Annotated in this window: 57 protein-coding genes and 1 other annotated feature (1 of these 58 running past the window's edge); of the genes, 37 read left to right on the plus strand and 20 right to left on the minus strand. The window is 54.2% G+C overall.

The window, feature by feature from the left end:
* Positions 1–56 precede the first annotated feature (56 nt).
* Positions 57–132: a sequence feature (ROSE (Repression Of Heat Shock gene Expression) occurs in the 5'-region of heat shock genes and acts as an RNA thermometer to modulate expression.), on the plus strand.
* Positions 126–539, plus strand: coding sequence for a small heat shock chaperone IbpA (gene ibpA, locus BN2591_RS13430; protein WP_086872226.1), 414 nt, complete (start codon positions 126–128; stop codon positions 537–539). It overlaps the preceding feature by 7 nt.
* A gap of 110 nt (positions 540–649) precedes the next feature.
* Positions 650–1078 (plus strand): small heat shock chaperone IbpB, encoded by a 429-nt coding sequence (ibpB, locus tag BN2591_RS13435; protein WP_017458081.1) that lies wholly within the window; start codon positions 650–652, stop codon positions 1076–1078.
* A gap of 42 nt (positions 1079–1120) precedes the next feature.
* On the opposite strand, the gene oxlT is transcribed toward ibpB, so the two are convergent.
* The gene (gene oxlT / locus BN2591_RS13440; RefSeq protein ID WP_086872227.1) at positions 1121–2383 is read right to left on the minus strand and encodes an oxalate/formate MFS antiporter; all 1263 of its coding nucleotides are present in this window, start codon (positions 2381–2383) and stop codon (positions 1121–1123) included.
* A gap of 288 nt (positions 2384–2671) precedes the next feature.
* On the opposite strand from oxlT, the gene BN2591_RS13445 reads away from it, so the two are divergent.
* Positions 2672–4333, plus strand: coding sequence for a putative transporter (locus BN2591_RS13445; RefSeq protein WP_086872229.1), 1662 nt, complete (start codon positions 2672–2674; stop codon positions 4331–4333).
* Here the strand turns inward: BN2591_RS13445 and BN2591_RS13450 are convergent.
* On the minus strand, positions 4301–5047 hold the full coding sequence (locus BN2591_RS13450) for a GntR family transcriptional regulator (protein WP_086872231.1): 747 nt from the start codon (positions 5045–5047) through the stop codon (positions 4301–4303). The genes BN2591_RS13445 and BN2591_RS13450 overlap by 33 nt on opposite strands.
* Before the next feature lie 219 nt (positions 5048–5266).
* Between BN2591_RS13450 and BN2591_RS13455 the strand changes: the two genes are divergently transcribed.
* From BN2591_RS13455 to BN2591_RS13475, 5 genes are all read left to right on the plus strand, one after another.
* Positions 5267–6886, plus strand: coding sequence for an alpha-glucoside-specific PTS transporter subunit IIBC (locus tag BN2591_RS13455; RefSeq protein ID WP_086872233.1), 1620 nt, complete (start codon positions 5267–5269; stop codon positions 6884–6886).
* Positions 6883–8205 (plus strand): 6-phospho-alpha-glucosidase, encoded by a 1323-nt coding sequence (locus BN2591_RS13460; protein ID WP_086872235.1) that lies wholly within the window; start codon positions 6883–6885, stop codon positions 8203–8205. The genes BN2591_RS13455 and BN2591_RS13460 overlap by 4 nt, the downstream gene beginning before the upstream one ends.
* Positions 8206–8311: 106 nt before the next feature.
* Positions 8312–8659: a YidH family protein gene (locus BN2591_RS13465; RefSeq protein WP_086872237.1), complete on the plus strand. Its 348-nt coding sequence runs from the start codon at positions 8312–8314 to the stop codon at positions 8657–8659.
* Positions 8649–8999, plus strand: coding sequence for a DUF202 domain-containing protein (locus tag BN2591_RS13470; RefSeq protein ID WP_086872239.1), 351 nt, complete (start codon positions 8649–8651; stop codon positions 8997–8999). The genes BN2591_RS13465 and BN2591_RS13470 overlap by 11 nt, the downstream gene beginning before the upstream one ends.
* Positions 9000–9009: 10 nt before the next feature.
* Entirely contained in the window at positions 9010–10119 is a 1110-nt protein-coding gene (locus BN2591_RS13475; RefSeq protein WP_159457494.1) for an anaerobic sulfatase maturase, read from the plus strand.
* A gap of 1 nt (position 10120) precedes the next feature.
* Here the strand turns inward: BN2591_RS13475 and dsdA are convergent, their stop codons facing one another.
* Positions 10121–11437: a D-serine ammonia-lyase gene (gene dsdA, locus BN2591_RS13480; protein WP_086872241.1), complete on the minus strand. Its 1317-nt coding sequence runs from the start codon at positions 11435–11437 to the stop codon at positions 10121–10123.
* A 161-nt stretch (positions 11438–11598) separates the two neighbouring features.
* Between dsdA and BN2591_RS13485 the strand changes: the two genes are divergently transcribed.
* Entirely contained in the window at positions 11599–12687 is a 1089-nt protein-coding gene (locus BN2591_RS13485; protein WP_193821467.1) for a cellulase family glycosylhydrolase, read from the plus strand.
* Here the strand turns inward: BN2591_RS13485 and emrD are convergent.
* Positions 12590–13774: a multidrug efflux MFS transporter EmrD gene (emrD, locus tag BN2591_RS13490; protein ID WP_086872245.1), complete on the minus strand. Its 1185-nt coding sequence runs from the start codon at positions 13772–13774 to the stop codon at positions 12590–12592. The two genes, BN2591_RS13485 and emrD, sit on opposite strands and share 98 nt — an antisense overlap.
* A 177-nt stretch (positions 13775–13951) precedes the next feature.
* Positions 13952–14785, minus strand: coding sequence for a DMT family transporter (locus BN2591_RS13495; protein ID WP_086872605.1), 834 nt, complete (start codon positions 14783–14785; stop codon positions 13952–13954).
* Positions 14786–14978: 193 nt separating this feature from the next.
* Between BN2591_RS13495 and BN2591_RS13500 the strand changes: the two genes are divergently transcribed.
* Genes BN2591_RS13500 through sctL form a run of 5 tightly spaced genes read left to right on the plus strand, consistent with a single transcriptional unit; the run spans position 14979 to position 17763 of the window.
* Complete coding sequence (locus BN2591_RS13500; RefSeq protein ID WP_025263787.1) at positions 14979–15185, plus strand: type III secretion system major pilin HrpA; 207 nt, start codon at positions 14979–14981, stop codon at positions 15183–15185.
* Between the two features lie 42 nt (positions 15186–15227).
* Positions 15228–15821, plus strand: coding sequence for an EscI/YscI/HrpB family type III secretion system inner rod protein (locus BN2591_RS13505; protein ID WP_086872247.1), 594 nt, complete (start codon positions 15228–15230; stop codon positions 15819–15821).
* A gap of 14 nt (positions 15822–15835) precedes the next feature.
* Positions 15836–16540: a type III secretion system inner membrane ring lipoprotein SctJ gene (gene sctJ, locus BN2591_RS13510; protein ID WP_086872249.1), complete on the plus strand. Its 705-nt coding sequence runs from the start codon at positions 15836–15838 to the stop codon at positions 16538–16540.
* Entirely contained in the window at positions 16506–17117 is a 612-nt protein-coding gene (locus BN2591_RS13515) for a hypothetical protein (RefSeq protein ID WP_244173010.1), read from the plus strand. The genes sctJ and BN2591_RS13515 overlap by 35 nt, the downstream gene beginning before the upstream one ends.
* A 13-nt stretch (positions 17118–17130) precedes the next feature.
* Complete coding sequence (sctL, locus tag BN2591_RS13520) at positions 17131–17763, plus strand: type III secretion system stator protein SctL (RefSeq protein ID WP_086872253.1); 633 nt, start codon at positions 17131–17133, stop codon at positions 17761–17763.
* Between the two features lie 46 nt (positions 17764–17809).
* On the opposite strand, the gene BN2591_RS13525 is transcribed toward sctL, so the two are convergent.
* From BN2591_RS13525 to BN2591_RS13550, 6 genes are read right to left on the minus strand one after another with little or no spacing between them, the layout of a single operon-like run.
* Positions 17810–19999, minus strand: coding sequence for a hypothetical protein (locus BN2591_RS13525; protein WP_086872255.1), 2190 nt, complete (start codon positions 19997–19999; stop codon positions 17810–17812).
* A 51-nt stretch (positions 20000–20050) separates the two neighbouring features.
* Positions 20051–22162: a hypothetical protein gene (locus BN2591_RS13530; RefSeq protein WP_086872257.1), complete on the minus strand. Its 2112-nt coding sequence runs from the start codon at positions 22160–22162 to the stop codon at positions 20051–20053.
* A 31-nt stretch (positions 22163–22193) separates the two neighbouring features.
* Entirely contained in the window at positions 22194–24143 is a 1950-nt protein-coding gene (locus BN2591_RS13535; protein WP_086872259.1) for a secretin N-terminal domain-containing protein, read from the minus strand.
* Positions 24144–24160: 17 nt separating this feature from the next.
* Positions 24161–24382: a hypothetical protein gene (locus BN2591_RS13540; protein ID WP_086872262.1), complete on the minus strand. Its 222-nt coding sequence runs from the start codon at positions 24380–24382 to the stop codon at positions 24161–24163.
* A gap of 16 nt (positions 24383–24398) precedes the next feature.
* Positions 24399–24950, minus strand: a complete 552-nt coding sequence (locus BN2591_RS13545) for a GNAT family N-acetyltransferase (protein ID WP_086872264.1) — start codon at positions 24948–24950, stop codon at positions 24399–24401.
* A 3-nt stretch (positions 24951–24953) separates the two neighbouring features.
* Complete coding sequence (locus BN2591_RS13550) at positions 24954–25499, minus strand: RNA polymerase sigma factor (RefSeq protein ID WP_086872266.1); 546 nt, start codon at positions 25497–25499, stop codon at positions 24954–24956.
* A 343-nt stretch (positions 25500–25842) separates the two neighbouring features.
* Here BN2591_RS13550 and sctV point away from each other — a divergent pair, with 343 nt between their 5' ends.
* From sctV to BN2591_RS13595, 9 genes are read left to right on the plus strand one after another with little or no spacing between them, the layout of a single operon-like run.
* A complete protein-coding gene (gene sctV / locus BN2591_RS13555; RefSeq protein ID WP_086872268.1) occupies positions 25843–27945 on the plus strand; it encodes a type III secretion system export apparatus subunit SctV in 2103 nt (700 codons plus the stop codon).
* Positions 27946–27956: 11 nt separating this feature from the next.
* Positions 27957–28859, plus strand: coding sequence for an FHA domain-containing protein (locus BN2591_RS13560; RefSeq protein WP_086872270.1), 903 nt, complete (start codon positions 27957–27959; stop codon positions 28857–28859).
* Positions 28853–30229: a FliI/YscN family ATPase gene (locus tag BN2591_RS13565; RefSeq protein WP_425268954.1), complete on the plus strand. Its 1377-nt coding sequence runs from the start codon at positions 28853–28855 to the stop codon at positions 30227–30229. Before BN2591_RS13560 ends, BN2591_RS13565 begins: the two co-directional genes overlap by 7 nt.
* Positions 30219–30671, plus strand: a complete 453-nt coding sequence (locus BN2591_RS13570; protein ID WP_231942982.1) for a hypothetical protein — start codon at positions 30219–30221, stop codon at positions 30669–30671. Before BN2591_RS13565 ends, BN2591_RS13570 begins: the two co-directional genes overlap by 11 nt.
* Positions 30672–30694: 23 nt before the next feature.
* On the plus strand, positions 30695–31729 hold the full coding sequence (locus BN2591_RS13575; protein WP_086872274.1) for a FliM/FliN family flagellar motor switch protein: 1035 nt from the start codon (positions 30695–30697) through the stop codon (positions 31727–31729).
* Positions 31729–32382: a type III secretion system export apparatus subunit SctR gene (gene sctR, locus BN2591_RS13580; protein ID WP_086872277.1), complete on the plus strand. Its 654-nt coding sequence runs from the start codon at positions 31729–31731 to the stop codon at positions 32380–32382. Before BN2591_RS13575 ends, sctR begins: the two co-directional genes overlap by 1 nt.
* A 14-nt stretch (positions 32383–32396) precedes the next feature.
* Positions 32397–32663: a type III secretion system export apparatus subunit SctS gene (gene sctS / locus BN2591_RS13585; RefSeq protein ID WP_086872281.1), complete on the plus strand. Its 267-nt coding sequence runs from the start codon at positions 32397–32399 to the stop codon at positions 32661–32663.
* Positions 32660–33463 carry a type III secretion system export apparatus subunit SctT gene (gene sctT / locus BN2591_RS13590; protein ID WP_086872283.1) on the plus strand — a complete coding sequence of 268 codons (804 nt, stop codon included), beginning with the start codon at positions 32660–32662 and terminating at the stop codon, positions 33461–33463. Before sctS ends, sctT begins: the two co-directional genes overlap by 4 nt.
* A gap of 3 nt (positions 33464–33466) precedes the next feature.
* On the plus strand, positions 33467–34537 hold the full coding sequence (locus BN2591_RS13595; protein ID WP_086872285.1) for an EscU/YscU/HrcU family type III secretion system export apparatus switch protein: 1071 nt from the start codon (positions 33467–33469) through the stop codon (positions 34535–34537).
* A 55-nt stretch (positions 34538–34592) separates the two neighbouring features.
* Here the strand turns inward: BN2591_RS13595 and tisB are convergent, their stop codons facing one another.
* Entirely contained in the window at positions 34593–34682 is a 90-nt protein-coding gene (tisB, locus tag BN2591_RS13600) for a type I toxin-antitoxin system toxin TisB (protein WP_017458115.1), read from the minus strand.
* A gap of 511 nt (positions 34683–35193) precedes the next feature.
* On the opposite strand from tisB, the gene ivbL reads away from it, so the two are divergent.
* The 3 genes from ivbL to ilvN all read left to right on the plus strand — a co-directional run bounded on the left by ivbL (position 35194) and on the right by ilvN (position 37374).
* Positions 35194–35292: an ilvB operon leader peptide IvbL gene (gene ivbL / locus BN2591_RS24275; protein WP_139164763.1), complete on the plus strand. Its 99-nt coding sequence runs from the start codon at positions 35194–35196 to the stop codon at positions 35290–35292.
* Positions 35293–35397: 105 nt separating this feature from the next.
* Entirely contained in the window at positions 35398–37086 is a 1689-nt protein-coding gene (gene ilvB / locus BN2591_RS13610) for an acetolactate synthase large subunit (RefSeq protein WP_086872289.1), read from the plus strand.
* A gap of 3 nt (positions 37087–37089) precedes the next feature.
* Complete coding sequence (ilvN, locus tag BN2591_RS13615; RefSeq protein WP_017458118.1) at positions 37090–37374, plus strand: acetolactate synthase small subunit; 285 nt, start codon at positions 37090–37092, stop codon at positions 37372–37374.
* Positions 37375–37383: 9 nt separating this feature from the next.
* On the opposite strand, the gene BN2591_RS13620 is transcribed toward ilvN, so the two are convergent.
* Entirely contained in the window at positions 37384–38286 is a 903-nt protein-coding gene (locus tag BN2591_RS13620) for a LysR family transcriptional regulator (RefSeq protein ID WP_086872291.1), read from the minus strand.
* 104 nt (positions 38287–38390) lie between these two features.
* On the opposite strand from BN2591_RS13620, the gene BN2591_RS13625 reads away from it, so the two are divergent.
* The 3 genes from BN2591_RS13625 (at position 38391) to nepI (ending at position 40858) form a co-directional block, all read left to right on the plus strand.
* A complete protein-coding gene (locus BN2591_RS13625) occupies positions 38391–38843 on the plus strand; it encodes a DUF1198 domain-containing protein (protein ID WP_086872294.1) in 453 nt (150 codons plus the stop codon).
* A gap of 96 nt (positions 38844–38939) precedes the next feature.
* The gene (locus BN2591_RS13630; protein WP_162842163.1) at positions 38940–39476 is read left to right on the plus strand and encodes an SRPBCC family protein; all 537 of its coding nucleotides are present in this window, start codon (positions 38940–38942) and stop codon (positions 39474–39476) included.
* Positions 39477–39673: 197 nt separating this feature from the next.
* Positions 39674–40858: a purine ribonucleoside efflux pump NepI gene (gene nepI / locus BN2591_RS13635; protein WP_086872296.1), complete on the plus strand. Its 1185-nt coding sequence runs from the start codon at positions 39674–39676 to the stop codon at positions 40856–40858.
* Between the two features lie 6 nt (positions 40859–40864).
* Here the strand turns inward: nepI and BN2591_RS13640 are convergent, their stop codons facing one another.
* From BN2591_RS13640 to BN2591_RS13665, 6 genes are all read right to left on the minus strand, one after another.
* The gene (locus tag BN2591_RS13640) at positions 40865–41767 is read right to left on the minus strand and encodes an EamA family transporter (protein ID WP_086872298.1); all 903 of its coding nucleotides are present in this window, start codon (positions 41765–41767) and stop codon (positions 40865–40867) included.
* Between the two features lie 114 nt (positions 41768–41881).
* Entirely contained in the window at positions 41882–43261 is a 1380-nt protein-coding gene (locus tag BN2591_RS13645) for a carbohydrate porin (RefSeq protein WP_086872300.1), read from the minus strand.
* 148 nt (positions 43262–43409) lie between these two features.
* Positions 43410–43721, minus strand: a complete 312-nt coding sequence (locus BN2591_RS13650; protein ID WP_044489757.1) for a PTS lactose/cellobiose transporter subunit IIA — start codon at positions 43719–43721, stop codon at positions 43410–43412.
* Between the two features lie 6 nt (positions 43722–43727).
* On the minus strand, positions 43728–45116 hold the full coding sequence (locus tag BN2591_RS13655) for a glycoside hydrolase family 1 protein (protein ID WP_086872302.1): 1389 nt from the start codon (positions 45114–45116) through the stop codon (positions 43728–43730).
* Between the two features lie 37 nt (positions 45117–45153).
* Positions 45154–46482, minus strand: coding sequence for a PTS sugar transporter subunit IIC (locus BN2591_RS13660; protein WP_086872306.1), 1329 nt, complete (start codon positions 46480–46482; stop codon positions 45154–45156).
* A gap of 12 nt (positions 46483–46494) precedes the next feature.
* Entirely contained in the window at positions 46495–46809 is a 315-nt protein-coding gene (locus BN2591_RS13665; protein ID WP_086872309.1) for a PTS sugar transporter subunit IIB, read from the minus strand.
* Positions 46810–47102: 293 nt separating this feature from the next.
* Here BN2591_RS13665 and BN2591_RS13670 point away from each other — a divergent pair, with 293 nt between their 5' ends.
* From BN2591_RS13670 to BN2591_RS13700, 7 genes are all read left to right on the plus strand, one after another.
* Entirely contained in the window at positions 47103–48059 is a 957-nt protein-coding gene (locus BN2591_RS13670; protein WP_086872311.1) for a LacI family DNA-binding transcriptional regulator, read from the plus strand.
* A gap of 347 nt (positions 48060–48406) precedes the next feature.
* Positions 48407–50110, plus strand: a complete 1704-nt coding sequence (locus BN2591_RS13675; RefSeq protein ID WP_086872313.1) for an ABC transporter substrate-binding protein — start codon at positions 48407–48409, stop codon at positions 50108–50110.
* 47 nt (positions 50111–50157) lie between these two features.
* Entirely contained in the window at positions 50158–51117 is a 960-nt protein-coding gene (locus BN2591_RS13680) for an ABC transporter permease (protein ID WP_086872317.1), read from the plus strand.
* Complete coding sequence (gene opp4C, locus BN2591_RS13685) at positions 51117–52064, plus strand: oligopeptide ABC transporter permease (RefSeq protein WP_162494952.1); 948 nt, start codon at positions 51117–51119, stop codon at positions 52062–52064. Before BN2591_RS13680 ends, opp4C begins: the two co-directional genes overlap by 1 nt.
* Positions 52061–53041 (plus strand): ABC transporter ATP-binding protein, encoded by a 981-nt coding sequence (locus tag BN2591_RS13690; protein ID WP_086872322.1) that lies wholly within the window; start codon positions 52061–52063, stop codon positions 53039–53041. The genes opp4C and BN2591_RS13690 overlap by 4 nt, the downstream gene beginning before the upstream one ends.
* Positions 53038–54006: an ABC transporter ATP-binding protein gene (locus tag BN2591_RS13695; protein WP_086872324.1), complete on the plus strand. Its 969-nt coding sequence runs from the start codon at positions 53038–53040 to the stop codon at positions 54004–54006. The genes BN2591_RS13690 and BN2591_RS13695 overlap by 4 nt, the downstream gene beginning before the upstream one ends.
* Before the next feature lie 251 nt (positions 54007–54257).
* A complete protein-coding gene (locus BN2591_RS13700) occupies positions 54258–55451 on the plus strand; it encodes a zinc-dependent alcohol dehydrogenase (RefSeq protein WP_086872326.1) in 1194 nt (397 codons plus the stop codon).
* A 77-nt stretch (positions 55452–55528) separates the two neighbouring features.
* On the opposite strand, the gene nfsB is transcribed toward BN2591_RS13700, so the two are convergent.
* Positions 55529–56182, minus strand: coding sequence for an oxygen-insensitive NAD(P)H nitroreductase (gene nfsB / locus BN2591_RS13705; protein ID WP_086872328.1), 654 nt, complete (start codon positions 56180–56182; stop codon positions 55529–55531).
* Between the two features lie 203 nt (positions 56183–56385).
* Between nfsB and BN2591_RS13710 the strand changes: the two genes are divergently transcribed.
* Positions 56386–56563, plus strand: the 5' end (the start) of a protein-coding gene (locus BN2591_RS13710) for a LysR family transcriptional regulator (protein ID WP_086872330.1). Its footprint extends 758 nt past the window's final position; the window shows 178 of its 936 coding nt (coding positions 1–178); the start codon lies at positions 56386–56388; the stop codon falls past the right edge of the window.

Consider the following 56563-nt stretch of genomic DNA (forward strand, 5'->3'; position numbering starts at 1 on the left):
AAGCTCGCCTTCAGCCACATTTTAGGAATGTAGCCCGGGAACATGCCGGAAGGGTGTTCGGCTACTTTCGTTGCCTGTCCATGGTGGAAGGCATAAAAATCTCGCTGATTTCAGGAGCTTTAACTATGCGTAACTTCGATCTTTCCCCGCTTTATCGTTCAGCCATTGGTTTTGACCGTCTGTTTAACCTGCTGGAAAACAACCAGAACCAGAGCAATGGCGGTTACCCTCCGTACAACGTCGAGTTAGTGGATGAAAACCACTATCGCATCGCTATTGCTGTGGCCGGTTTCGCTGAAAGCGAGCTGGAAATCACCGCCCAGGACAACCTGCTGGTGGTGAAAGGTTCCCATACCGACGAACAAAAAGAGCGTACTTACCTCTATCAAGGCATCGCCGAACGCAACTTCGAGCGCAAATTCCAGTTGGCGGAAAATATCCATGTTAAAGGTGCCAATCTGGTCAACGGCCTGCTGTATATCGATTTAGAACGCGTGATCCCGGAAGAGAAAAAACCGCGTCGTATCGAAATTAACTAATTATGCCGGGTCGCCGCTTGCGACCCATCCCAAACATGCTCGCCGACAGGGAGCATATGTGAGCTTACGCGCTCGCAGGTATTCACTCGCTTCTTAGAAGGAGAAACACAATGCGTAACTACGATTTATCCCCACTGCTGCGTCAATGGATCGGCTTCGACAAACTGGCCAACGCCCTGCAAAGCACCAGTGAGCAGCAAGCATTTCCGCCCTACAACATTGAAAAGGGCGATGATAACCACTACCGCATTACCCTCGCGCTGGCTGGTTTCCGCCAGGAAGAGCTGGATATCCAGCTGGAAAATGGGCGTTTAACCGTAAAAGGCACCCCGGAAAAACCGGCCAACGAGCCGAAGTGGCTGCATCAGGGGCTGGTGATCCAGCCGTTTAGTCTGAGCTTTACGCTCGCCGACTATATGGAAGTCTCTGGCGCGACGTTCACCAACGGCCTGCTGCATATCGATCTACTGCGTAACGTGCCGGAAAGCGCCGCGCCACAGCGCATTGCCATCAGCAATCGCCCGGCGTTAAACAGCTAACGGTCAATAACGCAAAGGCTCCGCACGCGGAGCCTTTTTTGTTTATGCCAGCACGCTCTGCAAGAAGCGGTGACGCCAGGGTTTCAGCACAAAGAAGGCCAGCAACGCGCAGAGGATATCCAGCGTAATGGCGCAGCCAAACACCAGATTCCAGCTGCCGGTTTGTTGGTATAGCAGTGCCGCCAGCGGGCCGCCGAAAATCGAACCAATCCCCTGAGAAATATAGAGCCAGCCGTAATTCGCGGTGGCATGCTGCGTGCCGAAGGTGTCGGTGAGCGTGGCGGGAAACAGGGAGAAAATCTCGCCCCAGCCGAAAAAGACCACCCCGGAAAGCAGAACAAACAGCAGCGGATCGTCTTTGCATAGCAACCACAGCGCCATGGCGCAGCCTTCCAGACCAAAGGCGATAAACATCATGTTTTCTCGGCCAATCCGATCCGAAATATACCCGCACACCGGGCGCGTTAAGCCATTCATAAAACGGTCGATGGTCATTGCCAGCGGCAGCGCCGCCATGCCCATTACCGTGACGGCGGTGATGCCGAAATCCTCAGCGAAAATAGCCATCTGCGACGTCACCATCAGGCCCGAGGTAGACATCATGGTCATCATCGCAAACATCAGCCAAAAGAGCGGTTTACGCAGCATCTCTTTCGGCGCGAAGCTTTTATCGCTCATCTTCAGGTTGCTGGTGACCTCCTCTGTAGGGATGCTGTGCGGCGCCCGCAGCCCCTGACTGGCGATAAACCCGATTACCGCCATCAGCAGGCCAAATTGCCACAGCGTATTCTCCAGCCCTTTGGCGGCCAGCGATTGCGTCACCGGAAAGGTCGTCAGTATCGCGCCCATACCGTAGCCCGCCGCCACCATCCCTGTGGCAAATCCGCGTTTTTCCGGGAACCATCGCACCATCAGGCCAACCACGCCGATATAAACAATGCCGGTGCCAAGGCCGCCCAGTACGCCGTAATAGAGATAGAGTTCCGTCAGGCTGCTGATGGTGGCGGTCAGCATCCAGCTTACGCCGCTCAATACCGTACCGATGGCAATCAGCCGCCGTGGGCCAAACTTATCAATTAACCGTCCCTGAAAGGGGGAGAAGAAGGTTTGCAGAATAATCAGCAACGAAAAGGTGAGCTGGATTTCCGCCAGCGGCACGTGCAGTTTTTCCATAAACGGTCGCGTCAGCAGCGCCCAGACATACTGCGGGCTGGAAATGGAAACCATGCACAACAGGCCCAGCGCCAGTTGCATCCACTTTTTCGGGCTTGCTACCACCACATTGGTCAATGTTGTATTTGTCATTCTGCCACCCTGTTGTTAACAAAAGTGCTCTTTTGCATTAACCATGCCATAACTTGTTGTTGCGGCTGGAATTACGCAGATGCTTAGCAAGCATAGGGTTTGAACCCATCCTGACGCGGAGAGACAGGCGGATAACGCTGCTTTGATTCGGGGCAAGCGTCGTTTGCTGGTGCAATTTTCGCCACATCACGAAGCAGAGAAAATCCCTGCACTTTGTGCAGCATCACCCATACAGTTATTACCGCTTCTGCCAATATTCCTGTAGTCATCATGTACAGGGAAAAGATCATGAGTGATATCGCGTTAACCGTAAGCGTTCTGGCACTCGTTGCTGTCGTCGGGTTATGGATAGGTAATCTGAAGATTCGCGGCATCGGGTTTGGCATCGGTGGTGTGCTGTTCGGTGGGATAATCGTCGGCCACTTTGTTGATCAACTGGGCATTCCGTTAAGCAGCCCAATGCTGTTATTTGTGCAGGAGTTCGGCCTGATCCTGTTTGTTTATACCATTGGCATTCAGGTCGGGCCGGGCTTCTTCGCCTCACTACGCGTCTCCGGCCTGCGGCTGAATCTGTTCGCTATTCTGATAGTCCTTCTCGGCGGACTGGTCACTGCCATTCTGTATAAGTTGTTCGCTATTCCGCTGCCGGTGGTGCTGGGAATTTTCTCCGGCGCGGTAACCAACACCCCGGCGCTCGGCGCAGGGCAACAAATCCTGCGTGATTTGGGCATTGCTGGCCCGGTACTGGATCAAATGGGTATGAGCTACGCGATGGCCTATCCGTTCGGGATCTGCGGCATTTTGCTCAGCATGTGGTTACTGCGCGTGCTGTTTCGCGTCAATGTGGATGAGGAAGCGCGCAAGCACGACGCCACGCTCAGTAACGGAACATCGCTAATTCGTACCATCAATATTCGTGTCGAAAACCCGAACCTCAACAAGATGGCGATTCAGGACGTGCCCATCCTCAACAGCGATAAAATCATCTGCTCACGCTTAAAACGCGGTGAGTTGTTGATGGTGCCTTCGCCGGGCACGCTGATTGAAGCCGGAGACTTGCTGCATCTGGTCGGTTTACCGAAAGATCTGCATAACGCTCAAGTGGTCATCGGTCAGGAAGTCGATGTCTCGTTATCCACGCGCGGTACGGATTTGCGGGTTGAGCGCGTGGTGGTCACCAACGAAAAGGTGCTGGGGAAAAAAATCCGCGATCTGCACTTTAAAGAGCGCTACGACGTGGTGATCTCGCGCCTTAACCGCGCCGGGGTAGAGTTGGTGGCCAGCAGCGACGCCAGCCTGCAGTTCGGCGATATTCTCAACCTCGTAGGACGACCAGCGGCGATTGACGCCGTTGCCGATGAGGTCGGTAATGCGCAGCATAAACTGCAACAAGTACAGATGCTGCCGGTGTTTATCGGTATTGGCCTCGGCGTGTTATTGGGATCGGTGCCGGTGTTTATTCCCGGTTTTCCTGCAGCGTTAAAATTGGGGCTGGCCGGTGGGCCGCTGATAATGGCGCTGATCCTTGGGCGTATCGGCAGTATCGGCAAGCTGTACTGGTTTATGCCGCCCAGCGCCAACCTGGCGCTGCGGGAACTGGGTATTGTGCTGTTTCTGGCGGTAGTCGGGCTGAAATCCGGCGGGGATTTTATCGCCACGCTGACCCACGGCGATGGGGTGAAATGGATGTGGTACGGCATTTTCATTACCGCCGTTCCGCTGATAACCGTCGGTTTGCTGGCGCGGATGCTGGCGAAGATGAACTACCTGACATTGTGCGGCATGCTGGCCGGGTCGATGACCGATCCGCCCGCGCTGGCCTTCGCTAATGCGCTGCACCCGACCAGCGGCGCAGCGGCACTCTCCTATGCCACGGTCTACCCGCTGGTAATGTTTCTGCGCATTATCACGCCGCAATTACTGGCGGTGATCTTCTGGGGAATGGGCTAACGGCGTTTCCGGGTGGATACGCCGCAAATGGTAATCCACCTGGTAATCGCGGGTGTTACGAAACATCACTGAATAGTTGAGAAACTCGCCGCTGTCGCTGTAGGAAAGAGAGGTAATGCGCAGCAGCGGCGTTTGCTCCTGGATGTTCAATGTTTGCGCCAGTTGCTTATCCGCCAGCACCGGCGTCAGGCTTTCGTAGTTGCCGCTAATCGTTATGCCGCACTCTTTTTCGATGTAATCAAACTTTGACCCTTCAAGATGCGCCAATGAGAGCGTGCGGAACAGTTTCACCGGCATATAGCTATCTTCCAGCATCAGCGGTTTGCCCTCGACATAGCGAACCCGGCGTGAAAAGTAGATGCGCTCATTAATCTGGATACGTAACTGGCTGGCAATCGCCGGTGGCGCAGGCATCACTTCAAACAGCAACACTTTGCTGTACACCTCTTTGCCCTGCTGGCGCAGTACCTCCACCAGCCCGGTAAGATTAGTGGTTTCGTGGTGCACATCCTTGCGTGCGACAAAGGTGCCGCTGCCGTGACGGCGCACCACCAGCCCCCACACCACCAGCAGATCAACCGCTTTTCGGATAGTCATTCGCGCTACGCCAAATTCCTGCGCCAGTGTTTTTTCACCCGGCAAGGGGCTACCAACATTGTAATCCGATGAATTCAGCCGCAGACGCAGCCGCTCAGCAATCGATTTATAGATCACCTGTAGACCTCTTTACGCCTCATAAGGGGAATCGCCTCATTGAAGATGTCCATTTTTAACGCAAAAAGTAGACCTGAAGGGGCGAAATAAAACCATGAAAGGGATCACGGAACGCAGCGGCGTCTCCAGCCGGCTGGCAGGTGAATTCATATGCTCACTTCAGGCCACCAAAACATAACAAGGCCTCTCCCCTACAGGTTGTTTCATGAGGATTTAAAAATGCTCAGTCAAATACAACGTTTCGGCGGCGCAATGTTTACCCCGGTGCTGCTTTTTCCCTTCGCGGGCATGGTGGTGGGTATCGCCATTATGCTGCGCAACCCGCTGTTCGTCGGCGAAGCCTTAACCGCGCCCGATAACCTCTTCGCGCAGATTGTGCATATTATCGAAGAGGGCGGCTGGACCGTGTTTCGCAATATGCCGCTGCTGTTCGCCGTTGGCTTACCGATTGGCCTGGCAAAACAAGCGCAGGGCCGCGCTTGTCTCGCGGTGCTGATTAGCTTTTTAACCTGGAACTACTTTATCAACGCCATGGGGATGACCTGGGGTCACTTCTTTGGCGTGGATTTCTCCGCTGAACCGACCGCAGGCAGCGGTCTTACGCTGATCGCCGGAATTAAAACGCTCGATACCAGCATTATTGGCGCGATCGTGATTTCCGGGATTGTCACCGCCATTCATAACCGCTTTTTCGAAAAGCCGTTGCCGGTCTTCCTGGGGATTTTCCAGGGGACGTCGTTTGTGGTGATTATCGCCTTTCTGGTGATGATCCCCTGCGTGTGGTTAACCCTGCTTGGCTGGCCGAAAGTGCAGTTGGGCATTGAATCTTTACAGGCTTTTTTACGCTCTGCCGGTGCGCTGGGCGTATGGGTTTATACCTTCCTGGAACGCATTCTGATCCCGACCGGGTTGCACCATTTTGTCTATGGTCCGTTTATTTTCGGTCCGGCGGCGGTGGAAGGCGGGATCCAGGTTTACTGGGCGCAGCACTTACAGGAATTCAGCCAGAGCACCGAGCCGCTGAAAGCTTTGTTCCCGGAAGGCGGCTTTGCGCTGCACGGTAACTCGAAAGTCTTCGGTTCTGTCGGTATCGCGCTGGCATTGTGGTACACCGCCGCGCCGGAAAACCGCGTCAAAGTTGCTGGCCTGTTGATCCCCGCCACGCTCACTGCTGTACTGGTGGGCATTACCGAACCGCTGGAATTTACCTTCCTGTTTATCTCGCCGCTGCTGTTCGCCGTTCACGCGGTACTCGCCGCGTCCATGGCGACGGTGATGTACAGCTTCGGTGTGGTCGGCAATATGGGCGGTGGGTTGCTCGACCAGTTCCTGCCACAAAACTGGATCCCGATGTTCCATAACCATGCGGCGATGGTGTTCACCCAAATCGCTATTGGCCTGTGCTTTACCGCGCTCTACTTCGTGGTTTTCCGCACATTGATTGTGCGCTTTAACCTGAAAACCCCGGGCCGGGAAGAGAGCGAAGTCAAACTCTACAGCAAAGCCGACTACAAAGCCGCGCGCGGGCAAACCACGGCGGCGGCCGCGAATACCCAACTCGGACAGGCGGCTGGTTTCCTGCAGGCGCTGGGTGGCAGCGCAAATATTGAAAGTGTGAATAACTGCGCCACCCGGCTGCGTATCGCGCTGGTCGATATGGCGAAAACGCAAAGTGATGACGTCTTTAAAGCACTGGGTGCGCACGGTGTGGTACGTCGCGGCAACGCTATTCAGGTGATTGTCGGTCTGCATGTTCCGCAAGTACGCGACCAGCTTGAATCTCTGATGAAAACCCCTTTATCCCCCGAACCATCTACCATGACAGAGGCTGTATCATGAAAAAATTCTCCGTTGTTATTGCCGGTGGCGGCAGCACCTTTACGCCGGGTATCGTGTTGATGTTACTGGCTAATCGCGAACGTTTTCCGCTGCGGAAGCTAAAGTTCTATGACAATGACGGCGCGCGCCAGGAAACTATCGCCGAGGCCTGCAAAATCATCCTGCGGGAGCAGGCCCCCGATATCGAATTTAGCTACACCACCGATCCGCAAGCGGCCTTTACCGATGTCGACTTTGTGATGGCGCACATCCGCGTCGGCAAATATCCAATGCGCGAACAGGATGAAAAAATCCCGTTGCGCCACGGCGTTGTCGGCCAGGAAACCTGTGGCCCTGGCGGCATTGCCTACGGTATGCGCTCGATTGGTGGCGTACTGGAGCTGGTGGACTATATGGAAAAATATTCCCCGAACGCCTGGATGCTGAACTACTCCAACCCGGCCGCTATCGTGGCGGAAGCGACGCGCCGCCTGCGTCCGCAGGCTAAAATCCTCAATATCTGCGATATGCCTATCGGGATTGAAGGGCGCATGGCGCAGATTGTGGGTCTGCAAGATCGCAAACAGATGCGGGTGCGCTATTACGGGCTGAACCACTTCGGCTGGTGGACATCGATTGAAGATTTAAACGGCAACGATTTAATGCCGAAATTACGCGAATATGTAGCGAAAAATGGCTATGTACCTCCGGCGAAAGATGAGCACACCGAAGCAAGCTGGAACGATACCTTCGCTAAAGCGAAAGATGTGCAGGCGCTTGACCCGGATACCATGCCGAACACCTATCTGAAGTATTACTTGTTCCCGGATTATGTAGTGGCGCATTCCAATCCTGAGCGAACCCGCGCCAATGAAGTGATGGATCACCGTGAAAAACAGGTGTTTGGTTCCTGTCGCGCCATTATCGAAGCGGGGAAATCATCGGCAGGTGAGCTGGAAATCGACGAACATGCGTCGTATATCGTCGATCTGGCGACCGCCATTGCCTTCAATACTCAGGAGCGCATGCTGCTGATTGTGCCGAACAATGGCGCGATCCATAACTTTGACGCTGATGCGATGGTAGAGATCCCCTGCCTGGTGGGTAAAAACGGCCCGCAACCGCTCACAGTTGGCGATATTCCGCATTTCCAGAAAGGGTTGATGAGCCAGCAGGTCGCCGTGGAAAAACTGGTGGTGGATGCCTGGGAGCAACGCTCTTATCAGAAGTTATGGCAGGCGATAACCTTGTCCAAAACGGTTCCGAGTGCGTCTGTCGCCAAAGCCATTCTGGATGATTTAGTCGAAGCTAATAAAGATTTCTGGCCTGAGTTGCATTAATCCCCGCGACCGGCATCGTCAGGATGCCGGTCCTTACTGTGAAACGTGTCGAAAAAATTCACCGTATCCGCTACTTTGTTGACCAGTAGAGCAACAAGGAGCCTCCATGAAAATCTCCCGCGTCGGCGAAGCGCCGGACTACCGCTTTTCGCTGGCGAATGAACGCACTTTCCTTGCATGGATCCGCACGGCGCTTGGTTTTCTGGCGGCCGGCGTTGGTCTGGATCAGTTAGCGCCGGAATTTGCCACGCCGCTGATCCGCGAAGTGCTGGCGCTGCTGCTGTGCCTCTTCGCAGGCGGGCTGGCGTTGTATGGCTATTTGCGCTGGTTGGCGAATGAAAAAGCGATGCGCCTGAAAGAAGATTTGCCCTACACCCGCGCGCTGCTGGTGATAAGCGTTATTTTGCTGGCGGTTGCGCTGGTGGTGATGGTGCTGGTTTTCTATGGTGGATAATCGCAAAGCACGCCGCGAAAAAGACCCGGGTTTGCAGCCGGAGCGCACGTCGCTGGCGTGGCTGCGCACATTGTTCGGTTACGGCGCGCTGATGGCGCTGGCGGTCAGACATAACTGGCAGCATTCGGGGCTGCCGTTTTGGATCTCGCTCGGCGTGTTGCTTTGCGTGTCGCTTCTGCTTTGGCGTTACACACATAAACGAATCTTAATGGATGTGAATAAAAGTGATTTCGTCTTATCTGGCGCGGTTCGTGACAAATTGTTGATCTCTCTCGCGGTGCTCTCCCTCGCATTACTGTTTGCTGTAACGCATATCCGTCAATTACTCCTGATTTTCTGAGGAACACCGCATGCCAGGCTGCCACGTTATGGCCAAGCCCGCCAGTTCTTGCTGCACTCTTCACTGCCGCTACTGCTGTTACATTGAAAAGCAGCAACAAAAGGTCATGGATGATGCCACGCTGCAGGCGTTTATTCGTCAGCAGATCGACGCCCAGCCGGGCAGTGTTGTGCCGTTTGCCTGGCAAGGTGGTGAACTCGCCCTAAGCGGGCTGGATTTTTTTCGTCGGGTTGCCGCGTTCCAGGCGCAGTTCGCCAATGGCAAACGAATAGAAAATGTCTGTCAAACTAACGGGATTTTGCTGAACGATGCCTGGTGTCGCTTCTTTCGCGAGCACGGCTGGGTGGTCGCGATCTCCGTTGATGGTCCGGCAGAGATGTATGATGCTTACCGCGTTAACCGTAGCGGCACGCCGTCACACCATAACGTCATCAACGCGATTCAACGGCTGGCGAAACACGGCGTGGAATACAAGCTGCTCTGTATCGTTAACAACCTCAACAGCCAGCAGCCGCAGCGCTTATACCAGTACCTGCGCTCGCTCGGTACGCCGTTTTTGCAGTTTATCCCGCTGGTGGAGCAGGATCGGCAAGGAAATTTAATGGCGGAATCTGTAAGCGGCGAGGCGTGGGGCCGTTTCCTGACCACAGTTTTTGATGGCTGGGTGCGCGAGGATATTGGCCGGGTTTATGTCCAGCTATTTGATTCAACGCTCGGCGTCTGGCGTGGTGACCTGTCGCAAATGTGTCCCATCGGCGAAACCTGCGGTCACGCCTTTGCGCTGGACGCGAACGGCGATCGATACCAGTGCGATCAGGCCTGCCAGCCTGGCAACTTGCGCCCCATTCCGAGCGAAGAGATGAATCTCAGCCATGAGGCTATCGCTTTTGGGCAGTGCAAAAAGAGTACCCTGCCCGATGACTGCCGCCGTTGCGATGTGCTGCGCTTTTGCCAGGGCGACTGCCCGAAGCACCGCTTTGTGCAGGGAAAAAGCGCGTTATGCCATGGCTACCAGCACTTTTTCAGCCATACCGCGCCGCATATGCGTGTTATGCGTGACCTGCTTAAACAGCGGCGTTCGCCGATGGAGTTGATGTCTTTTATGCGCAACCATCGCTGAATCAGCGCGCGTTCGCCAGGTACTGCGCCATCTCTTCTGCCGGAACCATACCGCCACCCGTCGCCCACACCAGATGGGTGGCCTGGGCCAGTTGCGCCTGGCTAAAGCCGTGAAGCTGATGGTAATCGCGCGCTTCACTGATCTGTTTCGGTCCCGACATGCCTGCCAGCGCCGACGGTTCCAGCAAAATGTTCTCTTCCTGCGCCAGTAATCCCAGCAGGTGATAAAGCGTCTGGTCATCGACGGTGTAAAAGCCGTCCAGCAGGCGTTCCATCGCGCGGCCAACAAAACCCGACGCGCGACCAACGGCCAGCCCATCGGCGGCGGTCTGGTTATCGATGCCTAAATCCTGCACCGCAATGCCATCATGCAGACCGGTGTACACGCCAAGCAGCATGCACGGCGAATGCGTCGGTTCGGCAAAAATACAATGCACATCATCACCAAACGCCAGCTTCAGGCCGAACGCCACGCCGCCAGGGCCGCCGCCAACGCCGCAGGGAAGATAGACAAACAGCGGATGGTCTTTATCGACCGCTTTGCCGATGCGGGCAAACTGATCTTTTAGCCGCTGCCCGGCGACGGCATACCCGAGGAACAGCGTGCGGGAGTTTTCATCATCAATAAAAAAGCAGTTCTCGTCCGCTTGCGCCGCGCGGCGCCCTTGCTCAACGGCGACACCGTAATCTTCGGCATACTCCACCACGTTCACTCCGTGGCTGCGCAGCAGCGCTTTTTTCCAGGCGCGGGCATCGGCAGACATATGTACCGTTACGCGAAAACCGAGGCGCGCACTGATAATGCCAATCGACAACCCGAGATTACCAGTCGAACCGACGGCGATACTGTACTGGCTAAAAAAACGGGTGAATTCTGGCGAGAGCAAGCGGCTGTAATCGTCTTGCGGCGTCAACAGCCCGGCGGCGAAGGCCAGTTTTTCCGCGTGGGTCAGCACTTCATAAATGCCGCCGCGCGCTTTAATTGAACCGGAAATCGGCAAGTGGCTGTCTTTTTTCAGCCACAGCTCACCAGTGATGGTTTGTCCCAGGCGGCGCTGCATTGCCGGGATCGGCACCACGTCGGATTCAATGATGCCGCCGCTGGCCGCGGTTTCCGGAAATGCCTGCGCGATAAAAGGCGCAAAGCGCGCCAGGCGGGCATGCGCATCGCTAACATCTTGCGGTGTCAGACCAACATGCGGCAAAGCCTCGGCAACCGAGGTAGTATTAGGGTTAAACCAGCATGTTTCGTGCAGGTCGATAAGGCTTTGTACTAGCGTGTCGTGTTGGATGAGTTTCTGGAGGTCGGCGTTTTTCATCGGTTCTTCATCATCGAAAGCGGATGGTTAAAGAAAACAGGAATACGCCGTCGGTGCAAGTGTGCAGACGTGGTGAGAATTTATTACGTTTTGCCGCTACACGTTGTGGCGTAAAGCATGCTAAATACATGTATTCGCCCCCAATTTTCACAAGGTTAACTGTGTTAAAGCCACTGATTGCTGTTGCTATGCTGCTGGCGGGAACCTCTGCGTTTGCCGCTGATACTCCGCTGACAGCGGCGCATTACGCGCAGCAGTTGGGCGTGGGGATGGATGTCGACTGGGCGCGTACCGACCGGGGAATTCGTGAGTTTGACCCGCTGGTGGTGCGTGATTTCTACGATGCGGGCATCCGCCATGTGCGTATTCGCGTTGCCGATAACATGACCGAAGCACGCCTGATCCACTTGCGTAAACTGGTGGAAGCCTGCGAAAAGTATGGCGTGATCCCGATTATCGCTTACCAGGCGGATAGCTTCAAAGCCGATCCCGACGCGAAAAACGAAGCGCAACTGGTGGTGTGGTGGAAAACCGTCGGCACCTTTTTTGGCACCGACCACCCGACGCTCGGTTTTGACGTGATTTATGAACCGGCCGATAAACTTAACCACGACCTGTCTGCGTTAAATCGCGCCTATGAAAACGTTGTCAGAACGCTGCATGATATTGATCCGCAACGCATGATTTTTATCGCACCACGGATGCGTGCCGCCCCTGAAGATCTGCCTTCGCTGAAGCTGCCGCCGCATAGCCAGAATTTCCTGCTCGCAGAATGGCACATCTTTCCCTGGGGGCCGCTAAAAGCGAACGGCAAATACCCATGGACCTCCGGCACAACGGCGGAAAAAGCCGCCATTCGCGCGCGAATCAACACCGCCGTGCGCTGGCAGCAGAAAACGGGGCATAGCAGTTGGGTTGGCGGTTGGGCCGTTGGGGAATCAATGAAAAGCACGCCAACCGAGTCGCAACTGGCGTTTGCCCGTTTTATGGCTTGCGAGCTGAACAAGGTGAAAATCCCTTACGCGATTAACACCGATACGCAATTTTATGACGGTGAAGAGGGTGCATGGCGGCCCGCGCCGGAGCCGTTGCTGAAGGTGATGATCGCGCCAGATTGCTGCAAGCCCGACGCGAAGTCGGGCCATCATGAGGTTAAATCGCCGGTTCGTGGCGAGCAAAACGCGACGCCAGCGGCAGCCAGCACAGCAGGATCAAAAGCCCGGCCAGCGTCATCAGCATCCCAAGGCTAAACTGGCTGGTCTGCGGCAGTTGTGACGAAAGCCACGCCAGCCCGCCGGAGCCGATATTCTGCAAGCCACCGACCAGCGCCCCTGCCGTTCCGGCGAGAAACGGGAACGGCTCCATCGCACCGCTGGTTGCCAGCGGGAACAGCATCCCGGCACCAAAGAAGAATAGCGCGGCGGGAACCACCAGCGTCCAGATGTTCATCACGCCCAGCAAACCGGGGATCCACATCAGAATACCGGCCGCCAAACAGCTAATCACCGACTGCCACATCAGCGTGGTGAAGCGCTTATTCTGCCGTCCGGCAAACCATGCGCCGAAAAACGCCGCCGGAATCGGCAGGATAAACAGTACGCTGACCGTCATGCTGTTGAGGCCAAGAACGCCGCCCATCAATACGCCGGAACAGGCTTCAAACACCGCAATCCCTGCCAGACCGCCAATCAACATCAGCAGATAGCAGTTAAACGCGCCGTTACCGAACAGCGTTTTATAGCTGGCGATAAGCCGGATACGCGGCGCGTCCGTTGGGCGGGTTTCCGGCATCCAGCGCGCCATGCTGTAAGTGACAAACGCACAGAGTGCCAGCAGGAAAATAAAACAGGCGCGCCAGTTCACCAGCGTGTTCAGCACGCCACCAATCAGCGGAGCCAGTAACGGGCTGACCAGAATCCCCATATTCAGCAGGCTGTTGGCGTGGCGCAGCTCCGTACCCGCATAAAGGTCACGCGGCAGGGTTCGCGCCATCACGCCGCCGACGCCGGTACCAATGCCCTGCAAGGCGCTGGCCAGAATGAGCACCGTCAGGCTGTGCGTGGAGATAGCAATCAGCGTCGCCAGCATAAAAATGGTCATCCCGGCGAGGATCACCGGCCTGCGCCCAATTCTGTCCGCCAGTGGGCCGTAAAACAGCTGCGAGGCGCCATAAGTCAGCAGATAAGCCGCCATCACGCTCTGTACCGCGCCTTCACGCACGTTTAAATCGCGCGCCATATCGGCAATAGCCGGAATATAAATGGTTTGCGCCATTTGTCCGACGGCGACCAGAAGCACCAGCATCAACAGCAAATTGACGTTTCTTTGCCTTTTCATCTCGATGATTACTTTAAGAAAGTGGGGAATTAAAGAATATATGGCTGCAATTAAGCCTTTATGCGGGAGGAATCTATCACAGACAGATGACAGAACCACTATGCGGCACAGCAAAGGCGATGCTGCGCCAGGCAGGTTTTGTAAACAATTTTCGGCAACTTTTGTTGCCAGTTTGTCTTATGCAAGACGCAGTAAAATTGCCCCGACGGCAATACCGCAGGCAGCGATGATTCGCAGTCCGGCGACTTTCTCATTGAGCAACAAAAAAGCCAGTAGCGCGCCGAAAAGAATCGAGGTTTCACGCAGTGCCGCGACCACCGCCAGCGGCGCTTGTGTCATTGCCCACAACGCCAGTCCATAGGAGCCCATCGTGCCGATACCGCCGGGCAACCCTTTTTTCCAGTTTGCCACCAGATAGCGGGTCACTTCTTGTCGACGCGCCAGCATCGCCCACACCAGCAGGCAGAAGCCATTCATAAAGAATGTCCACAATGTGTAGCCGAGCGCCGAACCAGCAAGGCGCACGCCGGTGCCATCCACCAGCGTATAACCGGCGATAAAGCAGGAGTTGAGTAACGCCAGCCAGATGCCTTTACGCGACTGGCTGCGACCATTGAACGCCATACCGAGAATCGACAGACAGATCACCGCAATCCCGCCCCAGGCCATGCTGGAGAGCGAATCGCCAAGCCACAACACGCTGATTATCGCTACCAGCAGCGGCGCGGTGCCGCGCATCAGCGGGTAGGTCTGGCTCATATCCGCCACCTGGTAGGTTTTGGCGACCAGCAGCGTGTAGATCACCTGCAAAGCGCAACTGGCAATGAGATAAGGCGCGCTGGCGAGCGTCGGTTGCGGAGAAAAAGGCAGTAAAATCAGCGCGATTAATGCGGCGAAACCACTGACGGCAATGGCCGAATAGAGCTTGTCGCTGCCCGCTTTCACAATCGCGTTCCAGCTGGCATGCAGCAGCGCGGCGAACAGCAGAATACAAAATACGGAAATGGTCATGGCGGCAGAAATGGGTGGAATGTCACCAAAATGTAACATGATGAGCGCAAAGGAAGCCAGTTAACCAGACCCGCGCAAACGGTGCGTTAAGCATTTAAAAACGTCTCGCGAAAAGTGAACGGTTTTATAAAAAAGCGCCACCAATAGATCGTAGCAACCCCAAGTCACTACTCATCAATAAGGAGAAAACGTTATGGCCGGAGGAGCTTCAATGGGCGCGTCTTTAGCGTCCATGGGACAACTGGATATGGTTTCCGCCGCGACAACCATGATGAACGCCCAGGCGCAGTCAGCCAAAATGATCACCGATACCGTTAACGGTATTACCAGTTCGTTAATCGATTCGTCGACAAAAGCGCAAAACTCAATGCAGCAGGCGGGTAAAGCCATTCAATATTGAATGGCGTTAATAAAATAGCACTGTGCGATAAAGGAGTATTCTATGTGTTTTATTACCAGAGCAGCTTTAAATATGGTAAGCAACCCACAGGTTGTTTTTCAGCAAAACAATAATGTGTTAACGCGCTGCGGTTCCACCCCTAAACCGCCTGAAAATAATAATACCTGCTGTAAACCAGACGATGGCAAAAACTGTCATAAACCCGATAACGACTGGAATCATTGCAACAAGCCAAACAATGACTGGAATAACTGCAATAAACCCAGCAACAACTGCCATAAGCCAAATAATAACTGGGATGGTTGCAACCGCCCTGATAATAACTGGAATAGTTGCAATCGACCAGGCAATAACGGGAATAGCTGTTCCGGTTCAAATAATCACCACCGGCCGGGCAATGACCGAAATGATTGCATTACCGATACGAAATCTATCCTGCGCCAGTTATCTGATATGTTAGAAAAGCTCTCCAGGCAGGCGGGGCGGGATTTAAAAGCGGCTTCCGGGAGCAATGATCCTTTTGATGTACTGAAAGCCAACCGGTCGATGTCGAACTATTATTTAAATAACCAGTTTGTCTCGAAAATGATCAGTAAAATGACCAGCAGCGTGGAGCGAATGACCAACCTGCAATAACGATAAAACCCATTATGTTAATAAGAGCAATTAACGCCATCACCTTGTTATTACTGGTCATCTTCCTCTCCGGGTGCCAGGGTGAACTGGCGTTATATCAGGGGCTTGCTGAGCCAGCGGCTAACGCCATCGTTGCAGAACTCAAGGACAAAGGTATTGAGGCCGCAAAGCGTTCGGATAAAACGGGTTATTCCGTTTCGATAGCCATGTCCGATCTTCCTGAAGCTGTGAAAATATTACATTCCGCAGGATTGCCCTCCCAGAGCTATGTTAGCCTGGGAGATGTTTTTCGTAAGGAAGGGATGATTTCGTCACCGCTTGAAGAACGCGTGCGGTATATTTACGCCTTATCTCAGGAACTTGAGTTTACGTTATCGCAAATCGATGGCGTTATTATGGCAAGGGTTCATATTGTTCTGCCGGAACGTATCTCAGCGGGCGAGCCAATACAACCCGCCTCAGCAGCGGTATTTATTAAATATAACCGGGATATTCGTGTGGAAAAATTACAGCCCGTTATCAGGCGAATGGCGCTCAGCAGTATTCCGGGAATGGTGGATGCCGATGATAAAAAATTGTCTATTTCTTTTATCCCCGCAGAAGAATATAAAGCGCAAGGTGTTGCGCCGGAAAATAGAAAGCCAAACACCATGATATTGTATTTTCTGGGTGGTCTCTGCTTACTTGCGTCGCTTTATTTCTTTATACAGAAAAAATGACATCAATTTCATTAAAGGGATTTTCATGCTGCGATGGATTCACTGGTGGCGCAATGGCTGGCGCCATAAACGTCATCACAGTTGGCCATTGCCGGAAGAGTTGCACCTTATCCACGCGGTTATCACTTATGCTGAAACACACCAAAGGCTCTGGATTGATAACCTTTTTGGTGTCAAACCTACGGCGATTCCTGAACCCACAGAGGCGTTTATTAACGTCATTGAGCTATTACAACACCAGCGCGTTTTATTATTTGAAGCCCTTTTTTGTGTCTGCGTGGCTGGTCCATCATCGGTCTATCATTTTTTGTCTCCAGATGCTCAGCAATGGTGTCGCCGGTTGGCTATGGGGTTAAAACCAGGGCTATGGATGCCACCTCTCTCCTCCGATCCGGAAATTACCGGAATCATCTTGCTTCGTGGCTGGGTTGGCGAGCCTGTCTGGTCGCGAATGCGCTTTTCTTTGCCAAAAGAGAACGTTGAAGTGGTCGAACACCAGGCCGCTATCACCCTTGCGCCACAAAAACTTTCCGCGCTGTGGATGGCGGTTATCGCCTGGATGCAGCGCGAACGCTAACGGGAAAACAGCCATGCTGACAATGCATAAAATCAGCCCGCTCGCCGGTATTTCGCTGGTGCGACAACCGGTGATCCGCAAAGAGGATGTCGGCAACTTTTGCTTGTCCGACGCGGTAATTGATAACGCGCATCTTCGCGCGAGGGAGGTAATAAAACAGGCGCAACTCGCCGCAGAACAGCTTCGTCAACAGGCCTATGAAGAGGTATCGACAGCGCTGTGGGCGCAGGCACGGGTTATCCTTGATGACTGGGAAAAAGAACGTGAAGAGATGCGCCGGTGTATCGTCGACGCTGCAAAAGCGTTGCTGGCGCAGGCCCTGGAACTCGCGTTTGCCAAAAAGCCTGCCAGAGCCCGCCTCGAAGCCTTACTTAACCAATTGAAAAAGCACACAGAAACAAGCAGCGCAGCACGGTTACTCGTTAATCCCCGGCAATATGCGCAAGCTGCGGACTATTTAGCACAACATGCCGATCTGCGCTGGTCGCTGGTAAGCGATAGTCAGCAGGCCAAAGATGAGGTGTGTCTGAAAAGCACTCACGGCAGTTTTACCCTGAGTTGGCAGACATTCAGTGAGAGTTTTATCGCGGCTATCAACGCGGGTGTTCCGCCAGACGATCCGCAGATGGATAACGCTATGAAATAAAAGAGCCATTACCGCACGAGTAATGGCTCTGCCAGGCACATCAAGGTTAGTAAATTTTGGTGATTTTATCCGGCGTCACCAGGTTATTGGCCAGATGAACCTCATCGAATGACCAGGCGTAATCGCCAAATCTTTCCAGACGGTTCTTTTCACGCAGCCCGGCGATATAGCCGGGCGGCGTGGTATTCGCCAGCTCCATATAGTGCTCATTATGCTCAACGTTTTCCCGCAGTGAGACACCGGGAATCCCTTTGGCGTCAATTTCATAAAGGTGGAAAACGCCGCCAAACTCGCCCCGGCCGAAGCGCTCCGCGCCTTCCCGCGTGCGCGCAACAAACACCACCGGGCCGGACATCATTTTCTCTACCCCGGCAAAGTAATTCCCGTCACGAAAGCCTACCTCTTGCGGATCGCCGCGCCGCGCCACGCGATCACTCTTCTCCACCCGGTACAACTTTGTAAAATCAGCTCGCTCAATGTAACCCCGGTCATTGAGATAGCTTCCCGAAGGCAACTGGATAGTCGGTGCCCATGGGTTAATCGTAATCCCGTTGTCGGCATAAGGAGAGTGTTCCGCTCCGGACGTCACCACCGACGCGGGGGAGCTGCTTCGTGAACTCAAACCCGAAATGGGGGACTCAGTGCTTCGCGCAGGCGAAGCGCCGACAAGCGAGGGGCTTTTGCTCTCCTCCCCAAACAGTGAAGCGCCGGGCGTGCGGGGTAGGCCTGTTGTGGACACCTCTTCTGAAAGCGCGGGTGAGAAGGGCGACGCCGGTGATGCCGAACGGCTTGCCGTCGCGTCGAATACCGGTGTCGCGGGCGTTGGCGGCAGGCTGCTTTCCAGTGTCACCGGGGAGGAGGCGCGCGAATCCGGCAGCGATCGCGACAGGCTTAAATCAAGCGGGCGATCGGCTGGCGATACGCTGCCGGACGTTGAGGAGCCGGGTTGCGAATCGACATCCATCGGCGTCGGGCGGGAAAGTGCGGCATCACGGCGCGCTTCAGCCAGCCCGGCGCGCGGGTTGCCATACATTTGCTGAGCAGGCGCGTTTAAAAATTGGGGGTTGATCCCGCCCGGCAACCCGCTGCGCTGCCACTCGCCGCCGGCGGATTCCACCGTGAGCACCGGTTTGCGTGTCGCTGGATCGATAATGCGCGCCCGGCCTTCGGCGGCGCGGAAATCCGGGCTGACTTCGTACACCTGGCTTTCCCCTTCTGCGCCACGGTAACGCAGCAGCCAGCGGTCATTCCCGGCGGCGTCTTTCACCTGGTGAATCCCGCCCGCGCCAGCCCGGCTCTCTTTCAGCAGCGCCTCGCCATCCTGCAACGCGTACTGGCGAATATCACCCGCCAGCGAAGGGCGTAGGCGGTTCACCTCCGTCGCGATACCCGCTTCCGTCCCGGCTTCTTCCGTCAGAATTTCTTCCGGGGCGCTGCGCATTCCGGCAAGCGCTGCGCCTTCGCTGGTCAGAGCTTCCTCGCTGAAGAGTTCTGCCATCGCACCGGCGTCGGCGGCCAGACCGTCCAGCACCAGCAGCGTGCCGATATCCTTCATAAACAGCTCAGCGTTCGACGGTTCATTCTGTTCGGTACGCAGCGGCTCTCCGACAAAATGGCGCAGCGCCTGCACCTTATCCTGGTCGCTGTAGTGCGCCAGCGCCTTGCCTTCCAGACCCGGAACAGCGTCCTGGGTGTTGGTTTTATACTGCGCGCCGGTGTTGATTTGCTGGTCGAAAAAATCCCGCGCCGCCGCCACCAGCAGTGTCGGTTCCCGCGCGTTGCCCTGCGCATCAAAATGCGTCCTGGCGCTGGCGGCATACTGCCCGCGAACGCTATCCTGCAAATCCGCCAGTGCCCGGGGCTGTTTGTACCAGTCGGCGGGCAGATCAGCCGGATCGTGAATGCCCGCCGCCGCAAGGCCGTAAGCGAGGAGGGATTTTCGCGCCTCGTAAGGCGCGCCATAGGAGGCGGTAAAACCGGATTCACTGCTCTGGCCTTCGCGCTGGCGGATCATCTGCCCGGCAATCTGTTTTTCCAGCGTCGGGTAACCCTCACCGCGTGCATCGGCGGTAAAACGCAGGGTGCGAACATCAGGGCGCACGACACGGTCATCATTATTATTTCCTGGCCCGGTATATAACGAGCCGGTGGGGATTTCGCGTTTGTTTTTGGCGGAAGTTTCCTCGCGGATTATTGGCTGGGGAAAAACAGGAATTGATACAGGATCGATTTTCATAACCACCTCTTTTGCACAAATAAAAAAGATGTCGTACTACAGGTCGTCAAATTAATGACGCATACCTAATTTTTTCAGGAATGGCACGTCGACGGCGGGTAACTCAATATTTCCGGAAAAAATATTCTTAATATCATGCCTGAAAGGGTGTTCTGCATCTTTCAATCTGACAATGGTTATGGGATCACGTGATGCATTACCTTCGAGGGCGTGAATTTCTTTAACTTTTAAAGGCGTGTTGGGGTTAACTAAAATATGGTCTGGCAGCATGCCTCCGGCCGCCATTTTTTTTGGCGTTGTGCGGTCTAAAATAAAAAGTACTTTGTCGGTAGATTGCTTTTCAAATTGTCCAGTCCAGGTTTCAAGCCAGTTTATTGAATTCTGTGGTAATGCGGACGCGGACATAAATCCTGCGTCCGTCACCACATCGTTGACTTTTATTTTATTACCGTACGTACCTGCGGGAACGGTCGCCGCCCGATATGCGGGTGCGTCATAATCATTCAGTTTTGCTACGGCTGCTTTTAATTCCGTTGCCAGTGTTTCCCCTTCGGCGGAGGGGCTAATATGCCGCAGATGATTATTTATCGTGCGATAAGTTCCATCGCCTCCTTCAATATATTCCGCAAGAATACTTGACTCTTGCCTGTTTTTTATCGAATTCAAATGCAGAAGTGTTTTTTCATCGGCCGCTTTCTCTTTTGGCGTCCTGGCCCGGAATTGCCCCTCATCAGGCCTCATATATAACTCGCGAAGCTCTTCGCTGACCGGTGAAAATTTTTCCGGGCGCGCAGAAGTAAGCGCACTGCCGCCGGAGGTTCCGGCTGACGCAGTAAGGCTGGTTTGCGGTTCGGTATTGGTACGCAGTTTGACCCCACCGGGCAATGCGCTGCGCTGCCACTCGCCATTGCCCGACTGCACCGTCAGTACCGACTGGCGGGTCTGCGGGTCGATAATGCGCGCCCGGCCTTCGCTTGGCCGAAAATCCTGCCCGACTTCGTACACCTTGCTTTCACCAGTTCCCTCGCGGTAGCGCAGCAGCCAACGGTCATTTCCGGCCGCGTCCTTCACCTGATGAATCCCCCCGATGCTGGCGCGGCTCTCCTTCAGTAGCGCCTCGCCATCCTTCACGGCGTACTGGCTGATATCGCCCGCCAGCGACGGGCGCAGCCGGTTTACTATTGTCGCTCCGGTTTCTCCGGCCGCTGCGATCTCTGCCGCGGTGGTTTCCCCTGCCAGTGCGCCCCTGGCGGCTCCGGCTGTTGCTGCCCGGGCTTCACTGGCCACTGCCATCTCTGTACCGGTTGCGCCGGCCATCGTCACACCGGCTTCCCCGGCAGCCGCCTGCTCAGGGGCGTTGCGCAGCGTAGCCAGCGCGCTCCGGCCTTCCGTGGTCACCGCTTTTTCAGTGAAAAACTCCGCCATCGCCCCCGCTTCTGCGGCAATGCCGTCAAGCACCAGCAGCGCGCCGATATCTTTCATCACCAGCTCAGCGTTGGTGGGTTCATTCTGCTCGGTGCGCAGCGGTTGCCCGGCAAAATGGCGCAGCGACTGCACCTTATCGCGATCGCTGTACTGCGCCAGCGCCTTGCCTTCGAGCCCCGGAACGTCGTCGTAGGTATTGGTTTTGTACTGCGCGCCGGTATTGATCTGCTGGTCGAAAAAATCCCGCGCCGCCGCCACCAGCAAGGAAGGCGTGCGCGTGTTGCCCTGCGCGTCATAGTGCGCCTGTGGGGAGGCGGCATACTGCTCGCGGACTTTATCCAGCAGTGCTGCCGTTTGTGTGCGCCCGCCATCGGGCAGGCCGGCCGGATCGTGAATGCCCGCCGCCGCAAGGCCGTAAGCGAGGAGGGATTTTCGCGCCTCGTAAGGCGCGCCGTAGGAGGCGGTAAAGCCGGATTCGCTGGTCTGCCCTTCGCACAGGCGGATCATCTGCCCGGCAATCTGTTTCTCAATGGAGGGATAGCCTTCACCACGTGAGTCGGGAGTAAACACCAGCGAGCGGGCATCCGGGCGGACAGGGCGGTCGTCGTTATTATTTTGCGGGCCGGTATATAACGAGCCGGTAGGAATTTCACGGCGATTTCTTTTCTCAATTACCGGATTTTGTCCGTTTTCTACCGACGTACTAATAATGGTAGGTGGTAATGGGTTTATTTTCATCGCAGGGCTCCTTCACGATCTTTGAACGCGTTTATTTCTCTGTTTCGGTCTTTCTGGCTATATAAACTTCGATATAAGCGCCGGGTGATATAGGCGCGTTGGGGTAAGGAACGATCATGAGATTTTCATCGTTATCACAATCGGCATCATGAAATAAAACCGGCTGCTGCCCCGCGTTTTTTATTAATGATGAAGAGAGGGTATATTCCTGCGTTGCCAGTGATTTAACGTTTCCAGCCAGAACGGTAAGTGGCCAGTTAATATCGCAGACGTCCTCGATGGTTATATCATCGATAGCGGGCGATGAACCGGGTGAAATCGTGCCGCTGGATAGCCTGGTGATATCCTCGAAGATCTGCTTATACATTTTTTTAGAAAACGAACTGCCATATTCTGAGGCGGTTTTTATTACCCTGCTTTTTTCTTTGTTGGCCTCTTTTTGGATGATTTTCGGCGTGATGATAATAAACCGCTGCCGATTGTCACTTTCCCGCAAGTTAACGCCGGTATGTTTTTTTTCATGTACAGATAAACCGCCAATAATTAAAGAATCACCCTCATCGACCGTGACCAGCGTGCTGAGATTACCCGTCTTATTGTTATCTTCCGGCGCTGGCGTTGTCCCTTTGTTATACATATTAATTTTAATCTGTAACGCTTCCTGTTTATCGCTGGCGATAACGCGGGGTGTGATTTGCAATACCGTACCGTTGGACGCAGCAGAGAGCGGCTCATCTTTTTCCGCTTGTCGGTTTTGATGGCTAAAATTAAAGACTGCGGGAAAATTCTCCATCGTGATCAGTGAGGGGCGAGCGGTTAAAGACGCGCCGCCTTGTTCGACAATCTTTTGAATTTCAGCCTGAAATTTTTTCATCTCCTGTGCGTTAAGCACAGATTTGTTGCCGTTAATAACCGCTTCGTAAACGCTGCCTCTGCGGCTTAACCGTTTTTCCGGCATGCCGGTATTGAGGATCTGGCGGTTATCCATGTCGATAACCAGGATGTCGATGGCCACCGATCTCAGTGGAACATCGAGCTTTTCAATAAGCTGCGCATACTCACTCCTTTTGGCCGGATTATCCTGAATGAGGATGGCATTGCTGCGTGTACTGACCACGATTTTCGGCTTGTCATCGGTCGACGCGGGCAGTGCAGGCGCCAGTGAAACGCGATCCGCCAGCGCTGAAAATGACGCGCCTAATCGGTTAGTCAACGGGTTTTTGTCATCACTGAGATCAAGCGCCCCTGGATAATTGTACCGCTGCAGTTGGGGCGCTGATTTTTTGGTATCTAATAGCTGCGATAATATTGTTCCGACGCCCGGAATGGTGATCTGTTCATTTTGATATTCAACCCGGATATCGGCCGCTTCCGCGAAACGTAAAGGAAAGAACATGGTTTCAAAAGCGCCCTCTTTGTTTTTACTGGTATCAGGCTGCTCGGCAAACATTTTTATCAGGTTGACATATTCGGTTGGCCCGCTTACCAATATTTCAGCACTCTCCGGCAATTCTCCCCAGCCAAATCGCTTATCCAGCAGGCCAATATCCGTTAAGGCCTTTTTAAGGCTATCAATCGACTCATCAGACACTTTAATCTTTAGCGATTGCTGATCCGTTTTGCTGCTGACGTATAATTTATCCTCGAAAACAAACCACTGAAGATTATATTCAAGCGCCAGGCGTTCAAGAAACTGCTGCGCCGTCGTCGCGCGTAGTTTATTTTTTACCTCTGCCGCAATTTTTGGGTCTATAACCAAACGTAGCGAAAAGACATGAGCAAAATCTTCCAGCACTTTATTTAGCGGTGCAGGTGTGTTTTGGTAAGAGAATTCACCACTGTTTAATAGGGCGGGCACAGCCGCCACGGCGTGTTGATGTATAAAAACTGTTAATAATATCAGGGCTAGCGTTGCGCATCGTTTAGATAATCTGGCGCAATGCGAAACAGGCGAATAAAAAATACGCCAGTATAATTTCATACATGTCACCTGTTAGTTTATCGGCCATCGTTAATAATTGATCGAGCCAGATTGTGATTGAGCGTCACTTCCTGGTTTGCCGCCCAGGTGGCTGAAGAATATTGTTTCATATGCTGGTGAAACATCAGCCAGTCGCCCATTGACATGCCATTCATATTTTTTGCAGCGGTCTGAAAATCACTGCTGGCTTGTTTAAATTTACTGTCTAACTGACTACGCACAGAATCCATTTTTAGCATTTCAATTATCCCTGGTTTATTTATAAAGACGCAGATCCGGCCTGAAACCAAACAGCATGACGCTGGCGCGTTGTTCACCGAAACGGGCAATTCTGGGTAAAAAAGCCCATTGCTCTCCGCCGAGATATTTGGCAATTCGTTGGCTGGCAAGGTTAGACGACATAATCCAGGCGACCAGGGTTTCAAAGCCATATTCACGACCGAGCAACAGCGCCGCCAGCCCTAGATGAACGCCAAGGCCGCTGCCGCAGCGATCCGCGCGCACATATAAGGCGATTTCTCCGGTCTGCCGGCAAGCTAACGTTCCCCAGCTAAAGCGGTTAACTGATAGCCACGCGATAATTTCCCCTTCGCGTTCCAGCACATATACCGGCAATTTGTCTTGTTGATACAGCTCGATATAAAACCCCAGTTCTTTAACAGTGATCGGCCTTGTTACCGGAGAATTCGCGCCGGTATTCGCTGTCTCATTAAAAATCATGGTCATGGCTTCAATATCGCTTTTTTGCGCAACCCTGAGCCCACGAGGCAGCCGTTTTAAGATTCGCTCATTTAATTTCATTTCCATTAGTTACCCTTCTTCCTGATTATTTTTCAGTATTTTTCGCACTCTGGAGAGCCTGGAACGTATTGTTCCAATGGGAATGCCTAATTGCTCGGCGGCGTCGTGATAACTGGTGTCTGAATCCATAATATGATAAATGACGCTTTGCATTTTGAGCGGCAATTTATCGACCATGGCAATGGTTTCAGAAAGCTGTATTTTATGTTCGTTGATATAATCAGGGTTGAATATCTGATCGGAAATTAAAAAATTGACATCCTCCAGCGCCACCATTTCAGGTTTACTAAATGTCTTTTTAAAATGATTGCGTACTAAGTTAGAAGCAATACCAAATAACCAGGTTTCTTTACTGGACGCACCAATAAACTTATGCTGATTGCGAAACGCTTCAAGGTAAGTCATTTGTACAAGGTCATCTACATCACTTTGATTGTAAACACGACGGCTGATAAATTTTCTGAGTCTGGTCGTGGTGTTTGCGACTAACTCATCTATATCGAATGCACTTTTACGCACTGATTCAGTATTAACACTGATGGGTAACTTCCCCATAAAAAATCCCTTTCTCTTATCGATGTATTCCTTGTTCATTTATGAGTGGCAATAAAATGCAAATCTGCCTGGTTGATGAGAAGAATGTGCGAAATATGCCCGGCCAGGTGGAAGGGTGCTTAATCTGAATGCCGCCTGCGGCTATGGTTTATTTTGTTGATAACAAGTAGCGTGCTTTTTTAGGCATTTTCTTTTGCACATATTTAACCTTTGTGCTCACTAATAAACACATCTCGACATTTACTTTGAAAAAGCACTTTCCGGGGCGGTAGCCAAATAAGAGAGAGGATGAAAATAACGTGTGCCTGCCCAATAACTATCAATATACGTGGTGTTCATGAGAATGTTTTTCACGAAACTGGCCGTTCGAATGGTTAACCAGACTGAACTCATTGGCGCGGTTATCGTTATGACGATTGTCTTTATGATGGTTTTACCGTTGCCGGTTTTTATTATTGATACGGCTTTGTCACTGAATATCTGTATCGCCACGTTGCTGGCCATTCAGGCGTTATTTATGTCACACCCGCTGGCATTTTCGACGTTTCCGGCAGTTTTACTGCTGACCACCATGTTCCGTCTCGCGCTTTCCGTCGCCACGACGCGCATGATTTTATTGCAGCATGATGCCGGTCATGTTGTTGAAACGTTTGGCAACTTTGTCGCAGGCGGCAACCTCGCTGTGGGGTTGGTCATCTTTTTGATCCTGACCCTTGTTAACTTTCTGGTCATTACGAAAGGCGCGGAACGCGTTGCGGAGGTTTCCGCGCGTTTTAATCTGGATGCGATGCCAGGTAAGCAGATGGCCATTGATAGCGATTTGCGCTCGGGGCTGATTGATACGGCGGACGCGAGGGTTCGCCGCGAGCAACTGACGAAAGAGAGCCAGCTTTTTGGTGCCATGGACGGCGCGATGAAATTCGTCAAAGGTGACGCTATTTCCGGGATTATCATCGTTTTTATTAACTTGATCGGCGGTTTTTCCGTTGGCATTTTGCAGCACGGCATGCCCACCGCCGACGCCATGCATATCTACTCGATTTTGAGCATTGGTGATGGCCTGGTGGCGCAGATCCCGGCGCTGCTAATCTCGCTCGCGGCGGGCATTATTATTACGCGCGTCAATTCCGATAACGCGGCCTCCAGCGTCAATATTGGCGGTGAGATTATCTGGCAATTAACGCGTCATCCCAAAGCCTGGATCTATTGCGGAATCATTATGGCGCTGTTTGCGGTGGTGCCAGGCATGCCAGCGATGCTTTTCACCACCTTGAGTTTGCTGTGTCTGACCTTAGCCTTCCTGCTTACCCGGCAGGAAAAGCACAGGCTGGAAATGGCCGGACAGCCTGCTCCCGCAACTGTCGGCACTGAGCAAGCTCATTCAGCCGAATTAATGGGTTATGAAAATGTTCGCCGCTTTTTCCCGCTGCGCCCCTACCTGATGCAATTCCACCCACAGCATCAGCAACAGCCGGAGTTTGAACACCTGCTCCAGCGCATGTATGCCTTGCGCAACGACACTGTTTTTGAATATGGCCTCACGCTGCCCTCTTTCGAGCTTGAGGGCAATGAGCAGCTGGCGCCCGATGAATTTCGTTTCTGCGTCTATGAAGTGCCGGTTATTCGCGCAACATATGACCCGGACAAGCGCGCCGTTAATGCCGGGCTGGTTACTGAAGGTGACGGTACACCGGGGCTTGCAGCGCGCGAAGAGCAAGGTTTGCGTTGGTTTGCTGTGGACGATCAGCGCTTATCTCAGTACGAGGACGAAAAGCGCACATCAGGCGATCTGATCCTCGCGAGGATGCAGCGGACCATCCTGTCAACGGGATGGAAATTTGTCGGCTTACAGGAGAGCAAAGCGCTGATTGACTGGCTACGAAGCGAGCAGCCTGAACTGGCCGATGAACTCGAAAGATGTTTACCCATCGCGTGGTTTTCTGCCGTTTTGCAGCGGCTGGCTGCGGAACATGTCACCCTGCGACCACTGCGCCTGATTGCCGAAACATTGATTAAGCATAGCCGTCATGAATCCAACCTGATGGTATTAACCGAGCAGGTTCGTCACGCGCTGAGAGAGCAGATTTGTTACCAGTACAGCCAAAATGAAACGCTGAATAGCTGGTTACTGGCACCCGCCACGGAAGCGGTGTTCCGCCAGGCAGTGAACGCGGCGGGCGCGCAGCCGATGACGCTCTCTTCGGTGATGCATGAGGCGTTACTTTCCCGTTTAGCGCAGTGTTTTCCCACCGATGAAGAGACCCCTTGTGTGCTGCTCGTCGAACCTGAGTTGCGTGCCCCGCTTTCCGGTCTGCTACGGGAGTCGTCCACGCCTGTTCCGGTGCTCGCCTTTTCGGAGCTTATTCCATCGATAAACGTGCAGATTGAGGGGCGTATCGATCTTGACGCAGAAACCCACGAACTCGCAGAACCTGCAGCAGATTGAGGGAAAATATCATGCTCTATGAACTGAGAGTGCTTAGCGGCCTGAATAGCGGCGCACTGTTACCCTTGACCGGTACACAGTGGTTAATTGGATCAGCACCTGATGCGGACATGGTGTTATACGACGCGGCGATTGCGCAAAACCATTGCCAGCTACGCGCGACGGATAACGGCTGGCAGGTGGCAGCCCTGCAAGGCGCGGTGCTGACGAATGAGGGGCGTCGGGTTGAACACATCGATAACCTCGAATCCGGTACGCCATTCTCGCTGGCGGGAATTTGGTTATGCGTCGCGCCGTCAGACGCGCCGTGGGAAACGGAACACGCTCCCGCGGTGCAGGCAGATAGCCAGGCGAGTTCACATGCGCCAGCGGCTGAAAAACCGCGTCGTCGGCTGAATAAAGCCGTGGCTGCGGTTTGTCTTATCCTCGCGATAGGCGCGTTCGGGTTGGGCGGTTTTTCCGGCAACGACGAGCGGCCAACGGCTATTTCAGTGCCGGAGCCGAAGCCGCAGAAAACATTCCTTGAATCCGCCGCGCAAACCCGCGAAATCCTGGCGTCACTGCTTCAGCAGGCCGGTTTAGGGCAGCGCGTCGATCTGGAGATAACCGACAGTGACGACGTCATTTTGCATCTGGTCGGCGATGATAAGGTGCAGGCTGAAACGCAGGCGCTACTGCAACATTTTGCGCAGCGTTACCAAAGCGCTGCGCAAATCTCCGTGGAGAGTGTCCAGCCGCCGCCACCGCTGCCTTTTCGCATTGCCCTGGTTGTAAAGGGTGAATCCCCGTATATCGTGACCGACAAAGGCCAGCGGGTGTTTATCAATGACGAGATCAATGGCATTAAACTTCTCGGCATAAACGAAGAAAAGCTGATTTTTCAGGGCGAAACGCGGTTCGAGGTACCCTGGTGAGCGGCGGCTGGCAAGAGGAACTTGCTCGCTGGCAGCAGGCCACACAGAGTCAGCTTGAGCAGGCAGAGCCGGTAAACGTTATCGGCTCGGTGACAGGGATTAGCGGCATTGTTTTACAGTGTCATCTTCCGGGCGCGCGCTTAGGCGACTTATGCCTTTTGCCGCGCACGTCAGGCGAGCCGATTATGGCTGAAGTGATTGGCTTTGATTCGCAAGAGGTTTCGCTTGCCGCACTGGATACGCTGGAGGGAATTAAGCCTGGCGCAGAGGTTTACCCTTTAGGTTTGCCCCACACTATTCAGGTTTCGCCAGCACTGAAAGGCGGGGTGTTTGATGGGTTTGGTCGTGCCCTTGATGGGCAGGGTCAGGCCGCTTTTGTCGACACCTTAACCGCGCGATCTGTACCGGTGATGCATAACGTCACGCTGGCGACCGATCGCCTGTGTATTGAGACGCCGCTCTACACCGGGCTAAGCAGTATCGACGGTTTGCTGACGCTGGGCGCAGGCCAGCGGGCGGGGATATTTGCCGGGGCGGGATGCGGTAAAACAACGCTACTGGCGGAGCTGGCGCGAAACATCCCTTGCGACACTATCGTGTTTTGCCTGACGGGTGAACGCGGGCGCGAGCTGCGTGAGTTTATGGACAGGGAGCTTGATGAAGCGCTACGCCAGCGCACGGTGCTGGTTTGTGCCACCTCGGATCGCAGCAGCATGGAGCGTGTGCGCGCTGCGTTTACTGCCACCGCCATCGCCGAAGGGTTTCGCCAGCAAGGGGAATCCACATTATTAATTGTTGATTCACTGACACGTCTTGCCCGCGCACAACGTGAAATCGGGCTTGCTAATGGTGAACCGCCGGGGCGCAATGGCTTTCCTCCTTCGGTTTACAACTTGCTCTCGCGGCTGGTTGAACGCAGTGGGCGTACCCGGCAAGGCACCATCACCGCGCTGTATTCGGTGCTGGTTGAACAAGATTCGATGCAAGACCCTATTGCCGATGAAGTGCGCTCTTTAGTGGACGGGCATATTATCCTTTCGCGCAAACTGGCCGAACAGGGGCTTTATCCGGCCATTGATGTGGCTGCCAGCCTGAGCCGGGTCATGAATGCTATTACGGGAACTGAACAGCAAACTATTGCCACACATATAAGGCAATTAATGACGGCCTATGCCGATGTCGAAATGTTAATTCGCCTTGGAGAATACCAGACCGGCAGCGATCCCTTTACCGATTACGCGGTTGCGGTTAAACCGGCACTGGATAATATTCTCAAACAATCATTACGCGCGCCGCGCGCGCCTGAAATAACCTTAAATCGATTACGTGAGGTCGTGGAAAATGCGCCGGGTCCGCAAGGTGTTTTATAACGAAGAGAATGAAAACAGCGCAGATGAATCGTTAAGATTAACTATGCTACTGCGCCAGTTATTATCGCTTTATCATTACCGGACGGTAAAAACAGAATTGGCGTGGTTAAAACAACAGCGAGAAAAGGTAAAAATGGCGCAACAACTCGACGCGCTTAATAGGCATTCACAACACATTTCTCAATTTAATCGTGAATATTTTTCCGCGATGAACGATAAAAATACACAGCGCGTGTTATCGTTAATGGATATGCGAAAATGGCTTGAAAAAGAACAGGGAATGGTGCAACAACAGCAGGACGCCATATTGCGAATTAAGCAGCAAGAAACAGATTATCTGCGCCAGTGCGATAAGGTCGCTGCGCATTTTCAGTTGGTTGTCGGGAAAAGAAAACGGCAGGAAAAGTTTCGTTTTATCCTTGAACATCTGCATGCCATTTAGTGTTGGGCAACGAGTCATTATTGATGAATAAAACTGCGCTGTTATTTCCTCCTGTCAGTAAAGATGAGGTCATTGCCCGGCAATATCTGGATCGACAACCGATATTGAATTTTCAATGTGATGGTCAGCAAGGGCAGTTACGTCTCTTTCCGTTGCAGGCGGGAGAACGACTGCCAAATAAACCGATCTGTTTTGCCAGTCAATACGGTAAATTACGCCTTTATAATGCGGAGCCTTTGCTGAACCTGTTATCGCTTTGTCCGTTATTAGCCGAAAATAATAGTTCCCCGGCACAATGGTATTGGGATGTCTATAACGCCGCGCTCAGTCAGGAAATTAAAAATGTGCTGGGTTACTTACAGCCTGCTGAGGAAAGCCATGAGGCGGAAATCTACTGCCGGGTTGAAATAAAAAACAGCGAGCAATATGAAAGAGGGTTAATGGTGCTGTCGCCGTTAACATTAATTCGTCTGCTTCAGCATTCATCGTGGCACTTTTCTCCGACGCGGCAAAATAAGCATTTTTTACTCTCTTTCCCGTTGATCCTGGCCTCAACGGAGCTTGCGGCAGCCGCGTTACGGCAACTGCGCGTTGGCGATATTGTGCTGCCAGAAAACCGGCTCTTTAACCCGGCAGGATCAGGGCAACTGCAAATCGGCGCACAGTGCTTCTCTTTACAACAATGCGCCCCGCTGGCGCATAGCTTTACGATTGTTTCCCATAAGGAGATTGAAATGGAATTCACCCCTGTTGATACGGCATTTCCGCACCCGGACGCGACGCTTCCCCCGGTGTCTTTGCCGCGCGAGATCCCGTCACAACCTCATGAAATGCCGGATCTTTCATCTGTCCCCCTACGGATAACGCTGCGTGCCGGAACGCTAACGTTAACGCTCGACGCGCTGCAGTCGCTGCGGGCGGGTTCGATACTGACATTCACGGATTTTACCCCCGGTCAGGCGGCCATTTATTATGGCGAGCGCCCGTTGGCGCAAGGTACTTTGGTGGATGTTGAAGGCGTGCTGGGGCTGCAAATTACCCGCATGGAGCATTTCTGATGGATATTCAGCAGCTCAATCCCGCGGCGCTGGCGCTGTTTATCGCGGCGCTGACGTTGTTGCCCTTGCTGATGATTATCTCCACCTCGTTTCTTAAAATTTCCGTTGTCTTGCTGATTGTTCGCAACGCGTTGGGCATACAGCAGGTGCCTGGCAACATGGTGATCTACAGCATCTCGCTTGCCGCAACGCTGTTTATTATGGGGCCGGTATTTAATGAGATGACCCAGCGCGTGCGACAAATTTCACCGGACAAAATAGATGTCGCCGCGATTTATACTCACTATCCGACAGTCATTGCGCCGCTGCAAAACTTTTTGCAGCGCAATATTGATGCCCAAACGCATATTCGTTTAACCGAGGCGGCAAAAAAACTCTGGAAAGATCAGGCCAATAATCCCATAACGCGCGATAACCCTGCGCTGATATTAAGTGCATTTGTCCTTTCGGAATTACAGTCCGGTTTTAAAATTGGTTTTTTAATTTACATTCCCTTTTTAGTGATAGACCTTGTTGTCTCGACAGTGCTTATGGCACTGGGAATGCAAATGGTAGCACCCATGTTTATTGCTATCCCGCTTAAATTACTGCTTTTTGTGTTGATTGAAGGGTGGAGCCGTTTACTCGAAGGGTTATTTTACAGCTACCTTTAGCGATGAGAATAAATATGGACATTGTTGAACTGCTCAAGCAGGGATTAGTGCTGGCGATGCAAATATCGGTTCCTCCTGTCGTGACCGCGGTGGTGGTGGGTATTATCATTGCGCTGCTGCAATCGGTTATGCAATTACAGGACGCAACATTACCTTTTGCGGTAAAAATGGTTGCTGTTGGCGCCGTGCTGGCTTTTGTTGGCCACTGGATGCTGCAAAAAACAGTGCAGTTAAGTATTAACTGTTTTGACTTAATCAGCCAAATAAGAGCCTGGCAATGACCCTGGTCTCATTCGACTGGTTAGGTGAGGCGTTAATGGCACTGGTGAGTGCCTGTGCGCGTATTTATCCCTGCATGGCGATTATTATTGCGTTTTCTTTTAAGGAGATTAGAGGTGCGGTGCTCTACAGTATCGCCCTGGTGTTTACTTTTATTCCCGCTACTACATTTTATGCGCAACCCGATGTTGGCAATATCAAAGGCGTCATGTTTATTATCATGATGATAAAAGAGTCGCTGCTGGGTATTTTTTTAGGCTTTCTGTTGGTTGTGCCTTTCTGGTTATTCGAAAGCGTCGGGGTTCTGTTTGATAATCAGAGTGGCGGACAAATGGGGGAGCAAATTAACCCGTCGATAAGCAACAGTGGATCATTTTTTGGTTATGTCTTTAAAAGTATTTTTTTGCTGATTTTTATTCAGTTTCACGGTTTCGCTTACCTTATTGATATTCTCTGGCGTAGCTACACCTTCTGGCCAATCGATAAAATTTTCTTCACGGACACTGCGGTAACCTTTAAACAGTGGTTAGCTTTTCTCGCAGAAATATTCTCGTTTATTGTTATTTACAGCGCGCCTTTTGCTGTGCTGATGCTAATGATCGAGTTTAGCGTGGCGATCCTGAGCCTTTACAGCCCGAAAATGCAGGTCACCACCGTTACCATCCCGTTAAAAATTATTATCGGTTTATCCTTCCTGGTGGTTTATATCCCGACATTACTGCATCTTGCTGAGCAGCAATTATTGCAGCCTGAGCGCGTCGTCCCGATGATTTCTTCCACACTTAGTCTGAAAGCGAATTAAGCGATGGCGGAAAAAAACGAGCAACCCACACCGAAAAAAATTCGCGATGAGCGAAAGAAAGGAAATGTTTTTAAAAATGAAGGTGTGCCGTTGCTGCTGCTGATCACGCTGGCGATGGAATACATTTTTATTATGATGGAGCGCGGAATCGCTCGCCTGCAACAGCTCTTTACCGTGGCGCTGAGCTTCATGACGCTGCCGTTTATTACGGCGGCAAAGCGGTTAACGCAGTTACTGGCAGTGGAGTTGAGTATTTTCCTGGCGCCTGTTCTGGGCGTGGCGATAGCGGCAAGGTTATTTGGAAACTGGCTGCAATTTGGCTTTCTCATTGCGCCCGAATCGGCGATGCCGAAATTTGAACGCCTAAACCCGTTACAAAAAATTCAGCAAATGTTCTCCTCCAGAGAGCTTACAGAACTGGTGAGCAGCCTGCTGAAATTCTTAATTATTGTCTATGCCAGCTACAGCGCGGTTTATCCGCATATCAACGAGATCGTCTTTCTGGCGGTAAGCCCGCTGATGCGCTTACCGCAGGTGCTGCGTAACCTGGTTAGCGACATCTTTCACCACATATTGATAGTGCTTGCTGTCTGGACGGCGCTCGATTTCGGCCTGCAAAAATATCTGTTTATCAAGACACAAAGGATGAGCCTTGAGGAGGTACGCCGGGAAAACAAAGATACCGAAGGCGATCCGCATATTAAATCGTACCGCAGAAGCCTGATGATGAGCCCGCCGCCGATGCCCGTTGACGTACCGCAGCCCGGGGAAGTGTTAAGGCTGGCGGATGTGGTGCTGAATGATGCCGCATCACGGGTGGTTCTTCTGCGTTATGAACAGCAGAACATCGCGTTGCCGCATATTCTTTTTAAACAGCAGGGTAAAGACGCGGTATCCGGGCTTCTCGACAGCGCCCGCGCGTTGAATATCCCGATTATCGACGCGCCGCAGTTGGTTCATCTGCTGATGCAGTATGAGCCTGGGCAGGCCATTCCACGCCAGGCGATTGCCCATACGGCGTATATTTACAACCAGCTCCAGCAAATGAAAACACGCGAGCCAGAGACAGCGTGAGAGGTGTAAAAGAGGGGCGGTTTCCCGCCCCTCTTTGGTGCGACTTGAACCTGAATTACCGCAAAAACTTCAGGACAGCTTCAAGCAGTTGCAACAACGCAACAATGAGTTTCAGGATCAGAATAAACATCTCCATTCCGCCCATACGCTTTCTCCTCTGGTCAAGGAGCACCGGCTGACGTACCTTTCCGCTACCTGTTGCCAGCCTTGTTGTTGGCGTAACGCAGTGTGCTCTTGAGGGGTTAAGGCACTGACGGCACCACCCGTTTCAGCCAGGAATTCTTGCGCCGTTGAACGCGGCCCCTCACGCTGGTTCGCAAGGTCATTATACATTAACACTGTTTATATATACAGTATTTATTGGCGGAATTTTCGACATTGATCCATACTCAATGCGGGAAAAACCGCCTGAAAATTGCGCATCCGCAGGATTCGTCGTATAGTTGCGTGGTTGACGTAACGCAGTGTGTTTTGCGGCCACCAACCGCGAAAATGCTGACAAAAACCTCGCTCCGGCGAGGTTTTTTGTTTTCAGGTGCCAGGCAAATAAACGTGATCGGCTGCGCAGTTTTCTGCGGGTGCGTAAAAAGCAGTTGTCGGCGAATGATTCCTGTGTTTGTATAAATCTCGTTAATAACACAACAGACAGGCCCCTAATGAACGCTTCCACCAAACCGATGAACCTACTAAAAACCGCGCATAACGCCGCGGTGGTCGTCGTGCGTGTGGTGGTGGTCGTCGGCAATGCGCCGTAGGGTCCGGAACAACACACGATTCCAAAACCCCGCCGGCGCAAACCGGGCGGGGTTTTTCGTTTAAGCCTCTCCTGGAAAGCCGGCTCAGAATAAAAGGACTGGAGCATGGCAAGTTCGGGCAGCACATCGCAATCCACGCGCTACACAGGCGCGCAGCTGATTGTTCATTTACTGGAACGTCAGGGCATCACCACCGTAACCGGTATTCCCGGTGGCACCGTTTTGCCGTTATACGACGCGCTAAGCCAAAGTAAACAGATCCGCCATGTGCTGGCGCGTCACGAGCAGGGCGCGGGCTTCATTGCGCAGGGCATGGCGCGTACGCAGGGCAAACCGGCGGTTTGTCTGGCGTGTAGCGGGCCAGGGGCGACCAACCTGGTGACCGCCATTGCCGACGCGCGTCTCGATTCAATCCCGCTGATTTGTATTACCGGTCAGGTTCCGGCCTCGATGATTGGCACCGATGCGTTCCAGGAAGTGGACACTTACGGCATCTCTATCCCCATCACAAAACACAACTATCTGGTTCGCGACATCAGCGAGCTGCCGCAGGTGATTTGCGATGCGTTTCGCATTGCGCAGTCCGGTCGCCCGGGTCCGGTGTGGATAGATATTCCTAAAGATGTGCAGACAGCGGAAATCGCCCTCAGCGAGCTGCCGGAACCGGGTCATAAAGCGCCAGCGCCCGCCTGGAACGCCCAGGATGTTCACGCTGCCGCCGCGATGATCAACGCCGCCGAGCGCCCGGTACTCTATCTGGGCGGTGGTGTCGTTAACGCGCCGCAGCAAATCCGTCATCTGGCGGAAAAAGCCAATATGCCCACCACCATGACGCTGATGGCGCTCGGCATGTTGCCAAAACAGCACCCGCTGTCGCTCGGGATGCTGGGAATGCACGGCGCACGCAGCACGAATTATATTTTGCATGAAGCGGATCTGCTGGTGGTGCTTGGCGCGCGTTTTGATGACCGGGCGATTGGCAAAACCGAACAGTTCTGCCCGAATGCCAAAATTATTCATGTGGATATCGACCGCGCGGAGCTGGGCAAAGTGAAGCAGGCGCACGTGGCAATCCAGGGCGACGTTGGCGAAGTGCTTGATGCGCTGATCCCGCAAGTCGAAGCCCATTCCCGCCACGCCTGGCGCAACACCGTGGAGCAGCTGCAAAAAGAGTTTCCCGGTGCGATCCCGCAAGCGGGCGACCCGCTCACCCATTACGGTTTGATCAATGCGGTCGCGGCCTGCGTGGATGATAGTGCGATTATCACCACCGATGTCGGCCAGCATCAGATGTGGACGGCGCAAGCCTACCCGCTGAACCGCCCGCGCCAGTGGCTGACTTCCGGCGGGCTGGGCACCATGGGCTTTGGCCTGCCTGCGGCGATTGGTGCGGCGCTGGCAAACCCGGAGCGTAAGATCATCTGCTTTTCCGGTGATGGTAGCCTGATGATGAACATCCAGGAGATGGCCACCGCTGCCGAAAATAATCTCGATGTAAAAATTATCCTGATGAATAACGAAGCGCTGGGGCTGGTGCATCAGCAACAGAGCCTGTTCTACAAGTCCGGCGTGTTTGCCGCTACGTATCCCGGCATGATCAACTTTATGCAGATTGCCGCTGGTTTTGGCCTGCATACCTGCGATTTAAACGCTGAATCTGACCCGCAGGCTGCGTTGCAGGAGATTATCTCTCGTCCGGGGCCTGCGCTGGTGCATGTGCGTATCGACCCGCAAGAAAAAGTTTACCCGATGGTGCCGCCGGGCGCGGCGAATACAGAAATGGTGGGGGAATAAGCCATGCAAACAACTGATAACGTCATTCTCGAACTCACCGTGCGCAACCATCCGGGCGTGATGACTCATGTGTGTGGGCTGTTTGCCCGCCGCGCGTTCAACGTGGAAGGCATTCTGTGTCTACCGCTACAAAGCGGCGAGCAGAGCCGCATCTGGCTGCAGGTGGCGAACGACCAGCGGCTGGAGCAGATGATAAGCCAGATCGATAAACTGGAAGATGTGGTGCAGATTATCCGCCACCAGACCGATCCTGGCGTGTTTAACAAACTCGGTCTGTTCTTTGAATAATCACCGCGCTTAACGCTGGCTGATGTCGAACAGCAGATTGCGTAGCCACTGATGCGCCGGATCGCGGTGGCTGCGTTCGTGCCAGGCCAGGGTTTTGGTAAACCCCGGTATCGGCAAGGGCGCTTCCCGCATGCACATGCCCGGCGTCAGGCTGGCGAGGCGTTGCGGCACCACGGCAATCATATCGCTGACGGTTAAAATCTCTGGCAGGATCAGGAAGTTACTCACCGATACGCCCACGCGGCGGCTTTTGCCGATGGCGGCCAGCGCGTTATCCGCCACGCCGCGAAAACGTTCGCCATCCCACGCTACCAGCGCGTGCTCCAGCGCGCAGAAGCGTTCAAGTGTCAGCGTGTTTTGCGCCGCATCCGGGTGGTTGGCGCGCATCATGCAGACAAAACGTTCCTCAAACAGCGCCCGGCTGTGCAGCGCTTCCGGCGTGCTGTGCGGCGTCATTAACGCCGCATCCACTTCGCCACGCTCAAGCTGGCTTACCAGCCGCTGCGGCTCTACGGGTTCAACGCGGATGCGGATCCCCGGCGCGTGCTTTTTCAGCTCCGCAATAAACGGCACGATCACCACTTTCAGCGCGTAGTCCGTCGCCGCCAGCGTCCAGATAAAGGTGGCGCTGAGCGGGTCAAAGGCGGTGGGTTTCAGTAAACGGTCGATATCGGCAAGGATCTGTTTCACCGGTGCCGCCAGCGCCTGCGCTCGCGGCGTGGGCACCATGCCATGAGGGGCGCGGATAAACAGCGGGTCGGCAAAATAATCGCGCAGGCGCGTTAGCATGCCGCTCACGGCCGGTTGCGTCAGCGAAAGGCGGGCGGCAGCGCGCGTGACATTGCGCTCATCAAGCAAGGCATCCAGCGTTTTCAACAGGTTAAGATCGAGGTTTCTGATATCGTTATTCATGATGGTGACCAGCCAGAGCGATAATCAAGATTATCGCATTTACGGCTGTCCGTAGCGGGTAATTTCCCCGTATGATGAGCCTCTTTTGTGCCTCGGGAGCGGTTATGATTTGGTTGATGTTGGCAACGCTGGTGGTGGTTTTTGTGATTGGTTTCAGGGTATTAACCTCTGATTCTCGCCGCGCGATACGCCGCCTCACCGACCGACTCAACATCCAGCCTGTGCCGGTGGAATCGATGATCGATCAGATGGGTAAAAGCGCCGGTAACGACTATTTAAGTTACCTGACGCGCCCGGACGAAGCGCATCTGCAAAACGCCGCCCAGGTGTTACTGATCTGGCAGGTGTCTATTGTCGACAGCAGCGAGCAAAACCTGGTTTACTGGCACCGGTTGCTGCAAAAAGCGCGGCTGGCAACCCCTGTCACCGATGCGCAAATCCGCCTGGCGCAAGGGTTTCTGCGCGAGCTTGAACCGGACAGAGCCGATCTCAATAACTTCCAGCTGCGCTATAACGCCCTGTTTATGCCCGAAGAGGGTGTTCACTGGCTGCACTGATATCACGTAGTGTGATGATGTTTATCAAAGATAGTCATTAGCTTTATAACACCGCGCGGCGCAAAGTGGCCTCGTTCATCCATGACGAGGTACACCATGACGCAATCCCTGACGCAAAGCGCCATTGTCTGGCCGCAAGATTACCTGCCAGGCACTACCGATAATTTTGCCTCCAACGAAATCATTGTCGCCGGGCTAACGGCACACGACATCTGGGCGCAACTCAATGACACCCGCCTGTGGCCGACCTACTACAGCAACGCGCAAGATATCCGTTTTCACGATGAGAGCGGCCCGTTATTAAGCGCCGGTGCCCGCTTTCGTTTCACCACTTTTGGTTTTCCGGTTGAGGCACAGGTGTGTGAATATGTTCCGCCAGTTGCAGGCCAGGCCGCGCGTATCGCGTGGTATGGCTGGGTGGAGGGCGATGAAAATTCGTGGCTGGATGCGCTTCACGCCTGGTTGTTTGAGGATTTACCCGGCAACCGCGTGCGCATCCTGACGCAGGAATCGCAAACCGGCGTTCCGGCGCAGCAACTGGCGAGCGCGGTGCCAAACCCGATGATCAATGCTCATCAGGAGTGGATTGTTGGCCTGGCAACGGCGGCGCGTAACGCGCGGGATAAAATGTAAACCGTGCTGGTATCGCGGCATAAACCTCACTGGCTTCATGCCGCGATTCTGCGTCGCCATATACACATGGGCGAACGCGCTTTCTGCCTGGCGGTTGAATTCATCGCCACCACAGAGTTGCCAAATTGTTAATTGCGTCACACATTTTGAATGTTACACTGCGCGACTTTCACGAATAAAAACTAAGCAGGTAACCAATGAGTGAGCAATCTGTGACGCCCTCTTCACCGGATGCGGTAAGTCGCCCGAACTGGTCGGCGGTTTTCGCCGTGGCGTTTTGCGTGGCCTGCCTGATAACCGTGGAATTTTTGCCGGTCAGCCTGCTCACGCCAATGGCGCTGGATCTGGGCATTTCGGAAGGACTGGCCGGGCAAACCGTCACCGTGACGGCGTTTGTCGCCATGTTCGCCAGCCTGTTTATTACACAAATTATTCGCGCCACCGACCGCCGCTACGTGGTGATCGCGTTCGCGGTGCTGCTTACGCTCTCCTGTCTGCTGGTGTCGTTCGCCACCAATTTCACCCTGCTGCTGCTGGGCCGCGCCTGTCTTGGTCTGGCGTTAGGCGGTTTCTGGGCGATGTCGGCGTCGCTGACCATGCGGCTGGTGCCGATGCGCGTCGTGCCGAAAGCGCTGTCGGTGATTTTTGGCGCGGTGTCGATTGCGCTGGTGATAGCGGCTCCGCTCGGCAGTTTTCTCGGCGGTATTATTGGCTGGCGCAATGTGTTTAACGGCGCGGCGCTGATGGGCGCGGCCTGCATCATCTGGGTGTGGCAGGCATTGCCGTCATTGCCGGGGAAAACCGAGCACCACGAAAATATGTTCGGCCTGCTCAAACGCCCTGGCGTACTGGCCGGGATGATCGCTATTTTTATGGTGTTTGCCGGGCAGTTCTCGTTCTTTACCTATATTCGCCCGGTCTATATGAATCTCGCCAGGTTCGACGTTGACGGGCTGACGTTAGTGCTACTGAGCTTCGGTATCGCCAGCTTTGTCGGGACGTCGTTCTCGTCGGTGGTGATGAAACGCTCAGTAAAACTGGCGTTAGCGCTGGCACCGTTAACGCTGGCGATTAGCGCCCTGGTGCTGATTCTGTGGGGTAGCGATAAGGTGGTTGCGGCGGGCATCGCCATTATCTGGGGGCTGGGTTTCGCGCTGATCCCGGTGGGCTGGTCAACATGGATCACCCGCACGCTTGCCGATCAGGCAGAAAAAGCCGGTTCCATTCAGGTGGCGGTGATCCAGCTTGCCAACACCTGCGGTGCGGCGATTGGCGGCTTTGCGCTGGATCATTACGGTTTGCTCTCGCCGCTGGTGCTTTCCGGCAGCCTGATGCTGTTAACGGCGCTGCTGGTGGCGGCGAAAGTACGGGTGAAAGGCTAACCCGGTTCAGGCGGCGCGGATTTTGCGCCGCGAATCCCAGGAAATCAGCAATACCGACGAGACAATCAGCAGCGTGCCGAGCCAGTCCGGCAGCGAAAATGCCACGCCGAGCAGCGCCACCGACAGCAGGGCGCTGCTTAGCGGTTCGGCGCAACTCAGAATGCTGGCTTTCGACCCGCCAATCATCTGCGCGCCTTTCAGATAGAGGCTAAAGGTCAGCGCGGTGCCAATCACCACCAGGTAGAAAAAGGCCATCAGCAGGCGGCCATCAACCACAAAATCATTCCCCTGCCCGCCAAAGAACGGCGTCAGCATCAATCCCGCCAGCAACATACTCCAGCCGACAATCGGCAGCGTGCCGTAACGGGCGATAAGCGTTGAGGGATAGGTAGTGTAAAAGGCGGCGGCAAAGGCCGAGACAATGCCCCACAGCAGCGCTTCAGGCGAAATAGACAGCGACGTCAGATTGCCGTGCGTCACCAGTAAAAAAGTACCGATAAGCGAAGTGATGATCGCCAGCGCCACTGGCATTGTTGGCCGCGCTTTGCGCACCAGCGCGAACCACGCCACGATTATCGTCGGGGAGAGAAATTGCAGCACCGTCGCGGTGGCGGCGTTGGATTTTTCAATCGTCAGCAGAAAAGTGAGCTGTACAGTCAGCGCGCCAAACAGCGAGAAAATCAGCAGGCTAACGGCGTCTTTACGGTTTTTCCAGATAGTGAAAATTTTGTCGCTGTGGACAAATGATAGCGTGAGCAGAATCACCCCGGTGAACAGCAGCCGCGTCATGGTCAGCCACGGCGAAGAGATATGGCTCTTCTGCATAATGTACTGCGCGCAAACCCCGGAACTGCCCCATAAAACGGCGGCGGCGAGGACGTAAAACATCCCTTTCTTGCTCGAACCCATCGGCTAACCCAACTCTGTCATGCTGATTACTTATCGTGAGGCCGCGCATCATAACACATGTACAGAGTTTAACCGGAGGCGGCATGAGGGGGGACCGCCTCCGGTTTTGTTACCTTACCACCAGGCTTCCCACATCGCGCCGATGTTGAACGAATCGAGCGTGGAGTCGTTGGTGCCATTCACGCGTGCGGTGCGTTTGTTATCCACTTCGCCGCCGGTCACGTAGAAGCGCAGCATCGGGCGGAACTCCGGTCCCATGGCGATAGAGATGTTCTGCGACAGCGTCGCTTTCCAGCCGTGGTTATCGCCGCCGTCATCATAATCTACGCGTTGATAGCCCAGTTCCAGCCAGGTGGAGTGAACGTCGTTCCACCAGTGCATCGGGCGAACAATCGCGCCATAGTTGCGACGGTTATCCGCTTTGTTGGCGCTGTTGTCGTAGTCGTGGAACGCCAGCAGATAGTCCACCTGCGTCTGGCGGGAGAATTTGTAGGTGCCTTCGAAGCTGGCGTAAATCGCCGTCAGATCGTCGGTTTTGTTGAATACGCTGTTATCCGCGTTATCGGAGTAGCGCGCGATCAGTTTGTTAATGCCGTTGTCATAAGTGTGGCTCAGCACTGCGCCGCCTTGCCAGGCTTTCAGACGGTCATCGCTTTCAATCGCTTTCGAGTCAAAACCGTAGTTAGCGTAAATTTCCAGATCCAGCGGGCCGACTTTCATGCCGTGGATTTTGGAGGTCAGCGCATAGTTACCTTTATCGCCGACGTTGGAGCCGCCGGTACAGGTGATGCGCGACGGGTTGGCTTCATCTTCCAGCACTTCCGGGCTACAGGACGCAACCGAACCGACAGCCGCGACATCAAACTTCACGCCGCCGATATCGAAGTTTTTCACCCCGGCACCCTGGCCGTCGTGGTTCATCCAGAAGTAGTCGTTGATGCCCTGTTGCGGACGCTGGTGGAAATCACGCCCCGCCCAGAAGTAGGCGTTCGGGTTGGACGCCAGCAGGTTGGTCACCCCGGCATAGGCTTTTTTCAGGTTAACTTCGTCGCCCCAGTGATCGAACATCACGTTGACGTCCCAGATAGCGCCGTTGTCGCCTTTAAAGGCTTTGGAAAGCTGGAATTCGCCGCCGTTGCCTTCGTTGCCCAGACGACCAATCGCCGACGCGCCGTTATAGGAGCCATCAACGCCGACATATTTCTGATCGCCGGACTGGAAGTGCGCGCCATAACGGGCGTAACCGCTAAATTTCACGCCGTAAGGCACCGCCAAATCCGGGGTTTGCGCCGCGCTTTGCGGCTCCACCACCACATCCGCTTTTTTATTCACCGCGGCGTCCATTTTCGCCTGGCGTTCCGCCAGCGCTTTATCCACCGCCTTGGCGACGATGGCATCGATTTGCTCTTGCGTGAACTCTTGTGCGAAGACGGAGCCAGAGCAAAGGGTGGCCGCAACCGCCAGCGCCACTGGAAGTTTTTTATTAATTCTCATGGTTATCTCAATTTAGTAAGTTATTCTCAGACAATAACCATCCCGGGTGACCGGGCAGAGATTATTGCCATCACCATTACGAACTGCTTTTATTTTTTAAATGCGGGTACAGCTTAATTAAGATTTACCGTAATCAAGTCTCCGTTAATTATTGCCGATATAAAGTGTGAAGCTGAATTATCTCTTCGGATAACTCACGCGCTAATAATGACGTCATTAAATGATCCTGCGCGTGTACCATAATTAATGTCATCGGTTGCCGGGCTTCGCCCGCATCCTGTTCGATTAATTTGGTTTGCATGTGATGCGCCTGGCGCGAATAGCCATCCGCCTCTTTGAGCAACTGGCGCGCTTCGTCAAGATTGCCTGCCCTTGCCGCGCGCAGCGCTTCAAAGCACAGGCTGCGCGACTGTCCGGCGTTGACGATAATTTCCATTACCGCTTCTTCGAGTTCAATCATTGTCATTTAATCCTGAGTAAAACCATTATTTTCAGCGGTGGCGGCAAACCACTCTCCACTTTTCTTAATGGTGCGTTGTTGCGTTGCCAGATCTAATTGCACAAAACCGTAGCGGTTTTTATAGGCATTACACCATGACCAGTTATCAATAAATGTCCACATATGGTAGCCAAGGCAATTACACCCTTCGCTTATTCCTTTATGCAACCAGATAAGATGGTCGCGCACAAAGGTAATACGATAACTGTCGTTTATTTGCCCCTCTTCAATAAACCGCTGTTCGTTCTCGACCCCCATACCGTTTTCGGAAATAAAACAGCGTGGGTTACCGTAATTGACGCGTAAGTTGGTGAGAATATCGTAAATGCCCGGCTCATAAATTTCCCACCCGCGATACGGGTTCATTTTGCGCCCTGGCATTTCGTAATAATCAAACAACCACTCCGGCATAAACGGCGCGTCGGGATTGACCGCACTGTCCCGGCACTTTACCCGCCGTGGTTGGTAGTAGTTAATGCCGAGCAGGTCGATTTTCCCTTCTGCAATCAGCGCGATATCGTCCGGCTGGCAGGCGGGCAACTGGTCATACTCTTTCAGCAGCGCCACCAGGTCAGCGGGATACTCGCCGCGCAGTACCGGGTCGAGAAAACTGCGATTGAACAGCAAATCGGCGTAGTGCGCCGCTTTCACATCCGCCGGGTGCTGCGAACGTGGATAGGACGGCGTCAGGTTCAACACAATGCCAATCTCACCAGCGTAAAACCCGGCGCGAAACGCTCGTACCGCGCTGGCATGCGCCAGTACCGTGTGGTACGCCACCGTTGCCGCGCGTTTAAAATCCACCACGTTCGGGTAATGGAAATCGTACAGATACCCGCCCTCTACCGGCACAATCGGCTCGTTAAAGGTGAACCAGTGATGCACCCGATCACCAAACAGCTCGAAACAGATTTGCGCGTAGCGGCTGAAAGCCTGCACCACTTCCCGGCTTTCCCAGCCGCCTTTTTCCTGCATCACCATCGGCATATCGAAGTGAAACAGTGTGATAAACGGCGTAATACCCTGCGCCAGCAGCTCGTCGATGACCTCGTTATAGAACGTCACCGCCTGCGGGTTCACTTCGCCGTCGCCATCCGGGATCAGCCGTGACCAACTGATCGAGGTGCGAAAGCTGTTGTGCTTGAGCTGCTTTAACAGCGCGATGTCCTGTCGCCAGTGGCGATAAAACGTCGAGGTCTCTTGCGGCCCAATCTGCTGGTGAAAGCGCCACGGTTGGCTGGCAAACCAGGCATCCCATGTGGTGGCGCTTTTACCGCCTTGCTGGCTTTCCCCTTCGGTTTGCAGCGCAGAGCTGGCGCTGCCCCACCAGAAGTTTGCGGGAAATACGTATTTCATTACCGACTCCTTTTCGTTACTGCTAATGCGTTACGGCTTAGTTACTGCGGACGGTTTCCGTCATCGGCGCGCTGTTCTGCGCTTTTTCTTCTTCTGCTTTCATTAATGAATGCTCGTAAGCACGCAGGAACGGCAGATACATCAGGGCGGACATCACCATACAAATCAGACACATCACCACCGGGCTAAAGGCCCAGTTCGCCGCCCAGGACGCACCGATAGGCGCAGGCGTTGTCCACGGTGTCAGGGAGACCACTTGCGCCAGCAGGCCCATTTTGGTGGCGGTGTAAGCCAGCACGGCGTTCACCAATGGCACGCAAACAAACGGCACAAACAGCATCGGGTTCATGATGATCGGCGCACCGAACAGAATCGGTTCGTTGATGTTAAAGAAGCTCGGTACGACGCCCATTTTGCCGATGGTGCGCAGATGTGCGACGCGGCTACGCAGCAGCAGGAACGCCAGCGGCAGAGTGGAACCGACACCGCCAATCAGCAGGTAGTGATCCCAGAAACCTTGCAGATAGACATGCGGCAGCGCGGCGCCAGCAGCCAGTGCAGCCTGGTTGGCAGAGAGGTTTGCCATCCAGAACGGGTTCATGATGCCGGTGACAATCAGCGAACCGTGGATACCGGCGAACCAGAAGATCTGGCACAGCAGCACGGAAAGCAGAATGGCAGGCAGGGAATCGGACGCGGAGACCAGCGGTTCCAGCACGTGCATAATCGCCTGCGGCAGGATCATGCCGGTTTGCGCTTCAATAAACAGGTTCAGCGGGTGCAGCGTACCAATGATCACCAGCACCGGAATGAGGATTTCAAACGAACGGGCAACGCCGGTCGGCACCTCTTTTGGCAGGCGAATGGTGATGTTGTGCTGTTTAAGCCAGGCGTAAACGCGGGTGGAGTAAATCGAGGTCAGCAGCGCGGTGAAAATGCCCTGCCCGGAGAGATACTGTGTAGAGATTTTGCCATCTGCATACGGTGCGGCAACCAGCAAAAACGCCATAAACGCCAGCAGACCGGTCATCACCGGGTCGAGGTTAAACTGGCGACCCAGGCTCGCGCCGATCCCGACGGAGATAAAGAAGGTCATCACCCCCATGCTGAGGTTGAACGGCAGCATCAGTTGTTCGCGGTATTTCGCGGAAAAATCGAGCCACCCGCGGGCGAAGCCAACGGTGGTATCCGCGGAAAACGGCGGGAAGATAAACACCAGCATAAACGAGCCGATGATCATAAACGGCAGTGCGGCGGTAAAGCCGTCGCGGATGGCGATAACGTACTTCTGCTGTCCCAGACGACCGGCCAGCGGCGTAATGCTTTGCTCAATAACCGTAATCATTGATTGATATAAGGAACTCATAAGAACACCTTTTTAATGCGCCGCTTCTATGAGCGACAATGCAAAGTCCAGTACCTCATTGCCACGTTGCATTCCGTAATCCATCGGGTTGATGGGTTGCACCGGAATACCCTGAGCGGCGGCCTTTTCTGACAGCGTGTTTAACATGTATTTCACTTGCGGTCCGAGAAGCACGACCTGGTAACGCGGAAATTGCGTGTCGAACTCCGCGACGCCATACGCATCGATCTCTACCGGTATATCGCGTTCCTTCGCGGCTTCCAGCATTTTCCTCACCAGTAAGCTGGTGGACATACCGGCTGAACAGCACAACATAATCCTGAACATCGTTAACCATCCTCGAAGTGTAAAAAGTTATTGCGGGGTCGATTGGATATCATATGGAAACCGGTTTCCATTTGTTCGCCGCAGAAGTGTGATAGCTGTCAATGTCTGTGAATTATCTGATGCCGTAATTGGATTTGCGTCACGGAATTTGGCACTCTGTTGAGAACAAAAAGCGCAAAACGGAAAATCGGTTTCCATCAAAAAGCGAAACCGCTATACTGCGTGTGGTTATATATTAGCCGTTGAAGTATTTAGATTTTGCGGGCGCGATGTGCGCCTGTCAGGGGAGAAAGATGTCTACAATCAACGATGTATCACGTTTAGCTGGGGTGTCGAAAGCCACAGTCTCACGGGTGTTGAGTGGTTCGCGCGGCGTTAAGGAAGCCAGCCGCCTCGCGGTACTGAAAGCGGTCGAAGAGCTGAATTATCGGCCCAATGTTATCGCGCAGTCATTGCTCAGCCAGTCGACAGGCTGCATCGGTGTTATCTGCGCCCAGGACAATATCAACCAAACCACTGGCTACCTCTACGCGCTGGAAAAACACTTAAGCCAGAGCCAGAAACATCTGCTGCTGCGCTTCGCCAATACCAAAGCGGAAGTGATGAGCGCGCTGGATGAGCTGACCTGCGGGTTGTGCGACGATGTGCTGATTATCGGCGCGCGTTTCCCGCTCAAAATTGACGATGAAAACGTCATTCTGGTGGATTGCGTGGAATCTGCCGACGCCACGCCCAACAGCATTCAATTCGATCACGCCTTTGCCGCTGAAACCGCCTGTAACTATCTGATAAGCCAGGGCCGTCGTCAGATTGCGTTAATCCACCCGCGCACCGCCGCCGCCGATCAAGTGCTGCATGGCTATAAGCTGGCGCTGGAAAACAATTTCCTGCCGTTTAACCGCAACCTGGTGTTTATGGATGACACCACTTCTTCTGTTGCGTTGCAGGTGCTGCTCAATAACGCTACTACCCTGAATTTCAACGCGTTGCTGGTGGCAGACGAGCAGGAAGCCCAGCGTGTGATCCCGCAATTACAGGCGTTTAATAAATCGGTGCCGGGCGACATTATGGTCTTCAGCCTCGCCGGTTCACTGCATTTGCCGGGCATTCCTACCATTCCGGCTATCGAATATTCGATGGATGCGATGGCCGCGCGTATTGTCGCCTGGCTGAATGAAAAAACGCAGAGCGTGCTGGGGGCTTACCGGGTGCGCGGGGATTTAATTATTCCCGATATCAGTAAACGCTAAGCGCTGTTTTGAAAGCCTCCGGTTGGGGGCTTTTTGTTACTTTCGAAAAGTGCCGTTTTACGCAAAACGCTCTTACGGTTTGGTTTGCTGTCAGATGAAATACATGCTTTTTTCTTCCCGTCAGTCTGTTGAAAAAACATAACGGGATATTTTCCCTTGCGCCCAACTTTCCCGCGCCGTGCAGGTTATCAGCCATTTAGCTGAATTTTGCCAATCGTTAGCCATAAGTTTGCTAAGGACGTTTAGCTATAAGCCATACGTTTTCGTTGTTAGACAGGGTGCGGTGCGGCTCTTATCGTTCGTCATTATTTGTAAATTCCACGCAATCATTTGATGAGGGAGCAATTTTGGCCAGCTTCGTGAATAGCTTCAAAACCAAACCCACACGCTTCACCCTCGCGCTGAAAATCGCGTTACTCAGCAGTGTGGTGGCGTTCTCTTCTGCCTCGTTCGCTGATGAGGTCTTAAAAGAGGGCATCACACCGGCGACAGACGCCAGCCAGATCCCGGCGGCGGCGAAGCTGCGCAAAGACACGGTGGTCGCCGGTATTTCGGAACCGCAGGGAATTTTTAACCCCTACTTCTTCGTCAATGGCTGGGATGAAAACGTCACCAACGTCATCTTCTCGCGTCTGATCGACTGGGACAGCCACGGCAAACTGGTGCCTGGCCTGGCCGAAAGCTGGACAGTTAGCCCGGACAACAAGGTCTACACCATCAAACTTCGCCCGAACCTGACCTTCAGCGATGGCTCGCCGCTGACTGCCGAAGATGTGGCGTTTACCCTGACGGTGCTTTACGACCCGAAATATGATGGCGACACGGATATCACCCTCGCCAACATTGCCGGTGGCGCGGAGTACAAAGCCGGGAAAGCGGACAGCGTCAGCGGCCTGAAAGTGATTGATCCGTTAACGCTGCAAGTCACTACCACCCAGCCGGGCGCGACGACGCTGGCGAAAATCGGCGGCCCGGTGCTGTCCAAAGCCTATTACGGCAAAGATTATCAGCGCGGCAACCTGGATTACCTGCGCACGCTGCACGGCAAACCGCTGGGTAACGGGCCGTATGTCTATGAGAAATACATTCCAGGCCAGGAGATTCGTTTCCACGCCAATACCCATTTCTACCGTGGCACACCGCCAACGCCGCGCTTTATCTACCGCGTGACCAACCCGTCCACCAACTTCCAGCTGTTCCAGACCGGTGAGACAGACTATGACGCGTTCACCTCGCGCCCGGATGATATTGAGCAACTGAAAATGCTCGGTTTCGCCAATATCAACCTGTACGGTTCCAGCGATTACAGCAAAGTGGAATTCAATGTGCGTCGTCCGGCGTTGCAGGATGTGAAAGTGCGTCAGGCGCTGATTTACGGCCTTGACCGCCAGAAGCTGATTGATGTGGTGTATCAGGGTTACGGCAAAGTGGCGATTGAGCCGATTGCGCCGATCTCCTGGGCCTATAACACTGACGGGGTTAACCCGTACAAATTCGACCCGGCGCAAGCCAAAAAACTGCTGGATGAAGCGGGCTGGAAACCAGGGCCGGACGGCATCCGCGTCAAAGACGGCAAACGGCTGGAGCTGACGCTGCTGGTGAGCAAGAAAGTGCTGAATGACGCGCTGATCCCGATTGCCAAAGAGAACTGGCAACAGATTGGCGTACTGCTGAAACCGCAGGTTGTCGATTTCAACGCCCTGATGGCGCAGCGTAAAGCCGGCAATTATGACCTCGCCTCCTTTAGCACCAGCACGTTAAACGATCCGCATGATGGCGTGTGGGATTACTACAGTACGGAAGCGAAAGAGTCCGGCTATAACAATCCGCAGGTCGATAAGCTGATTAACGACGGTAACGCGGTGCTGGATGTGGAAAAACGTAAACCGATTTACCACCAGCTGTATAAAGTGCTGGCGGACGATCCGCCGGTGATCCTGCTGGGCTACCGTGAGATTTTGTCGGCCAGCAGCGCCCGCGTCACCGGTTTTAAACCGGATATCTACAACGGCCTGACCGGCAGCCTGCCGGATGTGAAAATCGTTAAGTAACACCATCACAACTGCCGGGGTTTCCCGGCAGTTGCCATGAGAGCGCTATGCGAAATTTTATCCTGAGGCGGCTGCTGCAAACCGTACCCATGCTGCTGCTCGCTTCGCTGATTATCTTTATGCTGTTCGCCAAAACGCCGGGCGACTTTATCGACGGCAACGTCACGCTGACCGCCGCCCGCGCCGCTGAACTGAAAGCCATTTACGGCCTCGATCAACCGCTATTCACCCGCTATTTGCACTGGCTCGGCCAGTTGTTACGCGGTGATTTAGGCTTCTCGTTGCAATACCAAATCCCGGTGAGCCAGTTACTGAACCAATACATCTGGAACTCGTTCCTGCTGGCAAGCGTGGCGCTGGTGTTTTACTGGGGTATCGGTCTGGCGGTGGGCATCGCGTCGGCGCTGAAACCCAATTCGTTGTTCGATCACCTGGTGAGCGTGCTGGTGTTCGCCGCCATGTCCTTTCCCACCTTTTTCCTCTGCCTGTTGCTGATTAAGTGGTTCGCGGTGGATCTGCACTGGCTGCCGGTCGGCGGCATGACCAACACCGGCAGCGACGAAGGCGGCTGGGCGTGGGTGATGCAGGTGGCGGCGCACCTGGTGCTGCCGGTGCTGGCGCTGGTGATGTTGCAGGCGGGCAGCCTGACGCGCTATTTCCGCGCCAGTATGCTGGATGTGGTGAAGATGGATTTTATCCGCACCGCGCGTGCCAAAGGGCTGCGCGAACGGACGGTGATTTTTAAACACGCGCTGCGTAATGCGCTGCTGCCAATTATTACCCTGCTTGGGTTTGAGCTGCCGGGGCTGTTTTCTGGTGCGATCATCACCGAAAAAGTGTTTAACTGGCCGGGCGCGGGGCATATTCATATCGATTCGCTGGCGGCGCGCGATTACCCGGTGCTGATGGGCTTTACCCTGTTCCTGGCGGTGTTAACCATTCTCGGTAACCTGATTGCCGATGTGCTTTACGCGTGGGCTGATCCACGTATTCGGGTGAGGTCGTGATGTTCGGTTCGCTTTTTTCAACCCATCGCCGTCTTCGTAAAGCGGAAATCCCGGCGCTGGCGCAGGCCACGCCTTCACCGTGGCGGCAAGCGTGGAAAGCGCTACGCCATAACCATTTAGCCATGTTATGCCTGTTTTTGCTGGTGATGATGACGGTCTGGTGTGTCATTGGGCCGCTCTGGTCGCCGTGGCAAAACGACGCCACCGACGCGCTGATGATCAACAAACCGCCCGGTGCCGCGCACTGGCTGGGCACCGATTTTCTCGGCCGCGATGTCTATACCCGCCTGCTGCTGGCCGGGCGCATTTCGTTGATTATCGGCCTGCTGACCATGCTGCTTTCCGTGGCGCTCGGCTATCTGCTGGGCGCGGTTTCGGGCTACGCGGGCGGCTGGACGGACAAACTGATTATGCGGCTGGCGGATCTGGTAATGACCATCCCGAGCTTACCGCTGCTGATTGTCGCCGGGGCGATGCTGTCGGAACTCGATTTCTCCGCTGAATCACGCATCTACATGGTGGTTATCATGCTCAGTTTGCTGGAGTGGCCGAAGCTGGCGCGGCTGGTGCGCGGGCAAATTCTTTCGCTTCGCGAGCGCGATTTTATGCTGGCGACGCAGGTGCTGGGCTTGTCGTCGCGTCGCCGTCTGTTTGGCCACTTGTTGCCGAATACCATCCCGATTCTGGTAGTGATGGCAACAATGGCGGTGGCGAACGCCATTCTGATGGAGTCCGCGCTGAGCTACCTCGGGCTTGGCGTGGTGCCGCCCACGCCATCGTGGGGCAACATGATGGATGCCGCCAACAGCCTGATCGATTTTCAGCGCCGCCCGTGGCTGTGGATGCCGCCGGGTATCGCCATTTTTATTACCGTGATTGCGATTAACGTGTTGGGTGACGGCCTGCGCGATGCGCTGGATCCGAAGATGAAACGGAGCGTGAAATGAGCGAAGCGCTGGTCACCTTTAATCAATTGTCTCTCTCTTTTGCGAGTGAACAGGGGCGCGTGCGCGCTGTGCAGGATGTCTCTTTTACCATCAACGTCGGGCAGACTATCGGCGTGGTGGGCGAATCCGGCTGCGGTAAAAGCGTCACCGCCATGTCGCTGATGGGCTTGCTGCCGCCGCAGGCGGCACGCATTGACGGCGGGCAAATCCTCTTTCAGGGGCAAGATTTACTGCGCCTGAAGCCGTCAAAAATGGCGGATCTGCGCGGCAACCAATTAGCGATGATTTTCCAGGAGCCGATGACGGCGCTTAACCCGGTGCTGACCATCGGCGAGCAGCTTTGCGAACCGTTGATTCGCCATCGCGGTGAAACGCCAAAAGCGGCATGGGCGCATGCCACCCGGTTGATAACCGACGTGGGTCTGGCGCGGGCGGAAAGCCTGATGAGCAGCTACCCACATCAGCTCTCCGGCGGCATGTTGCAACGCATCATGATTGCCATGGCGCTGAGTTGCCAGCCGAAGCTGCTTATTGCCGATGAACCCACCACCGCACTGGATGTTACCGTGCAGGCGCAAATCTTGCGGCTGCTGCGCGACCAGGCGCGGGCGCATGAGATGGCGCTGATGCTGATCACCCATGATTTGGGCGTGATTGCGCAGATGGCCGAGCATGTGGTGGTGATGTACGCCGGGCGCATTGTTGAACAAGGCCCGACGGCCGATGTGCTGCGTAACCCGCTGCATCCGTACACCAAAGGGTTGATTGCTGCCCGTCCCATTCCGAGCGAGCGCAGGCGTCGGCTTTACTCCATTCCCGGCCAGGTGCCGGATCTCGCCGCGCTGCCGCCATACTGCGCTTTTTACGAGCGCTGCGAGCGGGCAACCGACGCGTGCCGGGCGGGCATTCCGCCGCTTATCGGCCAGGTGCGTCAAGCCGCGTGTATTCACAGTACGCTCGTGGAGCCAACCGCATGAGTAGTCAGCAATATGTCATTGAAGTGGAAGGGCTGAAAAAACATTTCCCGCTGCGCGACGGGCTGTTTGGCCAGCAAACCGGGGAGTTACGCGCCGTAGATGGCGTCAGTTTTAAGATCCGCCAGGGGACGATTTTCGGGCTGGTGGGCGAGTCCGGCAGCGGTAAAACCACTGTTGGCCGCACCTTGCTTGGGCTGTACGACAAAACCGCAGGCAGCGTGAAGTATCGTGGTCAGGAGTTGCAAGACCTGAGCGCGAAGCAGATGCGTGCGCTGCGCCCTAAAATCCAGCTGGTGTTTCAGGACCCGTACAGTTCGCTGAACCCGCGTATTCGCGTGGGCGATGCGATTGGTGAAGCGATGCTCGAGCATAAGCTGTGCAGCCGGGCGGAACTGCGCGACAACGTGCTGGAAGTAATGAAAATTTGCGGGCTTGCGCCGCAGCACTACAACCGTTTTCCGCATGAGTTTTCCGGCGGTCAGCGTCAGCGTATCGGTATTGCCCGCGCGCTGATCCTCAACCCGGATTTCATCATCGCCGATGAGCCGATTTCGGCGCTGGATGTCTCCATTCAGGCGCAAATCATTAATCTCTTTGCCGACCTGCGCGACGATCGCGGCGTGACGTTCCTGTTTATCTCCCATGATTTAGGCGTGGTGGAGCATCTGTGCGATGACGTGGCGGTGATGTACCTCGGGCAACTGGTGGAAACCGCCAGTCGCGATACGCTGTTTAACCGGCCGCTGCACCCTTACACCCAGGCGCTGCTGGCGGCGGTGCCAACGCTCGACCCGAATAGCGAACCCGTCGCTGTGGTGCAGGGGGAAATTCCCGATCCGTCGCGCCCGCCGTCCGGCTGCCGTTTCTCGTCGCGCTGCCCGCTGGCAACCGCACAATGCCGAGCTGAAATCCCGGCGCTGCGTGAAGTGGAGCCGGGGCATCATGTGGCGTGTCATTTGGTTTAAATAGCAAATCAGGCAATGGCGCTATTATTTCTGGCGGGCGTTACGCAACCCGCCGGGAATAATATTCCCGCTGTTGCTAATAATTCACTTTTTATTTTTTGAACAAGCGAAACGGTAATTTCACAGGCAATGTTTTTGTGACCCAAAATAACCGTTTCGCTGACATTAAGAATTACTGCCTATTTTATTTCTCTGCTCTGGTCTGTTCTATGCTTATCAGTTCTGTCTGAACCTTATAAGGAACAGGATATATGAGAGCACTGACGTATCACGGCGCACATAAAGTTAGCGTTGATAATCGCCCCGACCCGATTATTGAATCTTCAGACGATATTATTCTTCGCGTTACCGCAACGGCGATTTGCGGCTCCGACCTGCATCTTTATCACGGAAAAATACCAGGCACTAATCACGGGGATATTTTCGGTCATGAATTTATGGGCGAAGTGGTGGAAACCGGAACGGGTGTTCATGCGGTCAGTAAAGGCGACCGGGTAGTGATCCCGTTTGTCATTGCTTGTGGGGAGTGTTTCTTCTGCAAACTTCATCAGTACTCTGCCTGTGAACAAACCAATTCCGGCAAAGGCGCGGCGCTGAACCGCAAAGGCATCACGCCACCTGCGGCGCTCTTTGGTTACAGCGATTTGTACGGCGGTATTCCCGGCGGTCAGGCCGAATATGTGCGCGTGCCGAAAGCCAATACCGGGCCGTTTAAAGTCCCGGACACCCTCACCGATGAAAAAGTGCTGTTTCTCTCCGATATCCTGCCCACGGCCTGGCAAGCGGTAAAAAACGCCGAAGTGAAACCCGGCGCCAGCGTGGCAATTTATGGCGCCGGACCGGTCGGTTTACTTACGGCGGCTTGCGCGCGTCTGGAGGGAGCGGAGCAGATCTTTATGATTGATGACAGCGATTACCGGCTGGCTTTCGCCCGCGATCGTTATGGCGTAATCCCCATTAACTTCGATAAAAATGACGACCCCGCGGCGTGGATAATTGAAAACACCGCCGGTCACCGAGGCGTGGACGCCGTGATCGATGCCGTGGGATTTGAAGCCAAAGGCAGCACCACCGAAACGGTGCTCAGCACGCTGAAAATCGAAGGCAGTAGCGGGAAAGTACTCCGGCAAGCGATCGCCGCTACGCGCCGCGGCGGAATTGTCAGCGTGCCTGGGGTGTACGCCGGTTTTATCCACGCTTTCATGTTTGGCGATGCCTTTGACAAGGGGCTGACCTTCAAAATGGGTCAGACGCATGTGCATGCGTATTTGCCGGATTTGTTACCGCTGATTGAGTCCGGGCATTTGAAACCGGAAGAGATCGTCACGCACCACCTGCCACTGGAAGAGGCGGCGCGCGGCTATGACATTTTTGATAAACATGCAGAGGATTGCCGCAAAGTGATCCTCGTGCCGGGCCTGAATGCAGAAAAAGCGACGATTTAACCTGTCGCTTTTCGTGAACACTGGTGAGACGTGCCATGCCTCTCCCGGCGGGGAGAGGCAGACCGTAGCGCAGGTGCTTAGATAAAGGTGAAAATCTCGTCGCGCGGCAGGCGCGATTTTGGCAGCGCGGCGTTGAAATCGTTCTCGCTACGCACACCGAGCGACACCAGCACCACGCTGGTCAGCCCTTTTTCACGCAGGCCGAGGGCGAGATCCAGTTCGCGCTGGTCGAAACCTTCCATCGGCGTGGCATCAATACCCAGCATTGCCGCACCCAGCAGCAGGCCGCCCAGCGCCAGATAAACCTGTTTTTCCATCCACTGCGGTAAATCGCGCTGCTCATAACGGTGCATAGCCACGTATGAACGGCGGCCCTTATCCTGGCCCGCTTTTGCCGCTTCGTCTTTAAAACGACCATCTTTCTGCTCTTGTTCCAGCACATTTTGCAGGTGATGCTCATCAAGATCGCTGCGTATGCACAAGGCAATAACGTGAGAAGCATTGACGATTTTCGGCTCGTTATAGACGAACGCTGCGGTGGCGGATTTCGCCATTGCCGCGCGGCCTTCCGGCGTGGAGGCGACAACAAAGTGCCACGGTTGTGAGTTCACGGAAGAGGGGCTGTTTTGCAGCACATTGAGCAATGTGTCGATTTTGTCCTGCGGCAGCGTTTTGCCGGGTTCAAAGGCTTTCACGGTATGGCGGGCAATTACAGCATCATCAAGTGTCATTGTCGTTCTCCTGCGCAATAGATGAAAAATTCGGGGCGGACCGTCCCGTAGAGTGTGACGAGAATAAACACAAAGCGGCACAAGATAAATCGGTGTAAAAAGGCAGCACTTTCACTCGGCGAGTGAAAATAGAGTTTGCCAGGGCGATGTTTTCTGGCAAAACAGAGAAGCCACTCGCCTGTGAGTAATCTTGCGGAGAAACCATGATTCGGCTGGAAGATGTCACGCTGTTCGTCCGTTCAGCGCTACTGGGAAGTTTTTCAAACGCCGCGCGCGAAGCCGGGCTGTTGCCAGGCCAGGTGAGCGCGGCGGTAAACCGGCTGGAGCGCGATCTGGATAAGCGCCTGTTTGTCCGTTCAACGCGCAGTTTGCGTCTTACCG

Source organism: Kosakonia pseudosacchari, from assembly GCF_900184035.1.
GTDB classification, from domain to species: domain Bacteria; phylum Pseudomonadota; class Gammaproteobacteria; order Enterobacterales; family Enterobacteriaceae; genus Kosakonia; species Kosakonia pseudosacchari.

Coding starts and splice junctions, on each gene's coding strand:
- ibpA (WP_086872226.1), top strand. CDS start 126: ATGCGTAACTTCGATCTTTCCCCGCTTTATCGTTCAGCCATTGGTTTT.
- ibpB (WP_017458081.1), top strand. CDS start 650: ATGCGTAACTACGATTTATCCCCACTGCTGCGTCAATGGATCGGCTTC.
- oxlT (WP_086872227.1), bottom strand. CDS start 2,383: ATGACAAATACAACATTGACCAATGTGGTGGTAGCAAGCCCGAAAAAG.
- BN2591_RS13445 (WP_086872229.1), top strand. CDS start 2,672: ATGAGTGATATCGCGTTAACCGTAAGCGTTCTGGCACTCGTTGCTGTC.
- BN2591_RS13455 (WP_086872233.1), top strand. CDS start 5,267: ATGCTCAGTCAAATACAACGTTTCGGCGGCGCAATGTTTACCCCGGTG.
- BN2591_RS13460 (WP_086872235.1), top strand. CDS start 6,883: ATGAAAAAATTCTCCGTTGTTATTGCCGGTGGCGGCAGCACCTTTACG.
- BN2591_RS13465 (WP_086872237.1), top strand. CDS start 8,312: ATGAAAATCTCCCGCGTCGGCGAAGCGCCGGACTACCGCTTTTCGCTG.
- BN2591_RS13470 (WP_086872239.1), top strand. CDS start 8,649: ATGGTGGATAATCGCAAAGCACGCCGCGAAAAAGACCCGGGTTTGCAG.
- BN2591_RS13475 (WP_159457494.1), top strand. CDS start 9,010: ATGCCAGGCTGCCACGTTATGGCCAAGCCCGCCAGTTCTTGCTGCACT.
- dsdA (WP_086872241.1), bottom strand. CDS start 11,437: ATGAAAAACGCCGACCTCCAGAAACTCATCCAACACGACACGCTAGTA.
- emrD (WP_086872245.1), bottom strand. CDS start 13,774: ATGAAAAGGCAAAGAAACGTCAATTTGCTGTTGATGCTGGTGCTTCTG.
- BN2591_RS13495 (WP_086872605.1), bottom strand. CDS start 14,785: ATGACCATTTCCGTATTTTGTATTCTGCTGTTCGCCGCGCTGCTGCAT.
- BN2591_RS13500 (WP_025263787.1), top strand. CDS start 14,979: ATGGCCGGAGGAGCTTCAATGGGCGCGTCTTTAGCGTCCATGGGACAA.
- BN2591_RS13505 (WP_086872247.1), top strand. CDS start 15,228: ATGTGTTTTATTACCAGAGCAGCTTTAAATATGGTAAGCAACCCACAG.
- sctJ (WP_086872249.1), top strand. CDS start 15,836: ATGTTAATAAGAGCAATTAACGCCATCACCTTGTTATTACTGGTCATC.
- sctL (WP_086872253.1), top strand. CDS start 17,131: ATGCTGACAATGCATAAAATCAGCCCGCTCGCCGGTATTTCGCTGGTG.
- BN2591_RS13525 (WP_086872255.1), bottom strand. CDS start 19,999: ATGAAAATCGATCCTGTATCAATTCCTGTTTTTCCCCAGCCAATAATC.
- BN2591_RS13530 (WP_086872257.1), bottom strand. CDS start 22,162: ATGAAAATAAACCCATTACCACCTACCATTATTAGTACGTCGGTAGAA.
- BN2591_RS13535 (WP_086872259.1), bottom strand. CDS start 24,143: ATGAAATTATACTGGCGTATTTTTTATTCGCCTGTTTCGCATTGCGCC.
- BN2591_RS13540 (WP_086872262.1), bottom strand. CDS start 24,382: ATGCTAAAAATGGATTCTGTGCGTAGTCAGTTAGACAGTAAATTTAAA.
- BN2591_RS13545 (WP_086872264.1), bottom strand. CDS start 24,950: ATGGAAATGAAATTAAATGAGCGAATCTTAAAACGGCTGCCTCGTGGG.
- BN2591_RS13550 (WP_086872266.1), bottom strand. CDS start 25,499: ATGGGGAAGTTACCCATCAGTGTTAATACTGAATCAGTGCGTAAAAGT.
- sctV (WP_086872268.1), top strand. CDS start 25,843: ATGTTTTTCACGAAACTGGCCGTTCGAATGGTTAACCAGACTGAACTC.
- BN2591_RS13560 (WP_086872270.1), top strand. CDS start 27,957: ATGCTCTATGAACTGAGAGTGCTTAGCGGCCTGAATAGCGGCGCACTG.
- BN2591_RS13575 (WP_086872274.1), top strand. CDS start 30,695: ATGAATAAAACTGCGCTGTTATTTCCTCCTGTCAGTAAAGATGAGGTC.
- sctR (WP_086872277.1), top strand. CDS start 31,729: ATGGATATTCAGCAGCTCAATCCCGCGGCGCTGGCGCTGTTTATCGCG.
- sctS (WP_086872281.1), top strand. CDS start 32,397: ATGGACATTGTTGAACTGCTCAAGCAGGGATTAGTGCTGGCGATGCAA.
- sctT (WP_086872283.1), top strand. CDS start 32,660: ATGACCCTGGTCTCATTCGACTGGTTAGGTGAGGCGTTAATGGCACTG.
- BN2591_RS13595 (WP_086872285.1), top strand. CDS start 33,467: ATGGCGGAAAAAAACGAGCAACCCACACCGAAAAAAATTCGCGATGAG.
- tisB (WP_017458115.1), bottom strand. CDS start 34,682: ATGGGCGGAATGGAGATGTTTATTCTGATCCTGAAACTCATTGTTGCG.
- ivbL (WP_139164763.1), top strand. CDS start 35,194: ATGAACGCTTCCACCAAACCGATGAACCTACTAAAAACCGCGCATAAC.
- ilvB (WP_086872289.1), top strand. CDS start 35,398: ATGGCAAGTTCGGGCAGCACATCGCAATCCACGCGCTACACAGGCGCG.
- ilvN (WP_017458118.1), top strand. CDS start 37,090: ATGCAAACAACTGATAACGTCATTCTCGAACTCACCGTGCGCAACCAT.
- BN2591_RS13620 (WP_086872291.1), bottom strand. CDS start 38,286: ATGAATAACGATATCAGAAACCTCGATCTTAACCTGTTGAAAACGCTG.
- BN2591_RS13625 (WP_086872294.1), top strand. CDS start 38,391: ATGATTTGGTTGATGTTGGCAACGCTGGTGGTGGTTTTTGTGATTGGT.
- BN2591_RS13630 (WP_162842163.1), top strand. CDS start 38,940: ATGACGCAATCCCTGACGCAAAGCGCCATTGTCTGGCCGCAAGATTAC.
- nepI (WP_086872296.1), top strand. CDS start 39,674: ATGAGTGAGCAATCTGTGACGCCCTCTTCACCGGATGCGGTAAGTCGC.
- BN2591_RS13640 (WP_086872298.1), bottom strand. CDS start 41,767: ATGGGTTCGAGCAAGAAAGGGATGTTTTACGTCCTCGCCGCCGCCGTT.
- BN2591_RS13645 (WP_086872300.1), bottom strand. CDS start 43,261: ATGAGAATTAATAAAAAACTTCCAGTGGCGCTGGCGGTTGCGGCCACC.
- BN2591_RS13650 (WP_044489757.1), bottom strand. CDS start 43,721: ATGATTGAACTCGAAGAAGCGGTAATGGAAATTATCGTCAACGCCGGA.
- BN2591_RS13655 (WP_086872302.1), bottom strand. CDS start 45,116: ATGAAATACGTATTTCCCGCAAACTTCTGGTGGGGCAGCGCCAGCTCT.
- BN2591_RS13660 (WP_086872306.1), bottom strand. CDS start 46,482: ATGAGTTCCTTATATCAATCAATGATTACGGTTATTGAGCAAAGCATT.
- BN2591_RS13665 (WP_086872309.1), bottom strand. CDS start 46,809: ATGTTCAGGATTATGTTGTGCTGTTCAGCCGGTATGTCCACCAGCTTA.
- BN2591_RS13670 (WP_086872311.1), top strand. CDS start 47,103: ATGTCTACAATCAACGATGTATCACGTTTAGCTGGGGTGTCGAAAGCC.
- BN2591_RS13680 (WP_086872317.1), top strand. CDS start 50,158: ATGCGAAATTTTATCCTGAGGCGGCTGCTGCAAACCGTACCCATGCTG.
- opp4C (WP_162494952.1), top strand. CDS start 51,117: ATGTTCGGTTCGCTTTTTTCAACCCATCGCCGTCTTCGTAAAGCGGAA.
- BN2591_RS13690 (WP_086872322.1), top strand. CDS start 52,061: ATGAGCGAAGCGCTGGTCACCTTTAATCAATTGTCTCTCTCTTTTGCG.
- BN2591_RS13695 (WP_086872324.1), top strand. CDS start 53,038: ATGAGTAGTCAGCAATATGTCATTGAAGTGGAAGGGCTGAAAAAACAT.
- BN2591_RS13700 (WP_086872326.1), top strand. CDS start 54,258: ATGAGAGCACTGACGTATCACGGCGCACATAAAGTTAGCGTTGATAAT.
- nfsB (WP_086872328.1), bottom strand. CDS start 56,182: ATGACACTTGATGATGCTGTAATTGCCCGCCATACCGTGAAAGCCTTT.